Raw genomic sequence first — 57671 nt, 5'->3', positions numbered from 1 at the left:
TTAACCCTGACGATGAGCGCTACAAGGACCTTATCGGCAAAGAGATCATCTTGCCATTGGTAAATCGTCGCATTCCCATCGTGGGCGATGAACACGCCGACATGGAAAAGGGCACGGGTTGTGTGAAGATCACCCCAGCGCATGATTTTAATGATAACGAAGTGGGTAAACGCCATCAGTTGCCCATGATCAACATCTTCTCTATCGATGCCGCTATTTTACCCGCAGGTGAGAGCTATACCTTTGATGGCAAAGAGCTGACATTGGATGCGCCTATTCCTGAATTTTTGCACAACATGGATAGATTCGAAGCGCGCAAAGCCATAGTAGCCAGCTTTGAAGAAGCAGGCTTACTGGAAGGTATCGAAGACAACGCTATGACAGTGCCTTACGGCGACCGCTCTGGCGTGGTTATTGAGCCACTATTAACCGATCAGTGGTATGTACGTGTAGCACCGCTTGCAGAGCCGGCCAAAAAAGCCGTTGAAGATGGCGAAATCCAGTTTGTGCCCAAGCAATACGAAAACATGTACTTTTCCTGGATGAACGACATTCAAGATTGGTGTATTTCTCGTCAGTTGTGGTGGGGACACCGCATCCCGGCCTGGTATGACGCTGAAGGTAATGTTTATGTGGGTCGCGACGAAGCCGAAGTACGCAAAGAGTATAAGCTGGCTGATGACATCGCATTGTCGCAAGACGAAGATGTACTGGATACCTGGTTCTCGTCAGCGCTTTGGACCTTCTCTACTCTGGGGTGGCCGGAAAACACCGAAGACATGCAGGTATTTCACCCCAGTAATACCCTGGTAACCGGCTTTGATATTATTTTCTTCTGGGTAGCGCGCATGATCATGATGACCATGCACTTTATCAAGGATGATAATGGCAAATCACAGGTGCCCTTTAAAACTGTGTACGTTACCGGACTTATCCGTGACGAACACGGCGATAAGATGTCGAAATCCAAGGGTAATGTGTTAGATCCTATCGATATGATTGACGGTATTGACCTGGAATCCTTGGTAGAGAAACGTACGGGCAATTTAATGCAGCCACAACTGGCGCAGAAGATTGAAAAGAATACCCGCAAAACCTTCCCGGGTGGTATTGAAGCACACGGTACAGATGCATTGCGCTTTACCCTGGCTGCGATGGCATCCACCGGGCGTGATATCAACTGGGATATGAACCGCCTGGAAGGTTATCGCAATTTCTGTAATAAATTGTGGAACGCCAGCCGTTATGTGCTTATGAATACCGAAGAGCACGATTGTGGTGCCAATGGTGGTGACCTGGAGTTCTCCCTGGCGGATCGCTGGATTCAGGGGCAATTGCACAAAACCATCAAACAATGTCGTCAGCACCTGGATGCCTATCGCTTTGACCTGGCAGCCAATACCTTGTACGAATTCACCTGGAACCAATTCTGTGACTGGTATCTGGAGTTGACCAAGCCTGTATTGTTCAAAGGCAACGAAGCTCAGCAGCGCGCCACGCGTAAGACCCTGGTGAGCACACTGGAAGCACTGTTGCGTATGATGCATCCACTGATGCCTTACATCACTGAGACTATCTGGCGCAATGTGGCACCGCTGGCCAACATTGAAGGCGACAGCATTATGCTGCAAGCCTATCCAGCTTATGATGAGAACTTGGTAAATCAACAAGCCATCGATGACCTGGAGTGGGTGAAACAGTTTGTAGTGGGTGTACGTAATATCCGTGGCGAAATGGATATTTCACCGAGTAAGCCTCTGTCGGTACTGGTGAAGAACGCCAGTGGTGAGCATCAGCGCCGTATGAATGAAAATATGACCTTCCTGCAAGCCATGGCAAAGCTGGAAGAGATCACGGTTTTAGCTGAAGGTGAAAAAGGTCCGGCGTCATCGACTGCGTTAGTGGGTGATATGGAAATACTGGTGCCTATGGCGGGGCTTATCGATAAAGATGCCGAGCTGGCGCGTATCGCCAAAGCCCTGGATAAGGCAGAAAAAGACTTTGCTCGCACTGAAGGCAAGTTGGGTAACGAGAAATTTGTTAACAATGCCCCTGAAGCAGTTATCAACAAAGAACGCGAAAAACTGGAAGAGTTCCGCGTGGCAATGGAAAAACTGAAAGAGCAAAAAGCTACGATTGAGTCGCTTTAGCGGCTCTTTGAGTAAAACAAACGCCAGCAATCGCTGGCGTTTTTTTTGTGTCTATTGATTTAACTTACCTGTTTAAAGTCAGCGCGATAGCGACGGCTAAAGGGCAGCTCCTGGCCCTGATGTAGCTGGATTTTGGCATCGCCACTTTCCAACGGTTCAATGGATTGCACCTGATCGTAATTCACCATATAAGAGCGATGCACCCGCAAGAATTTGTCGCTGTCTAATTGTTCTTCCAGCGATTTCATGGTGCCGCGATAAGGATAGGCACGACCGGCAACATGCAAATTAACATAGTTACCGCAGGCCTCCAGCCATTCGATTTCTTCAATTTTGACTAAAAACTCTTTGCCCAGCTTTTTGACTAATAAGTGTTGTTTGATGGCGGGTGTCGATTGCTCAATATCATCATCCGAGGTGTCTGGTACCGATGCTTCACCTTGAGCGCGAAACAACACCAGACGGTAGAGGTAAATAATCACCAGTAAATAAAAGTAGGTGCGAAAGTCTTTTGCGTATTCGTATAAAAACTCGCTGCCCCAGGGGCCAAAGTTGTAATCCCGCCCCATAAACCAATAGCCCGCTTCTCGAATCAACACCATTAACGTGACATGCATTGCAGAAAAAGGAATGGTGAATAAGGCGTGCATCAAGATATTGCGCTTGAGCGTAGCAAAACTCACCGGAAAGCGATTATCAAACCAAAGCAACAATGGAAGCAGAGCGGCGAAAACCAGGGTGCTTGATATTTCCCACAACATGGGCTCCCAAGGGGCAAGGTTGGGTGCGTCATTCAGTGCCACATAAACATTGGCTACCACCTGCCAAATGATAAACAATCCCCAAAACAGGACCTCGTAACGGCTTTTATGTTTTAAATACTGTTGAATAGTCATGGCGTTATTGTGGTTCTGAACTCTGTTCAGTTATAGTTTTCTCGTCACAGCATACCACCGCTCATCACTAAACGGGAACGATTAACCCTTTCTGACTGGTTCTTGATTTTGCATTCAGTCATTTTGCATCCGTTCGTTAATTTTGTAATGGGACTAAGGCATGCAACAAGAACAAGCTAATGATCACGTTTTATCAGAGCGTCAATTATTATCTGAACGTCGCTACGATATCGACGCCGTCCGGGTATTGGCATTTGCACTGTTAATATTTTATCACATCGGTATGTTTTACGTGCAAGACTGGGGTTGGCACATTAAAAGTGCTTATCAATACGCCTGGTTGCAGGACGTAATGGGCTTTTTCAATCAATGGCGCATGGCATTGTTATTTACTATTTCCGGTATGGCTACCGCCATTATCATGCATAAACAACAACCCGGCTTTATCGCACAGCGCATGAAAAAGCTGGGCGTGCCACTGGTGTTTGGTATGTTGGTGGTTGTTGTGCCGCAAGCCTACTTTGAAGCCAAAGCTAATGGGGCGTTTGAAGGTGGCTTTCTGCAGTTTTGGTTGGCCTATCTTAGCTTACAGAGCTGGCCCGAGGGCGCCTTTGCTGGCAGCGATCCGGGTTTAACCTGGAATCATCTATGGTATCTGCCTTACATCATGTTTTACACCTTGGTACTGTACGGAGTTAGGGCGCTTTTGCGAAGAGTAAACCTCACATTGTTTCAAAAGTTAGGAAAACCACATGTAGGTTTTTGGATAGCGGCGTTTGTCATTGTGCTCATGCTTTGCGGTACCTTCATCTATCCATTATTCCCTTATCGCTCGCATGCGTTGACCGATGACTGGTATACCCACAGTTTGTTTTTTAGCTTTTTCGTTTTTGGTTATTTGTTGATTCGCAGTGATTCTGTGTGGGAGCAGATGAAAAAACACAAGTTACGGTTTTTATTGGTTGCTATCGCAGCGTATATCGCCATGAGAATTGTTAACGCTTTGATGACTGAGGATAGTTCGTTTTTGATGAGTTCTTTGCAGTTGTTTTGCCTGTACCTTAATCGGGTGATGTGGATCATGACGATTCTGGCCTATGCTTACAGCTACTTAAACAAGCCTGCTAAATGGTTATCTTATGGTAACAGTGCTGTGTTTAGTTGGTATATTTTACACCAGACGATTATTGTAGTTTTTGGGGCCTGGCTGTCGCCATTTACTTTGGGAGGCCCCTTGGAATTTACGCTTGTATTCTTGGGAACAGTGCTTTCCTGTTTAGCACTGCATCATTATGTGATTAGGCCTTTGCCGTTGTTACATCCAGTATTTGGTGTAACAGGCAAGCACGATAAGACCCAGCAAAGTCAACAATTGCAGGTAATAAGAGACCATTAGCTTTGCTCCTGTATATCTACTTCGTCGGCCGCTAATAATTTAATTTTTAGCGGTCGAAGTAGGCCTTCACTGATCATGGTGGCGTATAGCAGCGGTAACAGGTTTACCGAGAAGCCAGCAATGGCACCTTTGTCAAAGCCAGCTATTTGATTGCTGGCCACTTGGGTAATGGCGATACAGCCGATTAAAAACACTATGGCTCCCGCACCATAACAAAACTGGATCTGACTTTGATATGTTTGGGCCAGTTGTCTTGCTGCCTGACCACCAATAATATCTTGCGTAAAGATATAGCGAATTCCCTTCATGGCAGTCCAGAGCCTGTCCATATCGTATGCAAGTAGTGTCATGGCAAGGGTAAACAGAACAACAAACAAAACATTGGGGATGTTGATGAAATCCGTAAAACTGGCGTTCATCACCATCATGCCAACAACAATTAGTTTCACCAGTAAGACAGCAGCAAGTGCTTTCATAATCATTTCTCCAGACCAGTTCGCTTCCACTTGTGTGGGCTGTGCGGTTATAGATGACAAAGGAACGTCCAGTGCTGCCAACAGCGATAAATAAGATTCGTTCGACGCATTGCCGGTTTTTTCGATGCGTTGAATGGTTCGCAAGGAAAGCCCACTGGCAGTGGCAAGCACTTCCTGAGACCAGTTTTTTTGCATTCGAACGGATTTGAGTTTTTCACCACTGAGTCGCATTTTAATTTCCTTTGGGTTGCCAGGAGATTGTTAGCCCCACAGAAACTATAGGCCAGAAATTCCCTACGACAAAAGGGTGACACAGGCCAGTAATATTAGTGGCCCGCAGTCATTTAATAGGTTTTCACTTTAAAAAACAGGTGCTTTTGTCGATAAGTGAAGTTTTAGTTGGTAGACAGGTTAAAAAAGAAGGAACAGGAGCGGGCTATCTTTTTCAGAATTTGCTTGTCTTCTTCAGACCAATGTACTTGGCGACCCACACTTTCACAACAAAGAATACCCTGTGGTTCAAAATCTCGGTGCAAAATGTAATCCAGCAAAGACTGAATATTCAGAGGGATAAAGTAGCCTTCATTGAAGCATTTTGTATCGGGATGGGTGGCAGCATTGGGGGCATCAACAAATTCTCGATTCAGGATGGCATCAAAATAAACGCCGAAATTTTCTCTGCGCAATGTGATCTGTTCACACCATGATTTAGAGGTCGCATCAAAACAGATTAAGGAGCTGATTTGTGATTTTGATTCGTTGAAAAGCCACAGGCTCACACGGTCAGCACCTGGAATGAGTTTATGTACAGTCGCACAGACCATCTCCAGTTTTTGTTGACCGGATAAATCAGGATTGGTCAGGCAAGTATTGAGTTTAAATAAGGGATCCATATCACCACTCATTGCGCATTCTGGTAACAACGCCGAAGCTTCAATTTTAGCTCACAATTATGAATTTTGTAGTCTGCCCAATATTGGAAATAGCCAGTTGTTATCTGTTTAAGCACTGGCTATGCTGGAGCATTAACAGGATATACCCAAACTACCTCAAGATACTTGACTTCAGCGGGAGAATAAATGGATTTAGGCAAGGTAAATTGGAGAAGGCATGGTTGTTCTCACGTCGATACAATTTAACGCAGCATAAATGCTTTTAGGCCCCGCCCTTCGGGAGCCTCACAGCGCTTCCATTACTGTGTTGCACTTGTTTGAAAGGTAGCCGACATTCCTTCTCAAGTGCGCCTTGTACTGAAAGCGCTGTGATAGCTCTGAAGCAGGCATCTTGAGGTAGCTTGGGTATAAATAACAATTTTCGGAGAAACCCGGTGGGTATAGAGCAGGATATATTAGGGGCCATTGATGCTATTTTTAGTCTCGAACAGGTCTCTGAGCAGGATAAAGGCACATTAGCGGTTATTCATCGAGAGGTTAAAAAGCTTACGCCAGAGCAAAAAAAAGCACTGTGTGATCACTTACTTTACTCAGCATTGCCCAATGATAACCTGATCCCTATGTGGTTCTTCCTTTATGATTGTTTTGAAGATATTACATTCTTAGAAAAACTTGTGCCCTGTTTGCCAGAGACACCATCGGTTGCCTGGTTTTATGAGTTTTATTGCAATGTGTCCCATCGCTTGTTTCGTCGCAGTGGTGGTAGTGAGCTACTACAAACGGCAATGCGTCAGTGCTTTTATCGTTTAGCTGCACAGAGCAAGCGTTTTTTATCCAGCCGCGGCTTACTCCATAAACAAATCAATTTTTCGGCACCCAAAAACATCGCAATTGTGGTGCCTCAATTAATGCATCTGCGTCATTCTCCCACCAGAGAGGCCTTCAATATTGCTTTGCACTTGATGCATCAGCACGGATGCAATGTGCAGATCATCAATACTAACGCAATGAATTACGGCAACTGCAATCAGCTTAAGTTGCTTATGCCGGCAAACTACGAGGTGAACGAAACCTTGCAAGGACAGCAGCAAATCCCCGTCAAATATATGCAATTCGATTCAAAAGTGAATGTTGTTAGCTTTGATGCCGGCCCAATGAGTAGTCAAAAAGTCGCTAATATCGCCAGTACTTTGCAGCAACTGGAAGTGGAAGCTGTGGTGGCTCATGGTGAAAATCTGTTAGTGATGGAATGTCTATATCAGATTTATCCTTCTCTATTCGCTACCACAGGGGCGGTGGTGCCTTTTAATCATTGTGATGCCTATTTTATTCCGGGAAATCTATTTAACGATTCCACAAAAAAGCTGGCCGCCCAATATGGCCATGAGAATTTTATGCTGGAAAGCATGTTGGTAACGCCTGAAGGACAAGCTGAACAGGCGGCAGCAAAATCCCAATTCAGTATCGACGATGAAGCATTCTTGTATCTGGTGGTGGGTACGCGCCTGACTGGCGAACTGGACGGTGAATTCATTGAGGTTTGCCGCACATTATTAGCACAACAACCCAAAGCGCGTGTTCTCTTTGCGGGCACACCCGAACTGGAACTTGAGCATTGGTTTGATGAGCAAACCATCACAGCAAAGCGTGTGCTGAACCTCGGATTTCAGCAAGATTTGGCCGCTATCAGTGCCATGTGTGATGTTTATCTGAACCCCAAAAGGGCGGGGGGAGGTACCAGCTCACAAACCGCGATACTCAACAACCTGCCGGTAGTAACGCTTGATCACGGCCATATTAGCGCTGTTGTGCCTGAGGCAAAACGTCAAAAAGATTGGCAGGATTATCTGGAATACGCTGGACGATTAGCCACTGATGCTGAGTTTCTTACTGCAGAACAGCAACTTTTCATGGCGCACTTTTATGAGCACCTCGACTCAGGCAAACAAATTGAGCGCATGTATCACAAGTTGTGTGAAGTCAGTGAGTTGTTTGAATAAGGGCCGTTTGGTTTTGTAACCTCAAACCATTAACCGCGCTTAAAACCCTGAATTGGGTTGTTGCAGAAAGGCCAGCTCCTCCTCTGTGGATTCACGGCCCAGAATTTCATTTCTGTGCGGGTATCGGCCAAAACGGTCGATAATGCCCTTGTGTTTGAGCTCAAAATCCAGATTCTTTTCATCTCCGGCTGCACTGAAAAGCGTCACCGCTTGTTCGTGTATCACTTGGGATTCGCTGTGCATGTAAGGCATGTATAAAAAACAGCGCTGAACTTTAGATAACTGCTCATCAAAGCCTTTGGAAATGGCGAATTGAGCCAACGCCAAGGCCAAAGGATCACTGGCAAAGGAAGTGGGTTGATCCCGATAAATATTACGGGAAAACTGATCCAGAACAATCACTTCCGCCAGAGAACCTTGTGCCGAGTCTCGCCAGTGAGCTAACTCACCAGCAAAGGCTTGTTTGTGTAGCGCGCCGAATCTCGACCGAACCATAGCGTCAAAGCGTGCTTCTTTTTGCCACCACTGTTCTGGGGTGATTTCAGTAAACCAAAAATCAATAACTTGATTGTGCATTGTAACTATAATTTTGTTCCGAACTCAGTGAATATTAGCTCAATGTGATATTAAATGGATGATTGGCAAACATTGCTGACATTTTAATGATTGCGTTTTTGTCGGACTGACTTATGTTAGTGGTATACGCCATACACTTGACTGGGGATAGCATGTTAACGCTGAGTGAAAAATTATTGCTATTGGCACTGCACGATGAAAAGGGCAGTGTCGTTATGTCAGCATCACAAGCATTGCCCTATGGCTTAGCCGGTGCCTTGTTGCTGGAACTCTATTTAGTCGGTCGCATTGATATCTCAGACAAAAGCATTCGCCTTGTGGACCGCAGCCAAACCCAAGATGGGCTGTTAGATGAAGTATTGGCGTTATTGGCTGACTCTAACCAATCCCAAAACGCTAAATACTGGTTAAAGCAAATTCATGGCAAAGTAAAAGGCATTCAAGCTCGACTGGCTGAGCAGCTCGTGCAAAAAAAGGTGCTAGCCAAAGAAGAACGCAGCTTTTTATGGCTTATCAATTACAATCGCTACCCCACTATGGATGTTGAACCAGAGCAGAATATCCGCAGCCACATCAAAGGCGTGGTTTTAGGTGGCCGCGCAGCAAGAGAAGAAGATCTCGCTCTTATCAGCCTGATAAAAGCTTGTGATCTTACTGGCGAAGTATTTGAAAAAGCGGATCGCAAACAAGCGAAGACCCGAATCGACTCTCTCACCAAAGAGCAAAAAATCAGTGGCGCAGTCTCACAAATTGTAGAAGAAATCACCGCTGCTCTGGTGGTTATCATGGCTGCCACGACAGTGGCAACGACGGTGTCTTGATATAACACCAGACCACTGGATTCAAATTCCTTTTTTAATTGGAGCAACAACTCATCCTCGTAACAAGTTGCAAACTGACATTTTAATCAAATTTTCTTAACCCCTTTCTCCTTTACCAAGCGTTATGTAGCAAAAAGGAGAAGCCTATGACATCAAACATACAAAATTCGCTGCCCTTCAATGGGGCAAACCCACAGTTATTGTATCGCAGCGCCAAACTGAGTGGCTTGTTATTGATTGCATCTGGCATTACCCTGGCCCTGTTCTGGATGATGTCACAATTGATTGCCCAGTCTGATGTAGAGGTTATTGAGCCCACCGCCTATATTCCAATTACAGCCGTGCTAGATGAACCTGAAGAGATGCAGGTAACGGAAAAAACATTGCCGCCAAAACCTGAACCCATCGAACCGCCCAGGTTACTGCCTGACAATCTGGAGCCAGATACGTCAAACAATGATTTAAGTGGTATTGGTGGTGGGTTTACTATTGCCGGCCCACAAATAGAAACCCAGGCGAATACCAGCCTTAGTGTTTCGGGTGGAGAGGCGCGGCCGATAGTCCGTATTTCGCCGCAGTACCCGGTTGCTGCCGCACGGGATGGTATTGAGGGATGGGTGGTTCTATCTTTTTCCATCAATGAAACCGGAGGCGTAGAAGATGTCGAGGTACTGGATGCTGAGCCTAAGCGTATATTCAATCGCGAGGCGACCCGGGCCCTGCGCAAATGGAAATATCGTCCGAAAATTGTTGATGGTAAACCGGTAAAACAGAGTAATATTACCGTACAACTTGATTTCAAGTTAGAGCAATAGGAACGGTAATTTATGAGTTTGGTGTTAGCACTTAAAAACTTGCTACCCACAAAGGCGAATAATGAAGCCTTGATGGAACAATATCGGTTGACGCAGGACGCAAGATTGATGGAGCAGCTTTATCGCGCCTGTGGCAAAGATCTATATCATTTTTTGCTAACCCAAACCGAGCCACAACAGGCCCAGGAAATCTGTCAATTGAGCTGGTTAAGAGTGATAGAACGGCGCAATAGTTATCGCAGCACCGGCAGTTTTAAGGGATGGTTGTTTGCCATTGCGCGCAATTTGCTGATTGATGAGTTACGCAAGAGCAATCGCTGGCAAACAGACTCCGATGTGGAGCTAAGCGCAGATGATTCGAGCGAAGCTGCTGGCGACGATAAAGAGGCCTTGTCGGCCAATTTAGACGAGGCATTGCGGCATTTACCCTTCCACCAAAGAGAAGCCATTGCGCTGCAACTTGAAGGCTTTTGTCTGCAGGAAATTGCTGAGATAACTCAATGCGAGGTTGAAGCCATCAAAAGTCGTTTAAGGTACGGAAAGTCTAAGTTAAAAACACTCTGGAGGCAGGACAATGTCTGAATCTCAGAAAGATTTTGAAAGCCGTTTGCAGCAACAATACCAACGGCAAAAACAAAGTGCACAGCCACCAGAAAGTATCAAACGCTATGTTTTGGCTAAAGCCCGACGGGCTGACAAATCTCCCGGCTCCGGACTACAGAAGCTACCCATGTTAGCACTCGCTGCCTCATTGCTGGTACTGGCCTGGTTGGTATTGTTGCCCGAGCAGCAATTAAAACAAGAAACTCAATTTACCTTTATTGATTATCACGGACTTGATGCTGAAAGCTCAGGGAACGTCGATAGTGCACCGGCCATTCAACGACGCTTTGAATACAATGCAGCGCAACAGCGTTATGCCTATCAAAGCCAATTGGGTAACGCTGAGCGCAAAGTCGCGCGTTTATCAATCCGGCAGGATGGTTCGTGGCAATTGGCCACCTGTGAACAAAATGCGTTGCTGATATCTAAAGAATTAGTGGCGGTATTGCAAAAGCAGCAGCGCTTGCCTGCGGTGTTCCAACCCGAAGCGCCGATGGAAGTGTTGTTTGCCAATGACGGCAAAATCCTGCAAATCAATCAAACTGAAGCGCCGCTGTTGTGTGATTAATGTGTCTGCTTAATCAATGCAGTTTCAGGCTAAAGCCATTGCCATATCGATGCGGTCCGCACCCGGCGCAAAGCCGTCTTTAATGGTTTGTTGGATTTGGAAGTTGAATCTTTGGTAATAAGCTACGGTATCAGGGGCGGTGCAAAGGATCACTGATTCAATCTCTGGATTGAGCCTGATACGGGCCAGTCGCTCTTTTAGCAGCTCGGTGCCGAAGCCTTGCCGCTGGTAGGTGGAGTGGATCATGCCCCAACACAAATCTGCGCTGTGGTCCTTTTGATGATAAGCATAACCACCGCAGCCGATGAGGCCGTGTTTTTGGTGATGTAGCAGCAAATAAGGCCCTGGAAGATCTAATAAAAAAGCCTCGAAGTCCTGGCGTTCAGCTGGATGAAAAGCATCAGGGCAATTACTGTCAAAAAGCGCCATGCAGGCGTCGTAATCGACAGAGTGATAGTCATTAAAAAACAGCTGGCTCATTACCTGAGGTTACCAAACAATTGCTTGTCGGACTCAGTGGCGCTTTCCTGGCACTCACCGCGGATCTCTACCGAGCCAAATTGATTGTAATTGCCTAAAATAAAATATCCCTGGCGACAGTAGCCGCTAGTTTGCAGTTTGTATTCCAGGGCTTCTATTGCTTGCTCTTCTTGCTCTAAAGCCATCTCGCTGCGCAAGCTACTCATACTCGGACGTTGACCTTGTTGGCCACCTGATGAACGCATGCCCTGCATTTGTCGGTCAACTTTCACCGGACGAGATTTGAAATTAGCGATATAAACGAACAGTTTGGCATCGTTTTCTTTGATGTCAGTTAAAAACGATTCATTAGTGATGTTTTTGGAGCGGCTTGGTCCCGTGGCGCAAGCCGACAACAACGCAATCGCTGCAATGATTAACCCTATTCGATGTGGCAAAACCGATCTCCAAAGCCGTATAGCAACAGTGTATTTTCAAAAAATAACCTATTGCGCACTGAAAATCTAAACTTTCCACCATCTTCTTAATGCAACGATACTCACCAGGATAACGATGGCCCACAGAGGAGTGCTGCCGCCATGCTCAGTGGTGATCACCACCTGGCCACCTGAACCGTGATTGTGTTCGTACTCGCTGCTTTCCAGTGGCAATAAAAACAGATCATTGTCACTAGTGTGATCATACGAATCTTGTAGCTCGTTGTAGTCCACGTCATAGATTTCTATTAACAAGTCGTATTCTTTAGGTACAAATCCTTCTATCAGGCGTGTTGATAAGGTGATCTCATCGCTACTACTGTTGGCGTCGATATGAAAATCAGAAGTGGTATATATCTCTCTAAAGATTGTATCGTCTCCCAGGAAAATTCGAGCATAGACGTCGGCATGTGACAAGTTGGTATCCACATCAAAACTGAGTTCAATCCCGGTGTAATAACTGTCGTGATCCCGATCTGTGTGCAAGCTCACCCAGGCGTCATAAACCCAGATGCTATGGTCACTGGATCTGGCGGCCACTTGCGCAGCGGATTTCGACTGGGCAACTTGCGCTTGTTTTTCTGAAACCGCATTGTTTGTGGATTTTGCCACGGAGGACTTTTCTACCTTTGTGGCGTTTTTCTTGCTGGTTTCTACAGATTCAGTGCGCCATTGCGGCGCATCCTTCTGTTCAGCAAAACTTAAATGTGAGGTGAAACAAAACAGCATTAGCGAGACAAAAGTTACAGGCTTCATAGCAGGCTCCTCGAATTAACTACTACTGAGTTTGTGTCCGAAAGCATGAATGAACCGTGAACTTTAACTGAAAGCTGGCACCGCTTTATAGCCCGTCTAAATCACTATCAGTTAACTCTGGTAGCCTTTATCACTGAATCTAATGTCCAGCTGAGACCTTCATCCCGGCTTTTGTACATATCCCAGGTAAAGCTTTCTGCAGTGATGTCTTTAAAGCGAATTTTTGACAAAAATTCACCTTGTGCATCTTGATTGCGTACCTGAATCTGCATGTGATCCCCGTGCCAATTGCCGAAGAAGTTAGGATAGTGGCCACCCTGGGCACTCAAGAATGCCAAATCCCAACGCTGTTTCTGAGGTACCCAGGTGCGTAAAGTGGTACCGGAAAAAGCCACTTTCTCGCCCTGATACATAGTGAAATCATCCTGAACCATTTTGCCATTAAAGGTGTATCTTGCAGACCACTCACAAGGATATGAATTTTTCTTCTTACCATTTTCAAACGTTTCATAGGTACATTGCCATTGGCCGATCAGAAATTGATATTGCTTTTCGGGAGCAGGGCTTGCAGCGAGCGAGAATGGAGCATAGCTAAGCAGCGAGATGAGCAGAAGTTTGGTGTAATGTTGCATTGGATAAAGATCAAATTGGTTTAAGTTAAACCGTAGGTTTCACGGTCAGAGAAATTTAATCGACAACTTGCGCCGGGAATCCCCTTACTTTATGTAAGTGTTTGAAAGTTAATGAACTTTATTATTGTGAAGCGCGTTGCCTTGTCTGAATTGACTCGGGGTCAGTTGTGTAAATCGTTTAAAGGCGGTGTTAAAACTAGTTTTATTGTTAAATCCAACACCATAAGCGACAGCTAAAATATTGCTGTATTGAGGATCGTTGCTGGATAATAAACTCTTGGCATGTTCAATGCGTTTACGGTTAATGAATTCGTAAAAATTTTGCTGTAATTGCTCTGACAATACTTGTGATATGTGCTGCTCCGGGACCCGCAGCTTTTGGGCAAGTGCCGATAGTGATAATTCATTTTCCAGGTACAGCTTTTCGCTTTCCACCGTATCTTCCAGGTGTCTGGCTAATGCTTCTGCCATTACCTGGTTAAGACCTGAATTTTGATATCGACTTTTTTGTGAAACATCAAATCGGTCGAAAACTAACTGCGGGTGGCGCATAGCAAATCCTGCAAGGACAAATACGTAAATGGACTCCGACAGCGTAAACAGTGGCATTACCCAATGTTGTTGCATAACGCCTACAAGCAACAGGCAGAGCATCGCAAGGTCAGCAATAAATATCAGGGCAAATCCGTTCAGCAATAACTTCAGCCATTGCCAATAAAGATTCTGACTGCCGGCAAATTGGGACTCGATAAGTTGCTGGCCAACTCGTATTTGCCGGAAAGACAGTAGCAAATAACCAAAAAGTTGGGCGTAGAGCAGCTTTAAATACAGGTGTTGCCAAAGCTGAGCGAGCTGAGTATCACCAAATTGAGATGATATTTGTTGCATGAGCAATACCAGCAATGGATAACAACAGTGTTTACAGGTTCGTGTTAGTGTGATGCGCGCGCTGGAGTGCAGTGCAATACAATACAGGTAAATGAGAGGACCGTAGAGCCAGGGATAAAGCAATTCCAGATATGCAGGCGCAAGCCAGTTTAAGTTTTTGGAATAACCAAAATAGCCGCTCCAAAGTGGTATTAGCGACACCAGGATAAAGCTGGCACATATTCGGTTACTGACGATAAACAAGCGCCGTTTTAATAGCAACAGGAGTAATACCGCACCTACGGCAAAACTAATGAGAAACAAGACCTGGAACAGTTCTTTTAGCAAGCTGGTAACTTCACTGATGAATTTGCATTGATTTTGCTGCCAAAGTTGACGATATTTGCAAGCAAAATTCAACCCCTGAGCCAGTTACTGGTACAGTAAGTATTTAAATAAATAAAGCAAACATGCAAAAGATTACTCGCCAAGAAGCGTTGCGCTATAACCGCCAGATCTCATTAACGGGTGTGGATTTTAAGGGGCAAGAATGCTGGATGAACGCCAAAGTTTTATTGCTGGGAGTGGGGGGGTTAGGTTGTACAGCCGCGCAAAACCTGGTGGGCGCGGGAATAGGTAAACTGATATTAGTGGATGATGACATTGTAGAGCTGAACAATATCCACCGCCAGGTACTGCATCACGAAGACGATGTGGGACGCTTGAAAGTGGAGTCTGCCAAAGAAACCTTGATGACCATTAATTCCCGTTGTGACATAGAAACGGTGGCCCGGCGACTCGATGACCCACAGTTGCAAAATTACATTGAGCAAGTAGACATCGTATTAGATTGCTCTGATAACCTGGAAACCCGAAAGCAAGTGAATCGCTTGTGTTGGCAAGCTGGCACAGCACTCATCTCCGGTGCCGCAATTCGTTTGGAGGGGCAGTTGTTGTGTCTGGTTCCCGGCGCGGAAAATCCGTGTTACGAATGTTTCAGTCGTTTGTTTCCCGAGCAAGAGTTGTCCTGCTCAGAAGCGGGCGTAATGCCGCCTGTGGTGAGTATTGTAGGTGCCATGCAGGCCATGGAAGCATTAAAGCTGCTAATAAATTTAGGCAAGACCCCGGTGGGCAAATTGCTGATGTTCGATTTTCAAGCTAATGAGTGGCGTCAATTTAACCTTGTCAAAAATCCACAATGCTCAGTCTGTGGGGAGTGACAGGTTTTCTGGTTTTTTGGCAGGTAAACAGAATGACCGCAAAAAAGTGCAGTTAATGACTGCTTAATCCGAGAAAAAGGCAAAAAACCAGGTTTTTTCAGCAGCGTTGTTAGACAGTGAAACGCCTCAGGGTTATGCTTTCTTCTATACCTCATTTTTTACCCGGAAAACATGAACTTTCCTCGTTATTTACGTCTTTTCCTGCTGTGTCAGGCACTGCTTTGTAGCACTGTTGTGCAGGCGCGCAGTGAATGCACAGATAAAGTCAAACGCCAGCCAGAACTCAAGTTAGGTATGAGTACGGCGCTCAGTGGCCCTGCACAATATATTGGTCAGTCTATGCGTGATGGTATGTTGGCTTACTTTGCTAAAGTGAATTGTGCTGGTGGGCTACATGGACATCAGATAGAGATGGTGGTGCGAGATGATGGTTATCAGCCTAATTCGGCACTAAATAATGTTCAAAGGCTGGTGGAAGAAGACAATGTCGTGGCCGTTGTGGGCAATGCCGGAACCCCTACGGCAAAACTGGCAGCGCCTTATTTGCAACAGAATGAAGTGGTTTTTTTCGCGCCCTACACCGGGGCTGGTATATTACGGGAGACGCCACCTCAGAGTCATATCTTCAATTTTAGAGCCAGCTATGAACAAGAGATGCAGGCCATTATTGAGTTCATTGTTAAATCGGGTATCAAGCCGGGCCGTATCGCGTTTTTCCTGCAAGATGACGCCTATGGTGCTGCCGGCCTCAATGCGGCAACGTCGGTATTAAAGAAAAAGGGTTACACGCGCGCTGATGAATTGCTGGTAACTCGCTATCCGCGTAATTCTTTGCAGGTGGAGGATGCAATACTGCAAATGTTAGATATGCCCAAACCACCTAAAGCGGTGATTATTGTGGGAGCCTATGCTGCATCGGCCAAGTTTATCAACTATAGCCATAATCTGTTTCCTGATACCTTGTATTTCAATTTGTCTTTTACCGGAGCGTCAGCTTTAGGGGCGAGTCTGGATATCGCCAGCAATCGCGTTTTCGTTTCACAAGTGGTGCCCTATCTGGGGAATGGGCTGGCACTCTCTCACGATTTCAGACAAGACATGGCCACCTTTATTCCCGGTGGGCAGGTTAATGAGATTAGCTTTGAAGGCTACATCGCCGCCAGGTTGCTAATAGAGAGTTTGCGGGTAAAAAATACCGAATTAACGCGCCAGGGAGTTCGTAATGCGTTGGAGCAAACCAGTGAGATCGATATTGGTTTTGGTGTGCCTCTGGGCTTTTCAGTTGATAGTCATCAAGCCAGCAACAAGGTTTGGTTATTGCAATATCAACAGGGGATGGGGTTTACCAAAAAGGTGAATGGAGACAACCATGAATAGCGAGTTATTTCCACCTGCACTGGCCACCCAGGAAGCCAAGAAAAAATGGTTTCGGTTTATCATTTCAGTCACCTTAATCACCACTTTTATCAGTGTTATGTTAGTGCACTCCTACACCGAGTTGCGCAAACTAATGCACCAGGAAACCCGTCTTTATCTGGATTTCAACACGGCGGTTATTAAGGACTCTATTGCCGATCACCTGAGCGCCATTGAAGTGATTGCGCAAGATTTAGCAACGGATATCAAGGCCTCTTCTTTAGAGCCTGAAGCTATTCAGAAAATTCTGGAGAACACCGGGGCTATTCACGATGGTTTTGTGGCCATCGGTGCCGCTTTCGAACCTTACGCGTTGGATGATCGTTTGCGTTTATTTGCGCCTTATATCGTGCACCATGAAGGTGGTTACCGCACTGAGAGGTTAGATGCCTGGTACGATTATTATGCGCAAGAAGCCGATGGGCGCTGCGTTACCAACAACTGGTATCAATGTGCCAAGCAAAAGGAGCAAGGTTGGTTACCTTTGCGTTTTGATGAGATCAGCAATGCCTGGATTGTGCAATATGTACAGGCCATCAGGGTAGAGGAGCAATTACTGGGTTATGTTAATGTCAGCCTCAATATCAAAGATATCGATCAGCTGATCAACAAACTAGACACCGGGGATGAAGGTTATGTGATCATTTTTGATAGACAAAAACGGCAGATTTACCATTCACTACACCCTAATACCCGAGATGCCAATGACATTTATTTCGCAGATGTGTTCCCCGAGCTAAACCCTGATAACTTGTATGATTTACCCGCCAGTGAGCAGATGGTTATTCCCAACGAAGTCACTCAGGTACCGTCTTTCCTTGATCTGGCCCTGATTGTTAACACCGACTGGACTATTGCTGTGATAATCGAGCGGGAGTTCTTCGGTCATCACGAATTGCAAACCGATGTCTCTCCACTGGCGTCTTTGTTGGAAAATAACCATCATATTCTGACCTTTATGATTGTCTTGACAGCAATTTGCTGGACGGCATTGGGCAGCTCTTTGGTGCAAGATGGTTTCCACGGACGTGTGTGGTGGTCGGCATTATTTATCACTCTCACTTTTGTGGGCGGCATTGTTTATATCTGGGTAGAGCAACAGGTAACGGATCTCGATGCCATTTACGGCACAGAGGTGATCACCAATAAAGCGGATTTGCGCACTTTTGTGAAAGATTACAGCAAAAACACCCTGCGCTCTCACAAAGAACCACCTATTTTTGTGCCCACCGGGGTTGCATTGCAATCCATGAAAATGGACAGCGAAAACAACCTTAAGCTCACAGGGTATATATGGCAGCGCTTTATGTTGGCCAATAACTATGAAATTGAAAAAGGAGTGGTATTCCCCGAGTCCAGTGAAACCAATATTCGCTTGGTGTACGACGAAGTAGCCAATGGCTATCAAACCCTTGGTTGGGCGTTTGAAACCGTTATCCCGGAGCACTTTGAGTATGAAACTTATCCCTTTGATAAACAGCTTGTATGGTTGCGGATATGGCCCAAAGAATATTTGGAGCACGTGGTATTATTACCGGATCTGGAGTCCTATGACAATATGAATACCAGCAACCGACCCGGTCTGGAACAAGACTTTAGCGTTGGCGGTTGGCGTGTAGAGCGCAGCTTTTTTGATATTCGCGAAAATAGCTTTAATTCCAACATGGGTATAGCCAACCGGGCCAACAAAAATCAGGCACCAGAGCTGCATTTTAACATTGCTATCAGCCGGAACTTTATTGATCCCTTTGTTTCGTATTTGTTCCCGGTGATCATTGTATTGCTGATGTTATATGCGGTGTTGCTAACTAACTCTAAAGATGAAAACCGCATCGGACTGATAGGTTTTAATGCTTTGGAAGTACTGGCCTCGGCTTCTGCTTTGTTTTTTGTGGCCTTACTGGCTCATGTGGAGTTGCGCTCTCACATCGGGGCCAATGAGCTTATCTACATGGAATACTTTTTCATTATTGCTTACATCATGATTTTGATTGTGTCGGTTAATTCCATCTTGTTTAGCTGGGGCTTTAACATCACCATGATCCAATATCAGGATAACAATATTCCGAAACTACTCTATTGGCCCGTATTGGGGGGCTTGTTATTCTTTTTCACCATGTTTGCGTTTTGGTGATAGAAACTACAGGGCAATCAAATTGTAACGACCGGTATAAAATGCTTGCATGCTGAAAAAACTGCGCTAGTGTAGGGGGAGTTTTCATTTCAACCCTACACTCTCGGAGATTTTTATGTCGTTAACGGTTTCCAACGTTATCAAGCCAGTCATACAGCAATATCTTGGTTCGCTTTCTCATTTGTTAAACGAGGCCAAAGCTTTTTGTGAAGAAAAAGGCATAGAAGAAAGCGCATTATTGCATGATCGGTTAGCTCCCGATATGCACCCGCTCATTTGGCAATTTCAAATGGTCAGTGAATTCAGTGCCCGCTGTGCTGCCCGGCTTGCAGATGTCGCCATTCCAGAATATCCGTTTGAAGAAAACAGCTTTGATGAACTCCAGCAGCGCATTCAGAAGATTCAGGATTTTGTATCCTCCCTGGACAACGAGGCTTTAGATGCGGGTTTACAGAGAAACCAACAAGTACCGCTGCCAAGCGGAGATAAGCTTGAATTTAGAGGCCCAATCTATTTGAGCCATTTCTTTATGCCAAACTTCTTTTTTCACATCACAACGGCCTACAACATCTTGCGTAAAAACGGTTTAGCATTAGGCAAGTTAGATTTTATCGGACAGATGCCTCAGTAAAAGCGTTTATTAATAATTGGTATAAAGACACAACAAGCTGCGTCGAACCGGCTTGTTGTCATGTTTGTTATTTACCGACCTAGCCAGCCCCCTTTTTGGCGTTTATTAAGCGTTTTGAGTATCCAGGCGGCTTTTTTCAAACTGATACGTTGCGCTGCAAGGTCGATTAAGATTTGTTTCGCTTTTCGGCCTCTAAGTACGGCATCAAACACGTCTACTACCTCTTCTAGTTGATGTAGGAAAAATTGCCATATCCGGTTATTTTCAACTTGAGGGGGTTTATCATCATCTTCTTGCTGCAGGTTTTTCCGAATCTTCTCCAGATCATAGCGGCTGTCTTCATGCAGTGACGATTGCGCTTTACTGAGTATCTCGATGCATTGTTCAACTGCGGTGCGATCGAGGTGGGAATAAACCGGTAAGGAAGCCAGTTCTTTTAGTGATTGACCCAATGCTTCACCGTATTGAGTTGTTATATTGCGGGTAAGCATCTCGACTCTTTGCCACTGCTGCCAGCTGTAAACAAAATCAAGGCCAGGCCCTTTGATGTTTTGCAATCCCAAAATATCGGTCTGAATATTACCGGGTATCTGTTGTGCGATGTGCATATTAAGCTCGTTACCTCTGATGTGATAGTCATCCACTAACTGTATTTTTTGCACAAAAATAGCCGTTAAGAATTCAGTAACGGCCTCGTGAGAGGTTGTTGTTACTTGACCTCCTGAGGACAGGTTTTGCAACAGTGTCTGAGCTTCGCTAAATTGTTTTAGCAGTTCTTGGGCATGAGCTTTGGTGCTGCCATCCAGCTGTGTGGCTGGTATCTCCTGCAATTTAGACTCAATAAGCTTAATGTCACCAGCGCAAGGGGGAAGTTGACCGGCGCAAAGTTTTTGCAAATAGCTTTCCAGTTGTTCGATATCCTCTGGTAGCAATAAAAAACGCAACAAGGACTGAAATTGTTGAATATATTCCTGAGGTTGCCCGGCAATATTGAGATTACTCTCTAGCCTCTCAGCGAAGGCTTCTTCAGCAAACTGCTGGAAACCGTTGAGATTATTGCCAATGACAAAGTGTACTCTGGCGGAAAAATCAAAAGCGATCAGTCGCGCAAACACTTTACTGCGGGGAACGCGATCTGCACGGTTGTTGAGAACAGTAACAAGTTGCAGGTCACCGCTGAGCTGTTGTTTTCTGTCGGTATAGCCCAAGCGCTCCCAATTGGCCAGGGCACCATAACGCTCATTGGCGGACATGCCGTTAATAAAACGCATTTTTCTACCCGCTACCTCAGTATAGGGAAATACCTGTAGCACCCCAATGTCAGGCACCACGCGGTCAGCCATTTCTTTGATAGCCATTATCCGTGACATTTGTATTTCTTCTGCCATTTTGGCTACCAATGCGATATTAGCTGGGTGCTCTTGATAGGGGAATCGCTCCAGCAGGTCTTCAGGGATGGTGGCGATTTCTAACCAGTCTACAGGTGTGAGTTGCGCATCCTTTTCAATGGCTTCTTTTTCCAGGTAGGCCAACATATTTTCTTCAGAGGTCCAGACCTTGGATTTTTGCGGAATAAACTTGGCAATCACCTGGGGGACATCGATACCGGCCGGCCCCTGCAGATCTTCGTGATCGGGAAAACAATTGGTGATAGTCACCATGTCATCCTGCATCCACTGTTGCTGCAATATATCAATATAGCGTGGCGTTAACCCCATACACTCCCAGCACAAGGTATCGGCTTTGAGTTTCGCCGCCAGCCGGGTAACAAAGGTCTGCTCCCAAATAGTGGCTTTGTCATAGGGGCGGAACAGAAACATTTCTTGAAGTTGTCCGTAGCGGGTGGCATACAAAAACATGGCTTCACAGCCGGTGGTTTTTGACATGGTGGCCAGGCCAACGGAGTTCACCAAGGCCGATTTTAGTCTTTCAGTACCGGATTTCCCTCTGGTGCCCCAGCCTCCAATGGTAATGGGGATTTGTTTACGGGCCGATTTGATGCGTTGCCCCAGCAATGCGTGATTACCCCAAAACAAGGCCAGCATAAACAGGGAAAACAACAAAATGTGTTGAATGGTGTTTTGATATACCGAAACAAAATAGCGCTGAAAATCCTGATAAAACTGGATAAGCGTGATGGGCACTGCGATATCGAAAAAGCGGCTTACCGCCGGTACTTGAGTTTGTGGCGCTGCATCGCTTTTCACCGGGTAGCCATTGCACTTGATGCCGATACCCAGTTTTTCCAATTCGCGTACGTAACGGTCTGGCGCATCACTATCCCACGCGCGATTGCGCAGCTCTGCAAAATACTTAAAGCGAAAGCTCAGTTTCAATCTGGCCATGAGATTTTTAAACAGATCCTTGGGGGGCGTTATTTCTGTTTTTCCGGCAACGTGATACAAAGTCGTGACTTTGCCGGTTAAGCCTTTTTGCAGTGCCGAAATAACCTGATCAAGCAAGGGTAAAAAGGGGCGCCAATGACCTTCTTCAGCCATGTGTAAAGGTTCACCCGGAACCGTGGTTTGACTGACTTCCGCCAGCTGACCAGAGGGAATAATATCGTGGCTCTGATACAGCCTGCCGGTGACATGACTGTGGTGTTGACGTTTATCCGTTGCTGGATGTCTGAACTCGTATAAAAAGCGCCACAACCGAAAGCCCATTCGGGTGTCGTTTAATATCTTTTGTTTTTGTACCTGAATGGTAAATCTGTGGCCAATATTGGCAGCCAGCCAGCGTTTTCCTTCATCGCTGGCCAATAGTTGTTGTTGCTCTGCATTGAGGGCCACCGATTTTTTGCGTTCTTTTAACAGTGGGGTCAGGGCTTTTTTCAGATCCGATTGTAAGGTTGCCCACACCTTTTCTCTGGCTTCCAGTGCCAGATATTGCAGGCGTGGTGACTCGGTGCTGGCGATAACCTGATTTAATACGTCATTGCAGCGCTGTTCCAGTGTATCTCGCTCTTTGGTATTACCTGACAATATCCCCACCAGACTCACCAAGCCCCGGCACAACGCCTTGAAGCGTAAAAGTGAGGAGGCGTGTTTTAATTCATTGAGAATAAAAGCAAAAATTAACTGCGAATGTTGAATATAAGGCAGCTGTGATACCAGATAGCAATACACCGCGTCGCTCTCGTCTTTGGATAAACGCAACAGTATCGAAGTGATCTTTTTTTCATCATCACATACAGGTAACACCCGGATAATACTTTGTCTGACGGTGGGGCTAGGGTCCTGAATGAGTTGCTCGGTTAACTCGAAGATTTCAGGTTTATTGAGATAATGCAGGGAAATCACATCGGCAATGGCGGCGCGAAAAAATATCTGATCTTGTTCGTCTTCGCGATTGATACGGGTATCAATCAGGTTGATGGCCTTATTGATATCCGCGACGGCTAACAGGTTTAGTGCCTCGATTTGCAGCTCCGGCTGCTGTTCTTTATCCAGAGAAAAGCGATAGGTATAACGCAATAGCTCAGAGCTCAGGATGTGTGGATCCTGGCTGTGCAGTGAGGTGAGCATACTACTGAGGCTCTTAAATGCCGCTAATTGCACTTTGGGTTCGCTGCTATACCGAATCCAGGGGGTTAACAAAGCTTCAATGGTGAGCTCTTGCCAGGATACTAATATTTTGTCCGCTGCCGCTGAAAAGGCCAACAAATCAAACAAAGCGGAGATCCGCCCCATTAAAAAGCTGGCAAAATATTCCTGGTCCTTTAGGCGACTTTGCCAACGCTCGGTGACGGCATCTTCATCAAGATAGCGTTTTAACGCTTTGCGATCATTCCTGAGGTTGGAACTGCCCAGGTATTGGCAAAACTCCAGCAATAGTTCCCGGCGGCCAGTTTCACTGGTTTCCTGACTAATTTCGGTGTGGAATATGCGGTAACGACTGCGCAGTGAATCCAGGCGGGCACCGCACTCGTTGAGTTGTTCACTCAGCAACCTTATGCCTTTAAAAAGGTTTGTTGGAGCATCAGGGGGAAGGCTGTTGTCGGCGTTTTTCAGCCATTTTTGAGCCAGCTCAGTCAGGTATTGCCGATAGGTTCGTTGCCAGAAGATACTTAATCCGGTGGCTAATATTTCCTGATGACTACCGTTCTTCGCCATTTAGTGTTCCTGCCCGCCAGCATGGCCAGTTGATTCGAGTGTTTCCAGAAGTGCCTCTTGCTGTCTTAAGGGACCAAATGCTACAGATTGCGGTTGGTAATCATCAATCAAGCGGTGACCAGCAGCAAGGTAGCCAATTCTGATGCTCCAGTAGTTTTCATTATTGCTCAGGTTGCGTTCGAAGCCCATGCGCAGTCGCCAGTGGTTTTGCGAATGCCAGCTGAACCACTCAACACCCACCCCTAAGCGATTATCAATGCTGCTATTTTGGCGGTGCGTATCTTTGAAGTATTTCTGCCAGCGCCAGGCAAGATCAGCGCTAATGCCCTGATAATAAATTCGCGTACCCAACTGGATAAAACCATTGTCCAGTAACTCTTTGTCTGAGAGTTCATTACTGGTAACGGCTAACTGTGCCCAGCTTTCCAGATCGTGATACCACTTGTAGCGCAGCGTCTCAGAGGCGCGCAAGCCATGCCTGTGGTCAAGCTTGTATTGGCTATAAACGGCACTGGCATATTGCAATGGATCGCGACCTTCATTGAGGATGTTAGCGAATACACCGACACTAAAACGATTGAACAAACGCTGATTAATACTGTATTGCCAGTGAGTATCGGCACTAACCCGTGCTGACCATGCCCAATCTTTGTTTTCCAGACCTTGTTGTCCATTAATGCGGGCACTCAAGCGCAAATCGAGATTGTCTAACCATTGGGTATCCCACCAATTAAGCTCAAGGTGCAGGCTTTCACGTAATTGTGAATCGTAACGACGCAAAGCCAATTCGCTACTCAAATAGGTGCGGTGGTTAGCGTCACTGTCTTGTATAAACAATCTCAATTGTTGATAACGATTATTGCGACTGACATCCTCAGTGGCTGAGCGGCGTTGCTGAGTGGAGAGTTCTGCTCCCCAAGTCTGGTCTTTATGGGACTCGGGCACATTCAGTCTGCTTCGTAAAACGATGTGGTGGCCTTGTAATTCTGCGTCAGGGTACAGATCCAGTGTGGTATTTTGAGCTGCAAGTGCAGGACTCGCCTCAGGAATTTCTGAGGAATTCGCTAAGCGCAGCAAAGAGATGCGATGTCCGACATAGTCTTTGGCTTCATCAAACCAGCTAAACAAGCCCTGTGGAGCCAGCATATATTGATGACGGGCGAGACCTTGCTGATTGAAACTGTCGATACGCAACCAACTATCCTGTTCTAAATATACCTGAAAGGGCTCCACCTTATCGGCTTGAAACAAACGCAAACGCAGTGATTGTGGCTGTTCTTGCCACTGTCCTTGCGGGCGCTTAAATTGCAATTTTGCAATGACGTTGCTAAGTCCTTGTATCGATTCCACTGACAGGCTTAACTTGTGCTCACCAACGGGCAAGGTAAGGGGAATGATGCGCTGCTCACCACTGTGTAACAGGAAGCCCGGCTGTGCTTCATTATTGATTTGCAGATGCAATTGACTTTGCGCATCAGCGGCAAACAAATGCTGCTGGGCGCGAACAATAAGTCGATAGGACTCGCCTTTTTTGCTCAACAAATCATAGTTCAGGGCGGATTGTGTGGTCAGCTTTTCCCAATCTTCCTGATAAGGCAGAAACATGAGTCGAGAGCGCACGGCGTCGGGGGTTAAAGGTTCATTGGTTGGCGCCTGGTAAAAAGTAAATTTTTTGGTTTGAATGGGAAAGTTCAGCGCCTGCCATTCTGCCGTGGCATTAATGCGTCGCGCTAATTGTTGTTTAAACGACGAATCAGGCAGCTTGGCTAAGGCAACATTCAGTTCGGTTAATAACGACTGAACAGGCTCTTGTTCAAACAGCCACACTTGCTTTAATAGTCTACTGATATCCTCGGTTAGCGTAGGGGTAAATTGGCTTTGCAGTTGAAATTCCCGATTGTCCAGTCCCTTGTATTGCCAGTAATGACATTCAAATTGTTGTTGTTCGTCGCTCAGTCGCCAATAGTGCTGATAACTCACTGTATTGTCTCGATAGCAGGTTTGCGCCGTAAACTGTTGCTGTTCATGAGTTAACAATTGCTGGAGGTTAACCAGTACCGGGGCCAGGCTGGTGGCGATTGTCAGCTCCCCGGATCCCGGTAACCAGGCGGAGAAGCTATGGCCACTGCCCACAGAGCCTTGTTGGTGGCGCAATACCTCACTGCGAAAATCGCTGTTGTTTATGGGTAATTTATAGCGCTGCTCACCGTGGCTGATGGTCAACCAGTCGTCATTTTGATGCTCCTGTGTAAACCATTGTCGGGTGGTAAATGCCAAGCGGGTCGCTTCGCTCACGCTTATTTTCAGTGGTTTATCCGGGGTTACCAGATAATTGCGTTGTGGGACGTTGAGCTCGGAATTGTAAAGCTCCACAATTCCGGCACTGGATATTTTCTGGATAAAGCGCAATCCGGAATGCTGAGCTTGTTCAGGGTGCTGATTTTCTTCTTTAACCGCCGGGTAGTGAGTCTCTATGGCTTGAACAAACTGCAGATATCCCAATTTCTGTGCGGCGCGATACAGCAAGATAAATTTTTTGTCTGAGGCTGGCGTTTTATTCAGTATAAATAGTGCGTATTCCGGTTTATCGTTAAGCAAGTACAGGCTGGCCAATGCCAAACGGGCACTGGCTTTTGAGTTATCGTCAAATTCTGGCGCTGCCACAACGAAACCAAGCAAACTGATTTGTTCAGAGAGATTATCCTGTGCACGCCATAACGCCAGCAGCCGGTCTACAGCCTGGTTTTTTATGCTGGCATCCGGATGATGCAGCACCAGAGCTTTAAGCATAGTTTCACCATAAATCTGCCAGCCGGCATTTTCCAGATGCGTGTAAAGCTGCTGCCACCAGGGCCAGGTGTTGAGTTCGGGTTGTTGAAATGCCTGCTGAATGGCGTGTAGATGAGGCAATGAAGCCGGGATTGTATGGTCAAACAGCGGTCCGGGGAGTTGTCCTTGTTGCAACCACTTTTGCCAGGATTGCGGCACCTTCTGTTGCTGAAATTGCTGCGCTTTAATGCTCTGGTACTGCACAAACTCCAGCCACTGTGGGTGCTGCTCGACAAATTCGGTATTATTCTGATCTTGCGCCGAAAGAAGCCAAGATTGCCATTGTTCTTCATCCAGTTTCAAGCTGCCGGCGATTTGATAGCGCAAACGCAATTGTGCCACACCCTTGACGCTTTGAACCTTCAGTTGTTGCCAATTGGGGGGCAGATAAAGCGTCTGGCGGGCAATAAACCGGGTAGTTAATTGTTTCGCTGCTGAGTCATCATTCAAGCGCCATTCCGGAGAAAAGATAAAGGGTTTCAGGGCTGGCTCAGCAAAGGATTGCAGGGTCGTAAAATGCTCACCATCTATCCAAAGCTCAATGGCAGCATCACTTTGTATCGTCTCATCGGTTGCCAGTTCTACCGCGATGCGGTTACTTGTCTGATCTCCAGCCGGGAAGAAAAACAGAGGCGAGTCTGGGTTAAACTCAGTAAAGGAGATTGCAGAGGGCTTGGGGGAAATACCTGGTTTAGCAGGCGCGTAATCTGGTCGTTGGGCATCGGGAACCACTTGCCACTGTAAACGCTCTGTCTCATAAAAACGTTGAGTCAAAGCTTCTTTGCCATTCACGGGCAGGGACTTTTCAGCTTGCCAGCGATTGAACAGGCCATGGCGGTCACTGTTTGCTTGTATTTGAAGGGCTTGCTCTTTGGTGTTTCCTGAAGCGAGACGCTGCTGTAATTCTCTCAATGCCTTTTGCTTTTCCACTTGCGGTGCGCTGAGCGTCTTAAAGTTTTTGGAAAACAACCAATCTTCATCGATTGCCTGCACCCGCATTTGGGTGCCTGATTCGACGCTAACCTTGTTTACTGCTTGCGTCCCGGTGGAGATCAAAGCCGGAAAGTAGCGAGCTTTTATCGGGGATTCCGGCAGTAGAAAACTTTCAGGCGTTTGATTTTCCAAAAGCGGGATAAATTGTTGCTTCTGCGAACCTGTCTGGAGTTTGATAAAACGATTGCTCGGTGCGCGCCACTGCATATTGTCGTTACTGATGGCTTCCAGCCAGTAGTCTTTTTGTTGCGACAATTCAAAATGGCTATTCGCTTCCAGCGTGTGAAAGTCGTTGTGCTGGTGCTGACTACTGCTAATTCGTTGCTGCTCGCCCTGCTGCACAGACAACCAACTGATAGGTGCGAGATCGCTTAACTGCTGTTCAAAACCGATATACAGGCGCAGTTTTTGTTTTTCTTTTGACGGGCTATGGAGTACTAATACGCGGTCTACAGGGCTGGCAGCTAGATAGGCGCTTTGAGCTGAAAAGCTCAACTGCTGGGCAATGCCGGGGGAGTCAGATAACAACCCCTGAATTTCAAAATATGCGCTTTTTTCCGTTGTAACCGCGTCACCATCTTCGTCTAAAAAGGTCATCATTAGATGCCGATTAGCTTGCAGTAGCAGGGTAATAGGCTCATCCCTGGACAGAGCCACAGTATGATCAAACGTGGGCAGAATTTGTTGCGATTCGCTGATGATGTTGCCATCAATAGCCATGGCTTCCCAGTTAACCACTGTCTGTGGCCTGGTTGGCGTCGCCAGCGCTGTAATCGCTGGTACGCAACACAACAACAGGAAGAAACTTAATCTAACAGACACGCTATTGCCTCACTGGGTATTGCCTGCACTAGCAGCGCTTTACGAAGGTTTATTGCCATTTCAATATGCAAAAAGCTTACCTGGTGTTCTTTTTGTGCCCTGAGCAACTTTCCAACCGGGTTGATGGTGGCACCGAGTTCGAACACGTCTCGCCCATAAGCCCTGGCTAGTAAGGAGCCATTGTCCCGCAGGCAGCTTTGTCGGGTGACAGTGCCGGGATCAGGGTAAAGGCTACCGTTACTTAAAATGATATCACTGCTTTCGCCACTGTCAGATTTGCGACGAGCGGGATTAAAGCCATGGATTTGCACAATACTGATAGGCTTTTGCATTTTGATAAAAGCTTCTGCCGCTGCGGTAAACAAACTAGAGGCAAGACGAGACAGGTCACTTTGTTTTGTTTCGTAGCGATGTTCGGTATTGAACATGATGATATCGGGTCTGGGGATCAGGGTTGCATCACTATAGAACCATAACTCGCCGATTTCTCGGGTGTGTAAATCAAAAGAACCATGGGGCACTTGCAATACACGCAGGGCATTATTGGTAACAGGCCAATGCAACCAGATCTCACCCTGGCGTGGATTAGGCGGTCGCACTACCATAACATCATCTTCCAGTTCAGCTGACAACAAGCTAAGAGAGCGGGTATTTCCTGACTGCAATATTTGCCGGATATCCTCGACGGCGGATTGATACTCTTGTGCGCTCATCTCAACGCCATAAAGCTGAAAACTGAGGCAGCACAAGAACAGTGTAATTAGGCGTTTCATCAGTGATCCACCTCCGTCCTGTAGCGTTCAATGATGGGTGTAGGTTTTATTACCCGTTTTACAATAGAAATGTAAACATCCTGCCCCTGTAATAAGCTTAATTGAATCTGGTGTTCGCTATTGGTAAGGTCCTTGTCCAATAATATCGAGAAAGATTGCCGGCCTTTAAGTTGTCGTTTTCCTGATAGTTGATAGCCGCTATAGAGGGTTTCAGGCTGTATTTGATAGCGTCGTTTTAACAGAGTTTTGCTTTGCTGTTCGTTTGCAATCCGCGAAGTGTTGAGCAAGTTGACATCCAGGGTGACTGGCTCTGTGCCCGTTTGATATAGCACAAAGGTGAGCATTTCCTGGTCGCTCTCTTTTTGATTGTTGATGGTTAAGGTTTCGCCGCTTTTAAGCAACAGTCCTCGGCGCTGTTGCCATTGGGTATCTTGCCTGGGCATATCGTTGCGCCACCAGGTGATGCCGGGCGTATCAAAACTGAGCATGCCAGTTAAGGATGTATTGAGTATTGACTCATCGACTATGCCCCATTTTCCCGCAATCCAGAAAGGCTTCTGCGCGGTGCTATTTTTGCGCCAACGCACTTGAATGGGGTCCGCCCCATCTCTGAGGAAAAATAATCTGGCGCTGGTAGGACGGCCTTGCAGATCGTTTGGCTTAAATTCTGGATACCGGGCTAAAGGAGCAAAATTAAGCGCAGTATTTTCTTCTGTACTAACAGGTTGGCCTGGGTAGGGGTTTTCCACCATAAGGTCGCTCAGTGTCAGCTCGCCGAAGTCGTTTAACAAGGATTGATAAGTTTCATCGGGATCTTGCAGCGGACGCTCGCTAAGCAAGCTTCTATGGTAGTTTTTCAGTACCCGGATGTTGCCAGCGTTAATGTGTTGTGACCAATTGTCGGGACGCACTGCAAACCAGTCAGGGACACCTGCCGGATAGTCATACCAATCTCGCTTTTCTTGTGGTAGCGTTCGCAGCGAAGGCATACTGGCAATACGAGTAAATAGTGAGGCCAAAACTGGCTGGTTGCTGCTAACTTTCAGGTGCGTTGCATCGCTGGGTACCTCAAAATAGACGGTGGACTTTTCACCCAACCAGTTGAAAAACTCCTCGTTGGCCAGTTGGCTATCTAGCTCTGGTGTATGGGATGGGGTCAGAGATAAGGATTTAACCAAGCTAGCCTCAGAAAATATCTCCACTTTTACCTCGGCATTTTTTCCTGTGGCAATATCTTGCTCTGCAAACGCTCTGACCTGCAATTGATAGGGGGTTGGTAGTTCACTTTTGGCTGCCAATGTCCAGTTTAACGGCTGTTCTGGTTGCAGAATCGTTGTAGGGGAAAAGTGATCATGTTCCTCTAAAAAACCCGTTTCGGAAAACAAAGTCAGAGACATGGGCAGTGACGAGGTAAAAGTCACCAGTCCCGGCTTTAATTGCAGCGACTGACTAAAATGCGAGCCGCTAAATTCAAATTCCTGGCGGGTTTCCCAACTGTCATTTTGGTTGAACCAACTCATATTGATTTTGGCTTTTTTATCTTTGAATAAGTGCCCGGCTTCCAGTCGATACTGGCCAGAGAACTCAATGGGAAAGGAAACGCGTTTGTAGGCATCACTATGATGGTCATATTGACTCAGCAGGTGCCGCTTTATGGCAATATCAATTTGCGGTACCCGGTAAATCAAGAGTGATTGATAATCCTTACCTTCATCGCCGGCAGGCACCAGTGGCTGCCAGCGGAATTCCGCCAGATTTTCTTTTTCTTCATCGGATAAAAACGCAACATCAAAAGGGTAGTGTTGTAGCAGATTATCCCGCTGCTTTTGCGACAGTCGTTGCCACAAATCCAATGCAGAAACCCGGCTACTGCGCTGCACATGTTGATAGGCTCTGACCGCGACATCTTTGATTGCAGGGCTTTTCACCACTTGGGAAATCACCAATCGGGTGGCGCCAGGTGGTAGACTGAGATGCAGATTTTCGGTGTCGGCGAGTTTGTCCTGAGCATTGGCTAAAAACGCTTCTGGGACCACCTGGCCATTCACTTTAAGCTCCACTTTGGTAGTGGCTCTGGCATGGTGGTGAAATTGATTTTGATACAGGGTATTCCCTTCTTTGTCTTCCACCCGTACTTGTAAGTGGTAGGGGTAACGGGCGGTCTTGTTATCGCTGCCGTCCAGAATAGCGGCAGAGGAAATCCATAACTTTCGCGGTGATTGTGTGAGTGTGTAATCCAGTATTTTTTCCGGCGGAATAATGTAACTGCGGGAAATATCCAGTTTTACTGAGGCGGGGATCGGTTGCGCGATTCGCTCCAGACCACTGCTACTCAACAACGACATCAAGGTCATTAATGCTGCACCAAGCAAGACTAAAAAAGCGATAACCTTTAATAACGTCCTCATGATTTATTACCCTCCACAATTCCCTCGGGTAACAGCCACAAGTAGCGCGCGTTAATAAATTGATTGACCGCTCCAGGCTGAGCAGTGGACAGCTGGCGCTGATTCAAACTATTGAGATTAATGGCAGCAATAAGGTTATCCTGCTCGTCCAGCAGTAGCAAAAACTGTTGCAGACTGGAGCTATCCAGTAGGTAGGCCAAAGACCCTTGTTGATAAAGACTGATGGCATTAGCCAGACTGTGAATATTGCGGTTGCTGGCGTAGCTTTGTAATTCTCGATGCAGCTCGATGGCATTGGCATAAGCCCCTTGGGTTTGAATGGCAAAGCTGCGGATATCTCGGCGATAAACCGGTAAACCCAATAAGCGGGCATGCTGCTCCTCAACTTTTATGGCGTCGGTTGCTTTAAAGCTGTCTCTCACCAAAGGACTGATCCACAGGGTGATAAACTGCTCTTGCTGCAGGTAATTGAGGTAATCAATTTGCTGGCTGGTGCTTTGATAGTAAGGTGAGGTGACAAAGTCACCGTTGACAAAGCGATAGCTCAAGCCCAAATCTTGTAGTTCAGCCATAAGCTTGTCTGTTTCCGGGCCAGCAGCGTACTGGTTAATGTTACGCCACACGCTCACCATGGCCAGTTCTTCAGGAAATGGTCGGGACTCCTGAAAAGAAAAGCCGCGCATCAGTACTGGAGTGGGGGAGCGACTATCAAACTCTTTGCTAATGGCCATGAACATAGTGTGGAATAAGGAGTGTTTGTTGCCTGCCATGGTGACATTACTACTACCGTCGGTGTTGGCCCAAGGGTGAGTGCCGGAAAGCAACAGAAATCGGCTTTGTAATTTGTTGAATAATGCTGCACCAAATTCGAAGCTGGTGCGGTCGTAAAATGGATTCGGTACCATCACCAGGTAATTACTGTTGGCATTTAAGTTGATGACCAGGCTTGCCCAATTCTTTCTATTATCCAGATCCGCTTCTAAATGTTGTTCTTCCAAAATAAGAAACTGTTTCTGAGTGAGGGGTTGCTCCAATAGTCTGAACTCGTATCCAATACTGGAAGCCTGCCAGTTTAGACGCTGTAATTCGTTGCGATTTTGCTCTGTCCAGCCTTGCTGCTCAAAGGTGCTAAGCCAGGACATGAGTGGGATAAGTATGTCCTGATACCAAAACAGAAGTTGGCTCTCTTGGGGTTTAACAAAGTCATTACTGCCTTTTTGGGCAATGAATTGTTTGCGCTCTAACAACCAGGAAATCAGATAACCTTCAACGTGATCCACTTGTGCATCACCGGAAGTGGACTGGTACACCTCAATACGCGCCAGTGCGCTGCGCATTTCGCGATTGTTTAAGCGTAGCTCCGCAATACCGAATTTGTCGTGCTGCCACTGAGGCGAGCTGCCCTGTGAGCGCCACTGAATATTGAGATCGCTGACCACATTACTGAGTAACCCTACGGGCAGCGCTTCAGGTAAAGTGCGCAACACCGTCAACATACTGGCATCCGTATCTTGTTCTCGTTTTAAGCGTTTGCGTTGTTCGGTGATTTTTAACGCACCGCGAATTTGCAACACGTTGTGCTGACTAAAGGTTTCGTGAGCAGCCTGGAAGAAGCCTTCATCAAGATCTGAGTCAAACAGGTACTCACCTGAGTTTTGTAGTTGATAAGACAAATCGATAAACAGGGCCTTCGCGTGTGTCTTTTGAAACAATGCCAGGCCAAATGTGGCGGCACCTAATTCCGCCCTTGCGCGAGTGACTTCAATGACCAGTTCAGACTCAGGTTGCAAATTGATGGCGTAAAAGCCGATGCCCTCTTTGTGCAAAACCAACTGTTTTGTGCCCAGTAACCAAATATCAATATCGCTCTGTTCAGCCTGCTCTTCGAGGGTGGGCAATATCGCAGAAATGTTTTCGGGACTGGCATGTTTCAGGGCGTTTAAGATTTGCATAAACATTTGTCTTTCTTGTTCATCTCCCTCGGTGGGTTTGACCTCTGAGAAGAATGAAACTGGCCGTATTTCAGCGTAAATTTCCTGGACACTTTGTTGGCTTAATACGGCGCTGCGCAAATTGGAGGCGTTTTCAACTGCGGGGGATTTGTCGCCAACAAAGGTGAGGGCAAAACCTGCAACGGTGGCCATGGAAATCCCTACGAACGAGGTAAAAACCGTACTTACAGCCATCTTCAGGGCAATTTGTTTCTGGTAGACTTTGACGGCTATCAAGGTACTCACGATGTAACCAAAACCAAAATAATCGGAAATCTTGGCCGTGGGTAAATACTCAATTAAGGCGAATCCCAGCAGGATTTTGTAGGCGAAACCAATATTGAAAAACAACAGCAGCAGTCGCCCCCCCTCAAAGGTGATACCGCGTAGCAGTGGAGTGCGCAGGGCCATGATACCGAGGAATAAAATAACGGCGGCTTCAACAAAGGTGAATAGCAGCTTCTCGGGCTGATACCACTGTAACGCCAGTAGCGCAGGGATGAGAATGCCGTTGAACTCCCAGCCAAACTGCAAGTTCATACGCGAAGCAATAAAGGCGGTGGTGAGCAAGATGATGTATGCCTTAGGGCTGGACAGCAAAGAGGTGGCCAGGTCTTCGTACATGTAATTCAGGCCACCAATATTGAAATTCGTCAGCGGAATGAGCAGCCAGTTGATAATAACGAAGGTTAAACCCAGGTATAAAAACAGCGCTTTGCTGCCTTTAACAACACCACCCATCCACATTTGATTGGCAATCAAGGCCACTATTATCAAGCCAAAGCTTTGCAGATTGTTTTGTAAGTCGTATTGGGCAAATAGGTCGCCCGAGGAGGCTATCAGCAATGGGAGCAGAAAAAAGTCGAGGCAAATTCGCACCAGCACCGAAAGTAGTATTAACGCGAAAAAGCGGTCTCGACCAAACATCTCAGAATAGCCGAAACGCACCAGCAGTTTATTGGCTAACAGCCAAGCTAAACCATAGGTAATGTAAGCTTCCACAAGTACTACAATGGCGCTGGCGGGTTTGACAAAGAATAAAGGTACCAAATAGCCCGGTACTACCAGGCCGGCTAAGGTGGTGCCAAATCGGGCGTTGAGGAAAACAACCACACAGACGCCCACCCACACAGTGGTAATTACAGAGCTCTGTAATGCACCGGCGGGAAACAGACTGAGTTGCAGAAAGTCAGGCATTTAGTAGCGTTTGCGCCTCAATAAGTTGGTCGGGTGTAAGCGGCTTTTCCAACACCGCTTTTACAAAGGGCACGGCGCGTATTTTGCGTAACTCTTCATCGTTATTGATGCCCGTAACCACAATGGTTGGTGTGGTGATCCCCTGTTCTTGCATCCAATCCAACAAGCCAGCACCATCCAATTTAGGCATTACCAGGTCGGTGACAATAAAGGAAAATTGCTGACTCTCCAGTAATTGCTTGGCCAATAATCCGTTGTCAGAAGTGACCACGTTCAGTCCCAAATCGTTCAACCACATCTTGGTCATCATGGCCAGCATAGGTTGGTCTTCCACCAATAATACGGTTTTATTGTTGTCACTCATTGAGATTTATCCCCTCAATTAATATGGATAAACGATAGCCTTTGCCAACACGAGATTTGAGACGACAGTCCATGTTGGCATCTTTCGCGGTTTTAAGCGCCACCAATAAATCAGATAGCAGGTTTTGCTCACCCAACAGGGCATTTTGTTGATAAAGTTTTTGCAGTTCTTGATTGGGCAGCCCGTAGCCTTCACTCTCAATTTTGATATACAACACGTCTGTGTCATCGCGTTTCAGGTGTTTGGCGATGATGTTTATATGTTTCGGCGCAATAGCGTCATCTGCCATCAATTTAATGCCGCTTTTTATCAGCTGCGTAAACGCATCCGGTGAACCCAGCCCAAGAATGACATAAGAGGGTACATTGACATCAAAGGTTACGTCCCGCCAAAACACGTTGCTGGCAGCACTTTTCCGTTTACTTTGGATATGCGTTGCTAATAATTCCAGCGGATTGAATGGGATCATGTTAATGTCTTCTCGCACACTCAGACGGTTCATGAAGAAGTGAGTGCGGCGGGTGCTATCGGCGGCTTTTTTCAGCTCGATGTTTAGATAGGTAGCAAGCTGATTGATGAAGGGGTCTTGCGCTTTACGTTCAATTTGTAACAGTCCCATTTGCAGTGTGGAAAGGTGATTTTTGATATGTATCAGATAATTATCATATAGCCCCCGCTCAATTTGCAGATAGGCCTGTAGGTCTTTTAGGCTGATAATTTCCACCAGAATACCATTTAGATTGAGATGCAGCTCTTGTTGTTGCTGCGCATTACCGCTGTGGTTAGTGGCCGAGATAACGGTGATGTATCTCTGCCCTTCAATATTGACAAACTGCCGCACACTTTGACGCTTTTGCTGCAAGGTAATCTGCCGAATGAGGTTTTTCATGCTGTCGTCACTTAAGTGCAAAATCTGTTTTAAAAAGCCCAAGACACTGCTGTTTTCAATATCCAGATTATTGCGCTGGGCGAAGCGTTGCATGGCGTCGTTGCGATGAGCAACTCGACCAAAAATATCAAACACGATAAGCGGTGATGAGGTGGAGTTTTGTAAAGAACGCTGAAAATTTAGCTGTGTTAATAACTGACCTGTACCGGTTTGAATGGCTTGCAAGCGCTGATTCTGCTCGTTGCCCAGTTGCTGATGTAGGCGTCGCTGTGCATAGCGGCTCTGTTCCGTTTGTTGTTGCAAGTGCAGTAATGTGCTGATTTGCAATGCAAACAGGTTAATTTGTTCAAACAGCGCCGTCATTTTCTGTGGTTCTTGTTCCATCGTGGTGAGCGCCCAAAAGCCCAGAATTTGAGTACTGCGGTAAAAAGGCACCAGAATTTCTGTTTCGTTCTCTTGTCGATTCTTAAAAAAGGATCTGGAACAGCGCACGGCTTGTTTATCTTGAATGGCCTGTAACCAAGGCTCTCGTCGCATATCGCGCCGCATTTCGTCGATATCTAGCAGGCTGCAGTTCACCGCTGAAATTTCCTTCAGGCGATTAGCGTCGTCGGTTATCTCTAAAAATATGCAACGTTCCAGTTGCAGATTTTGAGTCACCATACCCGCTATTTTTTGCCAGAAGGCATCGTGGTCTTGATGCGCCGACAAATTGCTAATGACAGATTTAAGCTGCTCTTCGAGATGATGTAGGGAGAGGTTTTTTGCTCGGATAATAAGCCAGTGCAAACTGGATATCATCACTATCCAGCCGCTAAACAGCTCTGCAAAAGGCGGAATCACTCTCAATACCAAGCACAGCGGCACACATAGTAAAACCAGCAACGCACCGGTAGCGAATACCCGATTTTGTTTAGTGACAGGCGAGCTATAAAAGAACAATATGAATAATCCGGCGCAGAATACCAGCACCAGGCAGAGGCGTAACCACAGCGGCAGTTCTATAGAGACATCGCCAGATTCCCAGGCAAGCAGTGCGCCTGCGTGGAATTGCAATAAATGCCAACCTAAATGGTTTGGGTGCTGTGGTACTTGTAAGGCAAAGTGCTGCAGCTCCAAGCCAGTAATGAAATAAACATCTTTGCCCTGCTGTAAGCGTCCAACCACATCGGATTCTTGCAGCAACGTGGAGGTGATAATAGGGGAGTTTAGCGAGACTGCTGAAAAATCGATAAATTGCGCTGGTAGTTGTGGCTCCGTCAGGCTCGGGTGCAGCGAAGCCAATGGCGATTTTAATGCATCTGTATTTGAGTGGCCCATTAAAGGCAGGGTTCTGGCCATGCCATTGAGTAATTCCGGTTGGATAAGATATCCTGCTGTGGGCTGCCATTGACTGTGTTGTACATAATGCAATTGGCCATCTGGCGAGAAGTGGGTGCTGGGGATTTTGATGGTGTTGAAGGAAAACTGCTCAAGCTTCGATTGAATCTCAGGTGATATTGGTTCATCAGGTAATACCCAAAATAACCGGCCGCTGCTCTGCTCGGTTATCTCTGCAACTAAAGCCTGAGCTTCGTTGGAGAGGGGCTCATCAAGACTGACAATCACAAATCCGGCTTGAGTCTCAGTGTTACTCTGAGTCAGGTACTCCTGAAGTTTGATGTTGGTCAGTAAAGACAGGCCACTGAACTGCAACATTAATACAACTGTTAGTACGATTGTGCAGGTGAGCGTTAGCCATATCCCGGTGTCTTTGCTCAATTTCAATCAAGAACCCCCTATTGTTATGGTTTTTTTGGGCAGTTTAGGCGATTGGCAGAATTTATATAAACTTGCGTACTAGTTGGCTATCTGCCAAAGCAAATCTTGTAGCCTGTCGGCGTACTCACGCAGTTTCGCTAATTGCTCGTCATTTAACTCTTTGGGCTCTCTGTCGATGATGCATAAAGTCCCGATGCGTAAATCTGGTTTCATGATCAAAGGTGCGCCAGCATAAAAACGAATATGGGGTTCACCTGTGACCAGTGGGTTAGTTTTAAAGCGAAAATCCTCTTGAGCATCAGGCACATACAAGGTCTCGTCATAATTGATGGCGTGACCGCAAAAAGACACGTCTCTGTCAGTTTCGCAGGCATCTAACCCAACATTCGATTTAAACCACTGACGATTAGTATCCACGATCGTCAGCAGACAAATAGGCACGTTAAACCACTCCTTTGTTTCGGTAGTGATTTTATCCAACTGAGCGTCAGGGGCAGTGTCGAGAATTTGCAACTGATTGACCATTTCCATGCGCTGGGTTTCATTTTTGGGAATATCGGGTTTTATCACTGAGTACTGCCTTATCCTTAATAATTGGATTACAAGTTTATTCTAGACCAGCCAGCTTAGCTTGCCAGAACCACTGCTACGCTCAAATACAACTTTTGGATGAAATGCATAGGTAATTTGACCAGTTTTGAAACGGATGTTGTATATTGATGCACCGAGTTACTGACTAATGTAGTCTGTTGCTACTTTTTTAGTACATTAATTGTGAAAGCGCATAGCTGACAGAGACTGGAAGAAATTGATGGAACCCAAGGTAAAGTTTAACAAAGAATATCTGGTTGTGGCCCAAAATGCTTCAGGCCGCAATCTCAATGTACCTGTTTACCGTTTTAAAAGTGATTTACCCGGTCCAAAAGTGTATGTACAAAGCTCGATCCACGGTGCCGAAGTACAAGGCAACGTAGTGATTTATCATTTGATTCAGGCTTTGCAGAGTACGCCACTGAAAGGTGAAATTATATTGGTACCCAACTGCAATCCAGTGGGCAGTAACCTGAAATCAGGCGAATACACCTTGGGCCGTTTTGACCCGGTCAATGGGCAAAACTGGAATCGCGCCTATCATTTCGACCAGGGATTGCTGGATAGCTTTGTTGAACAAGTGGATCCCAAAGCGGATATGGCGGAGTTAAAGGGGCTATTTCGCGATCATATTAAGCAAGGGATTGATGCCGTTCTTGCCTCTGAATGGGGCGTGGGACTGGCACAACAGTTGAATTTAAAGCTGCAACGCTTCGCTTTTGATGCGGATATTGTACTGGACTTACACAATGGCCCTGTCTCTACCCGCCATATTTATGTGCCTGAATACGCCCGCGAGTCGGCAAAATTCTTCAACATTCCCCATGTGATCCTGATCCCAAATAAGTTTGCAGGAGCACTGGATGAAGCCACCTTTTGCCCTTGGTGGACGCTTAGCGAACAGCTGCAACAAAAATACCCCGAAAGACAATGGCAGTTTGGGGTGGAAGCCTTTACTGTCGAAATGGGTTCGCAAGAGGTGATTGATTTTAACGCGGGTGAGCACGATGCCCGCAGTATACTCAGCTATCTTTCTGCAAAGGGCTGTTTTACCGAGCCATTATTTACCCCAGATGTGATGCAGCGCCACGCGGTTTTCTTGCGAGATTATAAAATCTTATTCAGTCAGCAGGGCGGTATCGTGGAGTATCTGGCAAAGCCCGGTCAAATGGTGAAAAAGCACGAATTGTTGGCTCGCGTACTCAATGTTGATGAACTGGAAGACAATAGAGCTGTGGGTGAGATCAGTGCCCCCTGTGATCTGATCCCGATTTTGCATTTTCCGTCAGCAAGTGTGTTGGGGGGAACGCAGTTGTATAAGTGTTTTACTCATTATTTTGATTTATAGGATTCACAAATAGCCTGATAAACCTGCTCCCTTGTGTAGGGTTTTTTGAGAATTTTGACATCATCTACCAGATATTGGCGGGCTTTAAGGTCCTCACTAAAGTAACCCGAAGCGAAAACGAGTTTTACCTCTGGTTGTAATTTTTTAATCTCAGCACAAATCGCAAATCCGTTGTCTCCCTGTTGCAAAACGACATCACTGAAAATGACATCCAATGACTCTTGATTGGCAATTGCCAATGCCTCCTGGCGATCTTCGGCGGCAAAAACCAGGCAGCCGGCCAATTTAAACAGTTTTGTCGCAATAACCCTGACTGGCTCTTCATCTTCAATAACCAGAATCCGTTTGTCTTTAAGCTCTTCAAATTTCGCGAGAGTATGCTTTAAGGCAGTGGGTGCGGTATCGGGTTCACAATAGTGGGGTAAAAAAAGCGTAAAGCGCGTGCCTCGGTTCTCTTCACTATCAACTTCAATAAAGCCACCGGATTGTTTGATAAATCCATATACTAAGCTAAGCCCCAGGCCTGAGCCTTTGTTGTTATCTAGGGTGAAAAATGGATCGTATATTTTCGACAAGACGGCGTCTGGTATACCTGTGCCGGTGTCCATCAATGTTATCACCACGTATTCACCAGCGTTGAGTTGCAGCCCTACATTGTCCAGCTTTTGCTCCGCGGTAATTACGCAGTTGGCTGCTGAAATATCAAAATGTCCCCCCCTGGGCATGGCATTTTTGGCATTAATCGCGATATTCATTAGAGCACTTTCCAGGTGCACTTTGTCCAGAAAACAAGGCCACAAACCTTCCGCGATAGTAACATTAATCCCAATATCTTCGCCCATAACGCGATTGAGCAAGGATTGTAATTCGTGAAGTGCCTGCGTTATGTCCACGCGGCTGGAGTGTAGAGGCTGTTCTCGACTAAATACCAATAATTTCGAGGTGAGTTCTGCGGCGTTATTCGCCGCTTGCTTGATAATCGCAAGGCTTTCATTCAAATCCATGTCCTTTTCGTCTGCGCACAGCTCTGCAACTTCCGCATTGCCTACAATAATCGCTAGCATGTTATTAAAGTCGTGGGCGACTCCTGCTGTTAAACGACCAACGGCTTCTAAACGTTGATGCTGCATTTTTTGCTGCTCTTCTTTCTTAAGCTGAAGTAACTCCTGGACACAGGCAACGACAAATGACTCACTTTCGTGTTGCACGCTGGATATGGTGATCTTGACCGGGATTTCATTACCTTTGCCATCAAGGGCCAACAAATCCTCGCGATCATCCATGCCACGAGTACCTTGGTTTTCCATAAACAGCTTGCGCTTTTGCTGGTGTCCGCTGCGAAATCGTTCCGGTATCCATTGCTCTACCTGGGTACCTATAAACTGATCTCTTGAGGTTTTAAATACATCAAACGTTTTTTCAGAGGCGGTGAGTATTTTGCCGTTATTATTGGCCACCAGTAGGGCATTTGGCGAGTGGTTAATGATCACATTCAAGCGAGCAGCCAGCGCCTGCATCTGGATAGAATCAGATTCATGACGACGAATGAAGTGATAACAAATCCAGCCGAGAAAAATGTATAAGAGGAAGCCGCAGAGCCAGAAAAACAGCAATATAACGGCTGTTTCAATATCTGAATTTAATGTCTCTCTGCGCTCAAAGAGTTCTTCCTGAAATAGCATCCGAAGCTTTGAGAACGCCGCTAGCGCTGGTGTATCATCTACCTGGACTAAAGCGTCTAATTCACTTGGGGATAAGTGTGAGCGGCTATATAGGTATTGTTCCTTTTGGCGATATTGGTTAAATACAGTTTGAATTTCTGCGATAGCTTGTTTAACTCGTGGATTTCTCCACGTGCTGTTCAACGTCTGCAAACCGCTTTGCAGCATTTGTCCTGAGTCGTTGAGGTAAGCAAAACGCTCCTGCTCTGCGCGCAAAACGATATTTTTAAATTGATGGATATATCCGCCGTATCCAAATGCATCGGAAACGGTGCGCAACGTTTGCCCCACTTGCCACTCAAAATTGGCAAACTCTTTCCAGTCTTGTTCTAGCTGTTTGACGTGTTGATAGCCAAGTACCACCATTGATGTTTTTATCAACAGAGCCAAGGCAACCAAGCCAAATATAGTGGCTCGGCTGGAGAGGTGGCGTTGAATGGCGTCCATGCTGTATTGTTATTACCCTTTTTTAATCTGCTTGTTAATGCCAGACTGCGCAGTTGTGTTGTCAATTTGCAGCGCAATGTCTCGCAGCGATAACATGAGTTTGATGAATGCTGATTGGGCATTGGAGTCAGCTAAGGTTCGTTCAATATTGTGTGTTAAGAGAGTTGATTCTGCTTCAGTGAGATTGAAAGATTTTGCGCTTTCTTTTACTACATCATCAAGATTACGCAGTGTTCTTGACCAGTTGTCATGTTGTTTATTGACCAGAGCACTGAATTCATTTTCCAGTGAATTGATGTCTAGTTTCAATTCACACCAATAGGCGCTGTACAATACAGCCTCAGCTTTCATATCTAATAGGTTCATCAGAATTTGACATTGATCTATGATCTGTTCTTTGGCTTTGACATCTTCTGGCAGATTGAGAAGCAACAGCGAGCAAAATTGACCATTGAATATGGCACGGCTACTAAACTCTGCAACCGTACCCATGGTGGCAAGGTTGTCAAAAAGTCTTTCCAGTAACGGAATACTGCACTTATCGCCGGCGCGATATACTTGTTTCTTTTTCCCCCACCTCAGACATAACGCAGTCTCCAGTCCTGTTTCAGTAAAAAAGTTAAAAACGGTATGGGTAAAATGTTCGATTGACTGTTTTTCTGCTAGCGCAAGACAGAACTGTAATGTTTTTGCATGAAAGCTTTCCTCCTGGATACCTTTTACTATGTTGGCCGTTACCGACTTAGTATGGGAATTGTTAAGTGCAACAAAGCTGGTCAGAATTTTATTGCATAGCGCTTCTGGATAGATGAAGGTCGGGAACACATCGCTGTACCCATGTTCTATCGACGCTAAAAGCTCATTGGTTTGCACATCATCAGCTAACAAGAAATAAAGACTGGAACCGGAGTTAATTGCTTTAATCTCTTCTAACTGTTGAGCCGTCGCGTTGTACAACACGATAGCCTTAGTTTCTCCGATATATTGGCGGGCATCTGAGAAGGTTGTAACCTTAAAACCCAGATAGTCTCTTAATACATGTTCAAAGTCATAATGCTTATCTGTATTGGGTTTGAGAAATACGGGGCTGATACCGCGCAGTAACTCCATACTGTGCTCGTCCAGCGCTCCACCTTGTGCAGTGGTGGATTTCGGATTATTGACGAAGTTTATCAATTCCTTGATGGGTATTGGTTTGGAGTACAAATACCCTTGTACGATATGACTGTGCTGTTGCAACAGATATTTCAATTGTTCCCGAGTTTCCACTCCTTCCACCACCAAGCGGTATCCGAGGCTTTGAGCTAATTTGGCAGTGGAAGAAACAATGGCTTGAGAAGTATTCTTTGTTTGTAGATCTGCAACAAAGGAGCGATCAATTTTAATCTCATTGAAAGGTAGTTCGTTGAGCTGCTTAATGGTGGAAAATCCAGTACCGAAATCATCTAGTGCCAACCCAAAGCCCTTTAAGCGCAACTTAGATAACGCGATTTGGCATTCAATACTCAACTCTATGGCGGCAGTCTCAGTAATCTCAAAAGTAATATTCTCCGGCATCACTCCAGAGTTATTCACGATACGGATGAGGGTATCGGTAAACCCTTTATTGATTGAGATCGCTGATAGATTAAAACTGACCTTGGTTTTTCTTTTATTTGGCAATTGAGTTACCAGCTCTTTCAGGCCCTGTTTTAACAACAAAAAGGTCATTTCATCGATGAGTTGATAACGTTCGAAAAACGGGACAAATACCGCAGGACTGATTTCACCGAGTTCGGGAATGGACAAGCGAGCTAAACATTCAACGCCATCAAGGGAGTGATCAAGGACATTGACTTGGGGCTGAAATACGGGGTAGATATACTCCCTCTTGATAGCTTCCCGACACTGGCTTTCGCTCAAGGTTTTACTGGGAAATTTCTTTGAACTCCCACCATTCTCCTTCGTTGGAGAATGAGCGAAAAATTCCAGCAGGTGATTAAATTCAAACGGCTTTGCCAGTGAGCCTATAACATTCAAACCCTGTTTTTGGGCTATCATTTTTGCAGTTTCAAGAATCGTTTCGTCTTCGCCAGTCAACAAAACAAGGTTAACCCTTGTTTTGCTGTTGGCAAGTTCATTGATAACGTCCAATCCATCTTTACCTGGCATCTTCAGATCAAGGAACAGAATATCTTGCTCCGCCAACGAAGTGGCTAAATTCGATTGCCATTGTGCAAAAGTTTCACAGGGGATTTGATGTTTACTGAAAAAACGTTTTGCCGTTTTTAACAGCAACAACTCATCATCGACAATTATTGCTTTTCCGCTCACCGGTCAGCCCTCCGTCAATACACCAAAAACAAATTGCGTTATTTTTTAGGCAATTTCTATTGAATATTGAGTATGGAATAGAATTCGAATTTCGAGTATTTCCTTTTTGTTTCTCCACGCTCAGGTAAACGCTCTTCTTTTGTTTCGATAACAAATTAATGCATTTAGAAAACAAACTCTTACGGTAACTTTGTGCAATGTCTTTAGTATCTCGGCTAAACAAATTGACCGAGGTTTATGATGCAACGTTATCTTTTTATTCCCGCAGCCGTATGGCTCTTAAGTGGCTGTGATGCCGACGACATTACGTTGGTGACAACACCACAGCCAGTGACCATAAACACCGACTTTAACGACGGAGAACAAGGCTGGTCAGCTGGTTTTTCCGATTATGCGGTGGCCGATGCTGATATCTATGAACTGGAGTCTGGCATTGCCGATTTACCCGGTGACTCAGAGCGACAAGGCTTTCGCCTGAAAGGCATGAACCGCAGCGACGATTTGTTTATGTACCTCAAAGGCGAGGTGATTCGACTTTCCCCCAATACAACTTACACGGTGCACGGTAGCATTACTTTTTTGTCTAATGCCGGTGTGGATTGTTTTGGTATCGGCGGTTCACCGGGGGAGTCTGTTTATATGAAGTTGGGCGCCAGCGAAATTGAACCGGAACAGGTAGATTTTTATCTAAATATCGATAAAGGGCAGCAATCACAATCGGGTAATGATGCCATTGTAATTGGCAATGTCGCGGCACAGGACGCCAGCTGCGATGGTAATACCTTCGGCAGCAAAACCATAACGGTGGCGCTTGAGGATGGTTTTGAAATTCAAAGTTCAACGGAAGGAACATTCTGGTTAATGGTAGGTACCGATTCCGGCTATGAAGGTCTGACGGATTTATACTACACCGAAATTAATCTGACGCTGACACCATAAGACTAGCAAAAGAGCCATTTTACTGCCTGCGGGAATTCTTCAGCCCAGAAGGATTCCGAATGGCCGCGACCAGGGACGGTTTTGTTAAAGATGTTATAAGTAGGGTGACCCGCAGCAACAATCTGGTTCACCATGATATGCATCTCATCCACCATGAGTTTGTCTTCTTCGCCGCCCATTAAAAAGTACAGGCGCGTGTCTTTGGGCAAAGGATGTTGTTGGGTGAATTGAAATACGGGATTGGCGTACCAGAAGGAGGGCGACAGTATTCCCGCTTTGCCAAATACATCTGGGTAACGATGTACGCCAAAATGGGACATCAAGCCCCCCATAGAACTGCCCATAATGCCTGTAAACTCGCGCCCTTGAAGTGTACGGTAGTGCTGATTAATATGGGGCATCAGTTGCTGCACAATAAAGTTAAGGTAGAGCTCGCCTTCGGCCTTGCCATAAGTAACGTGATCCCAGGCGCTGAGCTCAGTGATGCGATGTTGCTTACCATTGTCAATGCCCACCACGATGATTTCCAGTTCACCTTTGTGAGCCATCAGGTTCAGGCTTTTATCCACCCGCCATTCACCCGAATAAGAAGTGGCTTCATCAAACAGATTTTGTCCGTCGTGCATATAAAGCACCGGGTAGTGTTTGTCACTATCGGCATAGCCCGGAGGCAGATAAACACGCACAGTGCGATCCCGGTTTAATTCCGGGATAAAAAAGTCTGGCTGCAGAACGTGTACCTGGTCTGAGGCGGTACTCCATTCTTGTTCATCATGGTTATAGGAGTGCAATTATTAAAACCTGTTGTTGCGCTTAAAAAGGCTTGTACCCCATCAAGCCGCTGTTGGCAAGGATAGCTATGCAAATCAGGGTTGTTTGAACAGCCATTGTACCGCATGTTGAAAATGCGCAGCCCAAAATGCCTCATTGTGCTTCCCTTCAGGGATCACCTGAGCATGGAGATTGTCAGCCGGGTGGTTTGCTTGCTGAATACTACTTACCATTTTATTAAAGGGCGCCACCATAATCTCGCCTTCTTCTTGTCCGGCAATTAAATAGAGCCTGTGCTGTGCAGGCACTGGATTTTGCTCAGTGAAGGAAAATACCTGGTCTGCATACCAATAAGAGGGGGAGAATAAACCTGCTTTACTGAAAACTTCAGGATAGGCATGGATGGCATAGTGACTGCTGAGTGCCCCCATGGAACTACCCATAATGGCGGTATTGGCGGCATCAGGCAGAGTTCGGTAACGATCATCGATAGTGGGTTTGAGCACGTTGACGATAAAGTCGGTGTACCGCTCACCTTCGGCTTTACCGTATTTTTCATGATCCCAGGCACTGAGTTCTTGAGTGCGGTGTTCGCCGCCATTGTCTATACCTACAACGATGAGCTGTAAGTCATGTTCTTGTGCGAGGGCATTGAGGCTTTCGTCAACGCGCCACTCTCCGGCGAAAGATGTTTTTTCATCAAACAGATTTTGCGCGTCGTGCATATACATTACTGCAAAGCGTCGCTCCAGGTTTTTGTAACCCGGCGGCAGGTAGACCCGGATAGTGCGCTTGCGGTCCAATCCGGGAATGGTGAATTCCTGTTTTAAAACGTGGAAGTTCCCGGCTAAAGGGTGGGCAGTTGAAAGGGCACTTATCACGCAGCTGAGCAGAAGAAGTATTCTAAACATCATTTTCCATTTTCTCAAAAAGAACCTTGCTATTAAAGGCTATCCAAAAAAGACGATTACCCAAAAAAGACGATTACCCAAAAAAGAACAACGCCACCATAACACCTACCACAATGGCAGTGAAATCCGCCACAAGCGCGCAAGGAATGGCATGGCGACTGTGTTTGATACCCACGGCACCAAAATACACAGCGAGCACATAAAAAGTCGTTTCAGTGGATCCCTGGAAGATACTGGAGAGGCGTCCTGCAAAGGAGTCTGCCCCATGCACTTGCATGGTTTCCACCATCATGGCACGCGCGCCGCTGCCGCTTAAGGGTTTCATCAAGGCTGTTGGCAGGGCATCCACAAACGCTGTTGAGCCGCCAAAAAGAGCGACCAGCCAGGCAACTCCATCTACCACCAGTTGGATCGCCCCACTGGCCCGCAACAAGCCAATGGCTACTAACATGGCTAATAAATATGGAATGAGATTAATGGCCTGCTGAAAGCCCTCTTTAGCCCCTTCAATAAATAGCTCATACGTGGCCAGTTTTTGTCGCCAGGCGCTAAACAATACCCCTATCACAAAGCAAAAAATTAGCAGGTTCGCTAGCAATGACGACTGGGTACCTACAAGGCTTGCAGGCAGGCTAATGAAGTACACTAACAGCCCGCCGAGTAAAGCGAAAAACAGCGCGCCGTATAATAAAATCGTGTGCTGTAGCAGGTTGATCTTTTGTACCATTGCCACCGCAATAAGTCCGGCTAAAGAAGAACAGCTTGTGGTGAGCAAGATAGGTAAAAACACGTCTGTGGGTATCGCCGCGCCTTGTTGAGCCCGGTAGACAAAGACAAAGACCGGGAACAGAGTCACCGAGGAGGTGTTCAATACTAAAAACAGGATTTGCGCGTTGGTAGCCACGCTTTTGTTGGGATTAAGCGTTTGTAAATCCTGCATGGCTTTGATGCCCAGCGGCGTCGCAGCATTGTCCAGACCCAAAGCATTGGCCGATAGATTCATGGTAATGGACCCGATGGCAGGGTGCCCGGCGGGCACGTCCGGCATCAAGCGGCGAAACAGAGGCGTTAGTGCTTTTGACAGCTTTTCTATCCAACCGTTGTGCTCGGCAATTTTAAAGATACCTAACCAGAGACACAGTGCGCCCACCAAACCCAGTGCCAGTTCAACGGTGAGTTTGGCCATATCAAACATGGCCTTCACCAGATCGGTAAAGATCGCCTGATTGCCCAGCACCAGCCACTGATAAAAGCCGCATAGTGCGGCAATAAAAAAGAAGGTTAACCAGATGAGGTTAAGCATAATGTCGCAGATTAAAACTGAATTGCGAGGAGCTTATTCAACGAAGTAGGTACCCCAACCGTCGTAAAATACTTTGTGCTTTTCGGCAATGTTTACCAGTTTGTCGGTATCGGCATTGATTTGTTCTAGATCCAGTTTGCGCTCAATAATAGCATCGAAACTAAACAACTCGTCACCGTCATCCAGCACTAACTCTTCAGCGTCGGTCACATCAAAGCCTGCTTTGTAAGCATCAACGGCGGCTTTTTCCAGCAACTCAAAGTCTTTACTGGCAATATGGTGTTCTATGGTGTGGGGTTTGTCGACAGCACTACCATCATTAGTAAGGGCCTCGACAATTTCTTCATTGAACTGATACCAGTCCTGCAAACTGTTTGAATGTGGCATAGAAGACTCTTTTTTATTTTGTCAGTGAATAGTTTATCGCGCTTTGGGAAGCTGTGCGACTTCAGAATTCACTTGTTCAAAATCTTCTAACATTTTTTCTCTGAAAAGCACCGACCACTCTTTAATGCCCTTGCTGTCATCCATTCTCATGGGCTCGCTTACATGGATGATAAGGGTGCCATTATCCCAGCGATTGAGTTTTATTTTATCGATCAAATTACTGGCACAAACTCGCACTACAGGCATATCTACTGCGTTGGCGATGCGAAATGCGCCAGTTTTAAAGGGCAGTAAACCGCGTCCATAACTGCGGGTGCCTTCCGGGAAAAACCACACTGAAATACCGCGCTTTTTAATTTTGGCGATGGTGGAACTGAGTGTATCTGCTGCCCGGCTGGCGTTTTTACGGTCGATCAGCACATTGCCCGATAACCAATACAGCCAGCCAAAAACCGGGATAAGCACCAGGCTTTTTTTACCTACCGATACCGTACCGGGCGCAACGGCTTTACAAATGGTCATCAGATCGTAGCTGTTTTGGTGGTTGGCGATAAATACGCAGGGCTCATCTGGCACATTTTCCATGCCTTTGACTACGATTTTCAGACCAAGTATGCGGGACATACTGGAATAGAACTTACCGCAAATATGAACGTTGTCGCGGTGCATAGGACGCAACAAGCACACTACAAATAAAATAGCATTAATGATTAAAAAACTAACGAACATGGCAACAATGCGCAGTATGGCTAACAATTTCAGTTCCAATTTATTCAAAAGGCCGCATAGTATAGCGGTTTTTTGACAAAATCTTGTCTGATCAGCTAACAATTATTCCAAGCGGTAAACTGCTTGCGCTATGGTCATGCAAAGATTTCCGTTATAACCTATACTGATCCCAGCCTCTTGTGAACACATTCACAAGAGTTGGAATGTATTAATGCATAGAGAAATAACAACGAGCAGGGCTGTCTGACTGATGCAAACCTTTACCCATGATGATTTGGATTCAGAAATTCTTGGTGATCTCCTGGAAGAGATTAATGAATTGTATGAGGCCAGTGAGCAAACCCTGATTGAGCTTGAAATCAAGCCCAAGGACAATGAGTTGCAGCGCGCGCTGTTTCGCTCAATTCACACCATCAAGGGCGACCTTGGTATGGTGAATTTTTCCCCCCTTATTCCGCTGTTACAGCACGTTGAAGATTTATTGGATTTTTTGCGCAACGGTCAAATCAATTACACCAGCACCATGAGTGACCTGGTACTTTTGACCCTGGATAGAGTGAAGATTTTTGTGGAAAGCTGTATTAGCAGTGGAACCGCGCAATACGACGACCAGTTGTTTAAACACCTGGTGCAACACATCAGCCGTATTAAACCGGATAACGGACCGCAGCACGAGAAGCTGTTGGCGGAATCTGTGTTGTTGTTAGATCCCACTTTAGATGCCCAACCCGAGAACGATCCGCCCGCTGAGATTGCCAATACGGTAAATGAAGTCGTGGACGAAGAAGATGATTCCGCAGTTAACAAAGAATCCAATCCGTTGGAGTCAGGTAATGCCGTGGCTCATCTCAGCAAAGAACGTCAAACCGATGTCGTGTTCTTTAGAGCCTTAATGGAGCCTATCGAAGCCCGCTCCATGTACTGGGCGGGGCGCGGCGACCGCATCGCCAAGCTGGCTTTGTTAATGAATAAGATGGAAGGAAATCCCATAGATGCTGACCAGCTGCTGGTGGCCTGCTACGTGCACGATTTTGGCATGGCCTTTATGCCGCTTAATATTTTGCACAAGCGCGACCGCCTGGAAATTGCCGAGTTTAATTTATTGCGCTCTCACGTATACAAAAGCTCCAGATTGTTAGAGCACCTGGACCAATGGAATGAAGCGCGCAAGATTGTAATGCAACACCACGAGCGCTGTGATGGTTCTGGCTATCCACTCGGTTTGATGGAGAAAGATATCTGCGAAGGCGCAAAGCTATTGGCTATCCTGGACACTTTTGATGCTTTAACCCATCAGCGCGCCCACGATACCCACCGCAAACGCCCCAAAAAACGCGCCGTTATCGAAATGAACAACATGCCCGACGGCCAATACAGCGAGCGCTGGATGGCGGTGTTTAACAAAGCCATGGCCAGTTTGTTGATGAAGTAGGCCAGGTATCAATAAATGCCGAATATTTAAGAGGTCGCAGTGCGGCCTCATATTGCACTCCGATCAATTTCACTCGAATTACTTTGCCTTATTTATGCTTTCCATATCAATAAAACCACTGACAAGGCTTCATTCCGAAAGGAAGGGTATTATTCATTCAAGTATCGAGACGGATTGTTTAAGTGTGCAGCCGTTCATTTATATATATCAGCTAAATTAATTACAGCAAACCTGACCCCGTTGGTTACTGTTGCTGGTCATTTGCGGTCGTTCGATTTGGAGTGGGATGCGCTAGTTATAACTTAATTTAGGATGTGATAATATTCAATTATCATATGTTTAAGTCTTAAAAAGCGATATGTATCGAGCTAAGATGTTCCCTTTTGCGCTGATTTTTTCGGCTCTTCTTTTCATTTCAAACCCACTCTTAGCCTGTGAAAAAACTATCAGAGTTATCGATTTCCCACCTTATGCTAAAAAGAAAGGAGATGTTTGGGAGGGCATGAATATCGCCCTCAGCGAAAAGCTACTTGATTCTATTGGCTGCCGCCCTTTGTACGTTTCTTTGCCATTAGCCAGAGCTTTGACTCTGTTAAAGTCAGGGGCTTTAGATATGGTACTCCAGTTATCAGCCACGGAGGAAAGAAAAAAATTTGTTAACTTTGTTGGGCCCATTTACAACGAAAGGCTTGTTTTGGCAACCAATGAAAAAATGTCACACACCATTAGAACGATTTCAGAAATTGTGGAGCACAATTTACATATTGGTGTTCAGCGAGGTCTTCATATGGGGCGAGACTTTCAGGAGCGTTACGACAACGACGCTAAATTTAGAGCGAATTTCGTGGTTTTAGCTGGCGTTGACCCTTTGCTACCAATGATGAAAAAAAGGCGATTAGACGGATTCTTTATTGATGAATTGCATTTCGACTACATGAAAAAGAGCAACCCTGATTTTTCAGGTTTATCAAAACAACCATTCGTCGTACATCAATCAGTAGTTTATGCAGGTCTTAGTAAAAAGAGTTTTTCAACGTCTGATGTAAATAAAATTCAAGCGATGTTCAACCGATTGCAAAAAATGGGGCCTTAGAGGTTATATACAATCGAAACTTGGCAAATTGACAAGAAACCAAGGACCGGGTTTCCGACATTACCTGCCAGATTAGTACTTTTTGGGAAGAGCCATCAGAACACCCTCATACCGCTAAATCAATCTGTTGCAAACTTCCGGCGGTGCCATTTTCGTTGAGAAAAAAGCCGCTGCTGCGCACTTTGGCTTTGAGCTGGTTATCGCTGTCTTTGATATCAAATGGGGTTTGCTCACTGCCCAGGTACATGGCACCGACACCAATGTCTTGAATGCGGGACAGTTGGTCTAGTCCAGACTCGTCTTTTTGGTAAAACAACAGTTGTGAAAAGACGCTGTCTCCGGCATCAATAAAGCCGTTTTGGTCTTCGTCGTATTGCGCTAATTCGACAAAGCCGTTACCGGTTTTGACACCGAATAGCTCGCTGCCATCATCGATAATGCCATTGTTGTTGCGATCCAGCGCTAAAAATCCCGAATCTCCTGTCGCGAAGTAAAGTTGCTCAGCTTTACCGTCCTGGTTGAGATCAAACTTGTAAGTTTGGGCTGATAACTCTGCCCCAGCTCCTTTAAGGTTCAAAACTAAAGGGTCGGTGAGTTCCACTTCTCCTAAGCGCATCTCCAGGCTGTTCTCAATGTAAAAGTTGCGCTCGCTGTATTGTGCTAGATCGAGTTGAATTGTTTCGCCTGACTCCAGGGTAATTTGACCAGAGGCAACAAAAAGTGAGGATTCCTGCTCCTGATAACTTTCCCGGTACTGGTAAATCAACTCTGCCGTAGTAGTGGCATTAGGACTGGCATTGGCGGGTGGTTCATTTTGCTCACTAGTGGTCGCTTTTGTTTCGTTTATTTGTTCTTCGGCCTTGTCTTTTTGCAGGTGGCTTAAGTGAATCTCACGACCGGTAAAACTTTCAACAATGGACTTCAATTGCCAGGTTTTGGCATCCAGGGTGTTTTCCAGCTCATCGCTATCTTCAAAGCCCTCCAGAAAGCGCTGTAATCCTTGGGGTGTTGGTGAGGGTTGTTCCAGTTGTGCTGCCAGCGCGCGACCTCTTCTGGAAATCTCTGCTGATTCAGAGTTCCCTGTGCTGTTTTGGGAAGCGGACAGGGTTTGTTCATGTTGTTGGATGGCGGTAGCAGAAGACATGAGCAGGGTTCTGCTTGTTCCTGCTTCACCTTCAGCGCTTTTCCGCTGCGCCAGTAATGACTCATGCCGGGTATAACTGGCCTGCTTTTCATGATGGTGCGCAAATTGAATTTGCGCGCTTTGCACTTGCATTTTCACACCCTCCTCTCCTTCTTTGATCATCGGCTGAGGGTGATGGCTTTTTATACTGTTACTGGAATATTTTTAATTATGGGTTTTCTTTATAAGGTTTTAATTGGCAATCGTCGGTGGCAATGCGAATATGTGACAAAAATACCATTATTAAGAACCATACATGCGCAAGTTCTCTTTCATTTTCCTGTTGCTTCTATCTATTACGGCTTGTGGACAACGCGGTCCATTGTATTTGCCGCAAGATGCTGCGCAGCCACAAACTAATGATGCTTCAAGTGAAATCTCAACCGGTGAATCGGATGGCAATGAAGCGAACCAACCTCAGTCAATTCCGCAAAACGAAGACCAGGAGCAATAGTTTCGACTATGGACTTTTTTCAATATCAAAATGAGCAGCTACATGCCGAACAGGTTGCAGTGGCAGATATCGCCAGTGAATTCGGTACGCCTTGTTATGTGTATTCACGGGCTACCATTGAACGTCACTGGCAAGCATTTGATAAAGCGGCGGGCCAACAGCCCCATTTGATTTGTTATGCGGTTAAGGCGAATTCTAATCTGGGTGTATTGTCTGTGATGGCAAAGCTGGGTTCAGGGTTTGATATTGTCTCCGGCGGTGAATTATTGCGGGTTATCGCGGCCGGTGGCGATCCGAAAAAAGTGGTGTTTTCCGGTGTAGGTAAAACCGAGCAGGAAATCCAACTGGCGTTACAACACAATATTTATTGTTTCAACGTAGAATCGCCGGCGGAGCTGCAACGCATTAACAAAGTCGCAGCCCAAATGGGTGTGAAGGCACCCATTTCCATCCGGGTAAATCCCGATGTTGATGCCAAAACCCATCCCTATATTTCCACTGGTTTAAAGGCTAACAAATTTGGTATTGAGCGCGAGCAGGCCATTGCGATTTATCAGCAAGCTGCGGCCATGAGCCACCTGCAAGTTAAAGGTATCGATTGCCACATCGGTTCACAGTTAACGGATCTGGCCCCGTTTGTTGATGCACTGGACAGATTACTGGCCTTGATTGATGAACTAAAAGAAAACGGCATTGAGGTCTCTCACCTGGATGTGGGAGGTGGTTTAGGCGTGCCATATCAAAACGAAACACCTCCGCATCCAAATGAATATGCGGCCGCACTGGCAGAGCGTTTGAAAGGTCGAGAAGAGCTAACCCTGGTGTTTGAACCGGGACGCGCCATCATGGCCAATGCTGGTATTTTGCTTACCCAGGTGGAATTTTTAAAATCCGGTGCGGAGAAGAACTTCGCTATCGTCGATGCCGCCATGAATGACCTCATCCGTCCGGCGCTTTATTCGGCCTGGATGAATATCATTCCGGTAGACGCTGCGCTTGAACGCGACAAGGCCGTTTACGATGTGGTTGGGCCGATATGTGAAACCGGCGACTTTTTGGGTAAAGAGCGGGAGTTGGCAATAGCTGCAGGTGATTTATTAGCGGTGCGCAGCGCTGGTGCTTACGGATTTGTTATGGCTTCCAATTACAATACCCGAGCCAGGCCACCGGAGATAATGGTGGACGGCGAGCAAGTGCATTTAGTGCGAGAGCGGGAAACTTTGCAAGAATTGTGGAAACTCGAACGCAAACTCCCGTAATATAGACCTAATAGAAGTTTTTGAATTGAATCAATGTTAGTGCAGTTTTCTAAAATGCACGGTCTGGGTAATGATTTCATGGTAATTGATAATCTTACTCAGAACGTCTTCTTCTCAAAAGAGAAGATCGCTCAGCTGGCGGATCGCAATTTTGGTATCGGTTTTGACCAAATGTTGCTGGTGGAGCCCCCTTATGATCCGGATCAGGATTTCCATTATCGTATCTTCAATGCCGATGGCTCTGAGGTAACGCAATGTGGCAATGGTGCCCGCTGTTTTGCCCGCTTCGTTAAAATGAAAGGCTTAATCAACCGCAATAAGATATCCGTGAGCACCAAAAATGGTCGTATGGTGCTTTATCTGGAAAACGATGGCATGGTAACGGTGAATATGGGGCGGCCCAATTTTGAGCCCTCTGCGGTGCCCATTAAAGCCAACAAGCAGGAAAATATCTATTTGATCCGTGCCGAAGATCACACAGTGATGGCGGGAGCGGTTTCAATGGGTAACCCACATTGTGTGATGGAAGTGGATAACATTGACACCGCGCCGGTGGAATCGCTGGGACCGCTACTTGAAACCCATGAACGCTTTCCCGAAGGCGTCAATGTGGGCTTTATGCAGATTATGAATCGCAAACACATTCGCTTGCGGGTGTTCGAACGTGGTGTTGGGGAAACCCTGGCCTGCGGCAGTGGCGCTTGTGCCGCTGCTGTGATCGGACAATTGCAAGGCAAACTGGATGAGAATGTCAGGGTAGACTTACCGGGTGGTTCCCTTAAAATACGATGGCAGGGCAACGACACAATGATAAAAATGACAGGTGCCGCAGAACACGTTTTTGACGGCAGTATTGAAATATGACCGACACACCGAATAACACCGCCGAAATTAACACCCCTTCAGCTGACTGGTTAACCCCGGAGCTAGTTAAAGATTACCTTTTAGCCAACCCCGAATTTTTTCAACGCTATCCGCTATTGGCGGAAGAGCTGAGAATACCTCATCAAAAGAAAGGCTCAGTGTCTCTGGTGGAGTTACAGGCCGAGCAATTGCGGGAGAAAGTGGCGGAGCTGCAGAAGAAGCTGACTGATCTGATGACCGTTGCCCGTCAGAATGAAGCCATCTATCGTATCTATGCGGATCTCAATTTGCGTTTGTTTCACTGCAAACAGTTGTCGGATATTCGCGAGGCGCTGCAAGATACGGTCTGTCAGCAGTTAAAGTTAAAGGATGTAGTTTTGCATCTGATTGGTGATGACAGTGCGATTGCAGAAAAAGACAGACAAGTGATTCTGGACAAGCGTCTGAAACAATCGGATTTCTTTTTTGGTCGTTTGACGCAGGAAGAAAATCGTTTGCTGTTTAGTGATAGTCAGCCGCAGTCTGTGGTTATTATGCGTCTTCGTCATGAAGATGAACTGGGCCTGTTGGTGATTGGCAGTGACAATGACGGACACTTTAATCCACAGATGGACACTTTGTTGATCACCCAATTACAGCAGTTTTTGAGCCTCATTATACCGACATTGCAGGAATAAGCTGTGTCGGTTGCCGAGTCTTTGTTGAGCCCCATCACAGACTTTCTGGAATATCTCAAATACGAGCGCAATCTCTCCGCTAAAACCATCGAAAATTACCAGCGGCAATTATTAGTGATTGCCGAGGGGCTCTCTATCGACCAGTGGCATTTACTCACAGTTGCCCATGTTAAGCGCGTTTTGGCGCAAGGGCGTCGACAGGACTTATCGGCCAAAAGCATTGCGCTGCGATTATCAGCGCTGCGCAGTTTTTGTCGTTATCTGGTGACCCAAGGTGTGCTGACTCAAAATCCCGCTAAAGCCGTGAGCGCGCCCAAACAGGGGCGACCTTTACCGAAACAACTCAATGTTGATGAAATGTCGCAATTGCTGAATATCGATGAAGAGTCGGTATTGGCCACGAGAGACAAAGCCATGATGGAGCTTACCTATGGTTGCGGCTTGCGTCTGGCAGAGTTAACCGACCTTGATTTGACGCACATCGAACAAGGTATGCAACAGCTACGAGTACGCGGTAAAGGCAGTAAGGAGCGCTTGTTACCCATGGGTAAGGTGGCGAGAAGTGCTTTGAAGGCCTGGTTGAAAGTACGCGGGCAGTTGGTAGGGCCGGATGAACAGGCGGTGTTTGTTAGCATGCAGCACAAGCGCATTTCTTCGCGTCAAATCGCTAAACGCATGAAGCTTTGGGCACAAAAACAAAGCCTTGATCAACAGGTTCACCCCCATAAATTGCGCCACTCTTTTGCGACTCACATGCTGGAATCCAGTGGTGACTTGCGCGCCGTGCAGGAGCTGTTGGGCCACGCTAATTTATCCACCACCCAGGTGTACACTCATCTTGATTTTCAGCATCTGGCAAAAATATACGATACCGCGCATCCACGGGCGCGGAAAAAGAACACGGATAATTAAAACAACAAACAACCAAGCCAGGCAAATAACTAAGGACATCCATGCAATTTTTTCGACGATTAGCGCCAGTCAAGGCCTTCAGTTTTGATTTGGACGATACTTTTTACGACAACCACCCTTATATTGTCGAGGCGGAAAAACAACTGTTTGCTTTTATGACGACCCAATGGCCGCAAGTAGCGGAGCTCGGCCGTCCGGCATGGCGCCGCTTTCGCGCCCAATCAATCGCTGAAAATCCGCTTTATGCTCATGACATGATTGCCCTGCGTAAAAGCGTTTTAGATAAAATGTTTAGTGCCATTGGATTACAGGAAGAGGACCTCAGAGATGCGGCGCAACAAAGCTACGATGTGTTTTATTTTCATCGCAGTAATTTTAAAGTCAACCCG

General features: G+C 46.2%; 46 protein-coding genes (2 of these 46 running past the window's edge). 21 read left to right on the top strand and 25 right to left on the bottom strand.

The window, feature by feature from the left end:
• Positions 1-2150, top strand: partial view of a valine--tRNA ligase gene (locus ACXAGP_RS04365; RefSeq protein WP_475259783.1) — the 3' portion only. It extends 697 nt beyond the left edge of the window; only the last 2150 of its 2847 coding nucleotides appear in the window; the start codon falls outside the window, past its left edge; its stop codon occupies positions 2148-2150.
• A gap of 59 nt (positions 2151-2209) precedes the next feature.
• On the opposite strand, the gene ACXAGP_RS04360 is transcribed toward ACXAGP_RS04365, so the two are convergent.
• Positions 2210-3046, bottom strand: a complete 837-nt coding sequence (locus ACXAGP_RS04360) for a LytR/AlgR family response regulator transcription factor (protein WP_475259782.1) — start codon at positions 3044-3046, stop codon at positions 2210-2212.
• 160 nt (positions 3047-3206) lie between these two features.
• Here ACXAGP_RS04360 and ACXAGP_RS04355 point away from each other — a divergent pair, with 160 nt between their 5' ends.
• Positions 3207-4442 (top strand): acyltransferase family protein, encoded by a 1236-nt coding sequence (locus tag ACXAGP_RS04355; protein ID WP_475259780.1) that lies wholly within the window; start codon positions 3207-3209, stop codon positions 4440-4442.
• Here the strand turns inward: ACXAGP_RS04355 and ACXAGP_RS04350 are convergent.
• Positions 4439-5149 carry a helix-turn-helix domain-containing protein gene (locus ACXAGP_RS04350; protein WP_475259778.1) on the bottom strand — a complete coding sequence of 237 codons (711 nt, stop codon included), beginning with the start codon at positions 5147-5149 and terminating at the stop codon, positions 4439-4441. The genes ACXAGP_RS04355 and ACXAGP_RS04350 overlap by 4 nt on opposite strands.
• Before the next feature lie 164 nt (positions 5150-5313).
• Positions 5314-5811 (bottom strand): GAF domain-containing protein, encoded by a 498-nt coding sequence (locus ACXAGP_RS04345; RefSeq protein WP_475259777.1) that lies wholly within the window; start codon positions 5809-5811, stop codon positions 5314-5316.
• A gap of 434 nt (positions 5812-6245) precedes the next feature.
• On the opposite strand from ACXAGP_RS04345, the gene ACXAGP_RS04340 reads away from it, so the two are divergent.
• Entirely contained in the window at positions 6246-7811 is a 1566-nt protein-coding gene (locus tag ACXAGP_RS04340) for a glycosyltransferase family 4 protein (RefSeq protein WP_475259775.1), read from the top strand.
• Between the two features lie 39 nt (positions 7812-7850).
• On the opposite strand, the gene ACXAGP_RS04335 is transcribed toward ACXAGP_RS04340, so the two are convergent.
• Positions 7851-8387 (bottom strand): DUF924 family protein, encoded by a 537-nt coding sequence (locus tag ACXAGP_RS04335; protein ID WP_475259774.1) that lies wholly within the window; start codon positions 8385-8387, stop codon positions 7851-7853.
• 113 nt (positions 8388-8500) lie between these two features.
• Here ACXAGP_RS04335 and ACXAGP_RS04330 point away from each other — a divergent pair, with 113 nt between their 5' ends.
• The 4 genes from ACXAGP_RS04330 to ACXAGP_RS04315 all read left to right on the top strand — a co-directional run bounded on the left by ACXAGP_RS04330 (position 8501) and on the right by ACXAGP_RS04315 (position 11194).
• Positions 8501-9208, top strand: coding sequence for a GOLPH3/VPS74 family protein (locus ACXAGP_RS04330; protein WP_475259773.1), 708 nt, complete (start codon positions 8501-8503; stop codon positions 9206-9208).
• A 269-nt stretch (positions 9209-9477) separates the two neighbouring features.
• Positions 9478-10023: an energy transducer TonB gene (locus ACXAGP_RS04325; protein ID WP_475260244.1), complete on the top strand. Its 546-nt coding sequence runs from the start codon at positions 9478-9480 to the stop codon at positions 10021-10023.
• Positions 10024-10035: 12 nt separating this feature from the next.
• Positions 10036-10605: a sigma-70 family RNA polymerase sigma factor gene (locus tag ACXAGP_RS04320; RefSeq protein ID WP_475259772.1), complete on the top strand. Its 570-nt coding sequence runs from the start codon at positions 10036-10038 to the stop codon at positions 10603-10605.
• Positions 10598-11194: a hypothetical protein gene (locus tag ACXAGP_RS04315; protein ID WP_475259771.1), complete on the top strand. Its 597-nt coding sequence runs from the start codon at positions 10598-10600 to the stop codon at positions 11192-11194. The genes ACXAGP_RS04320 and ACXAGP_RS04315 overlap by 8 nt, the downstream gene beginning before the upstream one ends.
• A 24-nt stretch (positions 11195-11218) precedes the next feature.
• Here ACXAGP_RS04315 and ACXAGP_RS04310 read toward each other — a convergent pair whose 3' ends face one another.
• The 5 genes from ACXAGP_RS04310 to ACXAGP_RS04290 form a co-directional block, all read right to left on the bottom strand.
• Positions 11219-11674, bottom strand: a complete 456-nt coding sequence (locus tag ACXAGP_RS04310) for a GNAT family N-acetyltransferase (protein ID WP_475259770.1) — start codon at positions 11672-11674, stop codon at positions 11219-11221.
• Positions 11674-12111: a hypothetical protein gene (locus tag ACXAGP_RS04305; RefSeq protein WP_475259769.1), complete on the bottom strand. Its 438-nt coding sequence runs from the start codon at positions 12109-12111 to the stop codon at positions 11674-11676. The genes ACXAGP_RS04310 and ACXAGP_RS04305 overlap by 1 nt, the downstream gene beginning before the upstream one ends.
• Positions 12112-12177: 66 nt before the next feature.
• Positions 12178-12906 carry a choice-of-anchor H family protein gene (locus ACXAGP_RS04300; RefSeq protein WP_475259768.1) on the bottom strand — a complete coding sequence of 243 codons (729 nt, stop codon included), beginning with the start codon at positions 12904-12906 and terminating at the stop codon, positions 12178-12180.
• Between the two features lie 107 nt (positions 12907-13013).
• Positions 13014-13538: a hypothetical protein gene (locus tag ACXAGP_RS04295; RefSeq protein ID WP_475259767.1), complete on the bottom strand. Its 525-nt coding sequence runs from the start codon at positions 13536-13538 to the stop codon at positions 13014-13016.
• Between the two features lie 108 nt (positions 13539-13646).
• Positions 13647-14753 carry a helix-turn-helix domain-containing protein gene (locus ACXAGP_RS04290; protein ID WP_475259766.1) on the bottom strand — a complete coding sequence of 369 codons (1107 nt, stop codon included), beginning with the start codon at positions 14751-14753 and terminating at the stop codon, positions 13647-13649.
• Positions 14754-14875: 122 nt separating this feature from the next.
• Here ACXAGP_RS04290 and moeB point away from each other — a divergent pair, with 122 nt between their 5' ends.
• From moeB to ACXAGP_RS04270, 4 genes are all read left to right on the top strand, one after another.
• Positions 14876-15625 (top strand): molybdopterin-synthase adenylyltransferase MoeB, encoded by a 750-nt coding sequence (moeB, locus tag ACXAGP_RS04285; RefSeq protein ID WP_475259765.1) that lies wholly within the window; start codon positions 14876-14878, stop codon positions 15623-15625.
• Positions 15626-15796: 171 nt separating this feature from the next.
• Positions 15797-17002, top strand: a complete 1206-nt coding sequence (locus tag ACXAGP_RS04280; protein WP_475259764.1) for an ABC transporter substrate-binding protein — start codon at positions 15797-15799, stop codon at positions 17000-17002.
• Positions 16995-19175 (top strand): cache domain-containing protein, encoded by a 2181-nt coding sequence (locus ACXAGP_RS04275; protein WP_475259763.1) that lies wholly within the window; start codon positions 16995-16997, stop codon positions 19173-19175. Before ACXAGP_RS04280 ends, ACXAGP_RS04275 begins: the two co-directional genes overlap by 8 nt.
• Before the next feature lie 115 nt (positions 19176-19290).
• The gene (locus ACXAGP_RS04270) at positions 19291-19806 is read left to right on the top strand and encodes a DUF1993 domain-containing protein (protein WP_475259762.1); all 516 of its coding nucleotides are present in this window, start codon (positions 19291-19293) and stop codon (positions 19804-19806) included.
• Between the two features lie 71 nt (positions 19807-19877).
• Here ACXAGP_RS04270 and ACXAGP_RS04265 read toward each other — a convergent pair whose 3' ends face one another.
• From ACXAGP_RS04265 to ACXAGP_RS04230, 8 genes are all read right to left on the bottom strand, one after another.
• A complete protein-coding gene (locus ACXAGP_RS04265) occupies positions 19878-23921 on the bottom strand; it encodes a hypothetical protein (RefSeq protein ID WP_475259761.1) in 4044 nt (1347 codons plus the stop codon).
• Complete coding sequence (locus tag ACXAGP_RS04260; protein ID WP_475259760.1) at positions 23922-28565, bottom strand: hypothetical protein; 4644 nt, start codon at positions 28563-28565, stop codon at positions 23922-23924.
• Positions 28550-29338 (bottom strand): hypothetical protein, encoded by a 789-nt coding sequence (locus ACXAGP_RS04255; protein ID WP_475259758.1) that lies wholly within the window; start codon positions 29336-29338, stop codon positions 28550-28552. The genes ACXAGP_RS04260 and ACXAGP_RS04255 overlap by 16 nt, the downstream gene beginning before the upstream one ends.
• Entirely contained in the window at positions 29338-31746 is a 2409-nt protein-coding gene (locus tag ACXAGP_RS04250) for a hypothetical protein (protein WP_475259757.1), read from the bottom strand. Before ACXAGP_RS04250 ends, ACXAGP_RS04255 begins: the two co-directional genes overlap by 1 nt.
• Positions 31743-34934, bottom strand: a complete 3192-nt coding sequence (locus ACXAGP_RS04245) for a poly-gamma-glutamate biosynthesis protein PgsC/CapC (protein WP_475259756.1) — start codon at positions 34932-34934, stop codon at positions 31743-31745. Before ACXAGP_RS04245 ends, ACXAGP_RS04250 begins: the two co-directional genes overlap by 4 nt.
• On the bottom strand, positions 34927-35298 hold the full coding sequence (locus ACXAGP_RS04240; RefSeq protein WP_475259755.1) for a response regulator: 372 nt from the start codon (positions 35296-35298) through the stop codon (positions 34927-34929). Before ACXAGP_RS04240 ends, ACXAGP_RS04245 begins: the two co-directional genes overlap by 8 nt.
• The gene (locus ACXAGP_RS04235) at positions 35291-37954 is read right to left on the bottom strand and encodes a hypothetical protein (RefSeq protein WP_475259754.1); all 2664 of its coding nucleotides are present in this window, start codon (positions 37952-37954) and stop codon (positions 35291-35293) included. Before ACXAGP_RS04235 ends, ACXAGP_RS04240 begins: the two co-directional genes overlap by 8 nt.
• Positions 37955-38026: 72 nt before the next feature.
• A complete protein-coding gene (locus ACXAGP_RS04230) occupies positions 38027-38518 on the bottom strand; it encodes a GAF domain-containing protein (RefSeq protein WP_475259753.1) in 492 nt (163 codons plus the stop codon).
• 241 nt (positions 38519-38759) lie between these two features.
• Here ACXAGP_RS04230 and ACXAGP_RS04225 point away from each other — a divergent pair, with 241 nt between their 5' ends.
• The gene (locus tag ACXAGP_RS04225; protein ID WP_475259752.1) at positions 38760-39887 is read left to right on the top strand and encodes a succinylglutamate desuccinylase/aspartoacylase family protein; all 1128 of its coding nucleotides are present in this window, start codon (positions 38760-38762) and stop codon (positions 39885-39887) included.
• Here the strand turns inward: ACXAGP_RS04225 and ACXAGP_RS04220 are convergent.
• Both ACXAGP_RS04220 and ACXAGP_RS04215 read right to left on the bottom strand, forming a co-directional pair.
• Entirely contained in the window at positions 39872-42055 is a 2184-nt protein-coding gene (locus ACXAGP_RS04220; RefSeq protein WP_475259750.1) for an ATP-binding protein, read from the bottom strand. The two genes, ACXAGP_RS04225 and ACXAGP_RS04220, sit on opposite strands and share 16 nt — an antisense overlap.
• A 12-nt stretch (positions 42056-42067) precedes the next feature.
• Complete coding sequence (locus ACXAGP_RS04215; RefSeq protein WP_475259749.1) at positions 42068-44368, bottom strand: EAL domain-containing response regulator; 2301 nt, start codon at positions 44366-44368, stop codon at positions 42068-42070.
• 237 nt (positions 44369-44605) lie between these two features.
• Here ACXAGP_RS04215 and ACXAGP_RS04210 point away from each other — a divergent pair, with 237 nt between their 5' ends.
• A complete protein-coding gene (locus tag ACXAGP_RS04210; RefSeq protein ID WP_475259747.1) occupies positions 44606-45307 on the top strand; it encodes a hypothetical protein in 702 nt (233 codons plus the stop codon).
• A gap of 2 nt (positions 45308-45309) precedes the next feature.
• Here the strand turns inward: ACXAGP_RS04210 and ACXAGP_RS04205 are convergent, their stop codons facing one another.
• The 5 genes from ACXAGP_RS04205 to ACXAGP_RS04185 all read right to left on the bottom strand — a co-directional run bounded on the left by ACXAGP_RS04205 (position 45310) and on the right by ACXAGP_RS04185 (position 49435).
• A complete protein-coding gene (locus ACXAGP_RS04205; protein ID WP_475259746.1) occupies positions 45310-46098 on the bottom strand; it encodes an alpha/beta hydrolase in 789 nt (262 codons plus the stop codon).
• A gap of 75 nt (positions 46099-46173) precedes the next feature.
• Positions 46174-46992, bottom strand: coding sequence for an alpha/beta hydrolase (locus ACXAGP_RS04200; RefSeq protein WP_475259745.1), 819 nt, complete (start codon positions 46990-46992; stop codon positions 46174-46176).
• A gap of 70 nt (positions 46993-47062) precedes the next feature.
• Positions 47063-48292, bottom strand: a complete 1230-nt coding sequence (locus tag ACXAGP_RS04195; protein ID WP_475259743.1) for a nucleoside recognition domain-containing protein — start codon at positions 48290-48292, stop codon at positions 47063-47065.
• Positions 48293-48325: 33 nt separating this feature from the next.
• Entirely contained in the window at positions 48326-48679 is a 354-nt protein-coding gene (gene rraB, locus ACXAGP_RS04190) for a ribonuclease E inhibitor RraB (protein ID WP_475259741.1), read from the bottom strand.
• Positions 48680-48712: 33 nt separating this feature from the next.
• Positions 48713-49435 carry a 1-acylglycerol-3-phosphate O-acyltransferase gene (locus tag ACXAGP_RS04185; RefSeq protein WP_475259740.1) on the bottom strand — a complete coding sequence of 241 codons (723 nt, stop codon included), beginning with the start codon at positions 49433-49435 and terminating at the stop codon, positions 48713-48715.
• 223 nt (positions 49436-49658) lie between these two features.
• On the opposite strand from ACXAGP_RS04185, the gene ACXAGP_RS04180 reads away from it, so the two are divergent.
• Positions 49659-50840, top strand: a complete 1182-nt coding sequence (locus ACXAGP_RS04180; protein ID WP_475259738.1) for an HD-GYP domain-containing protein — start codon at positions 49659-49661, stop codon at positions 50838-50840.
• Positions 50841-51213: 373 nt separating this feature from the next.
• Entirely contained in the window at positions 51214-51933 is a 720-nt protein-coding gene (locus tag ACXAGP_RS04175) for a substrate-binding periplasmic protein (RefSeq protein WP_475259737.1), read from the top strand.
• Positions 51934-52039: 106 nt separating this feature from the next.
• Here ACXAGP_RS04175 and ACXAGP_RS04170 read toward each other — a convergent pair whose 3' ends face one another.
• Positions 52040-53215, bottom strand: a complete 1176-nt coding sequence (locus ACXAGP_RS04170; protein WP_475259736.1) for a hypothetical protein — start codon at positions 53213-53215, stop codon at positions 52040-52042.
• Positions 53216-53372: 157 nt separating this feature from the next.
• Between ACXAGP_RS04170 and lptM the strand changes: the two genes are divergently transcribed.
• The 6 genes in view from lptM to ACXAGP_RS04140 are tightly spaced (at most 41 nt apart) and all read left to right on the top strand, a layout consistent with a single transcriptional unit that may run on beyond the window.
• The gene (lptM, locus tag ACXAGP_RS04165) at positions 53373-53570 is read left to right on the top strand and encodes an LPS translocon maturation chaperone LptM (RefSeq protein ID WP_475259735.1); all 198 of its coding nucleotides are present in this window, start codon (positions 53373-53375) and stop codon (positions 53568-53570) included.
• Between the two features lie 8 nt (positions 53571-53578).
• Positions 53579-54829: a diaminopimelate decarboxylase gene (gene lysA, locus ACXAGP_RS04160; protein ID WP_475259734.1), complete on the top strand. Its 1251-nt coding sequence runs from the start codon at positions 53579-53581 to the stop codon at positions 54827-54829.
• A 33-nt stretch (positions 54830-54862) separates the two neighbouring features.
• Positions 54863-55693 carry a diaminopimelate epimerase gene (gene dapF / locus ACXAGP_RS04155; protein WP_475259732.1) on the top strand — a complete coding sequence of 277 codons (831 nt, stop codon included), beginning with the start codon at positions 54863-54865 and terminating at the stop codon, positions 55691-55693.
• On the top strand, positions 55690-56370 hold the full coding sequence (locus ACXAGP_RS04150; protein ID WP_475259731.1) for a DUF484 family protein: 681 nt from the start codon (positions 55690-55692) through the stop codon (positions 56368-56370). Before dapF ends, ACXAGP_RS04150 begins: the two co-directional genes overlap by 4 nt.
• Before the next feature lie 3 nt (positions 56371-56373).
• Entirely contained in the window at positions 56374-57282 is a 909-nt protein-coding gene (gene xerC / locus ACXAGP_RS04145; protein ID WP_475259729.1) for a tyrosine recombinase XerC, read from the top strand.
• A gap of 41 nt (positions 57283-57323) precedes the next feature.
• Positions 57324-57671: the start of an HAD-IA family hydrolase gene (locus ACXAGP_RS04140; RefSeq protein WP_475259728.1), read on the top strand. The gene runs 369 nt beyond the window's last position; the window shows 348 of its 717 coding nt (coding positions 1-348); it begins with the start codon at positions 57324-57326; the stop codon falls past the right edge of the window.

It is taken from the genome of Planctobacterium sp. AWM4_229 (assembly GCF_056160305.1).
This window is presented reverse-complemented; position numbering and strand designations above follow the sequence as displayed.

What these genes read in the sequence shown, in the direction of transcription:
- ACXAGP_RS04360 (WP_475259782.1), bottom strand. Translation starts at nt 3,046, where the DNA reads ATGACTATTCAACAGTATTTAAAACATAAAAGCCGTTACGAGGTCCTG.
- ACXAGP_RS04355 (WP_475259780.1), top strand. Translation starts at nt 3,207, where the DNA reads ATGCAACAAGAACAAGCTAATGATCACGTTTTATCAGAGCGTCAATTA.
- ACXAGP_RS04350 (WP_475259778.1), bottom strand. Translation starts at nt 5,149, where the DNA reads ATGCGACTCAGTGGTGAAAAACTCAAATCCGTTCGAATGCAAAAAAAC.
- ACXAGP_RS04345 (WP_475259777.1), bottom strand. Translation starts at nt 5,811, where the DNA reads ATGGATCCCTTATTTAAACTCAATACTTGCCTGACCAATCCTGATTTA.
- ACXAGP_RS04335 (WP_475259774.1), bottom strand. Translation starts at nt 8,387, where the DNA reads ATGCACAATCAAGTTATTGATTTTTGGTTTACTGAAATCACCCCAGAA.
- ACXAGP_RS04330 (WP_475259773.1), top strand. Translation starts at nt 8,501, where the DNA reads ATGTTAGTGGTATACGCCATACACTTGACTGGGGATAGCATGTTAACG.
- ACXAGP_RS04325 (WP_475260244.1), top strand. Translation starts at nt 9,478, where the DNA reads ATGATGTCACAATTGATTGCCCAGTCTGATGTAGAGGTTATTGAGCCC.
- ACXAGP_RS04320 (WP_475259772.1), top strand. Translation starts at nt 10,036, where the DNA reads ATGAGTTTGGTGTTAGCACTTAAAAACTTGCTACCCACAAAGGCGAAT.
- ACXAGP_RS04315 (WP_475259771.1), top strand. Translation starts at nt 10,598, where the DNA reads ATGTCTGAATCTCAGAAAGATTTTGAAAGCCGTTTGCAGCAACAATAC.
- ACXAGP_RS04310 (WP_475259770.1), bottom strand. Translation starts at nt 11,674, where the DNA reads ATGAGCCAGCTGTTTTTTAATGACTATCACTCTGTCGATTACGACGCC.
- ACXAGP_RS04300 (WP_475259768.1), bottom strand. Translation starts at nt 12,906, where the DNA reads ATGAAGCCTGTAACTTTTGTCTCGCTAATGCTGTTTTGTTTCACCTCA.
- ACXAGP_RS04295 (WP_475259767.1), bottom strand. Translation starts at nt 13,538, where the DNA reads ATGCAACATTACACCAAACTTCTGCTCATCTCGCTGCTTAGCTATGCT.
- moeB (WP_475259765.1), top strand. Translation starts at nt 14,876, where the DNA reads ATGCAAAAGATTACTCGCCAAGAAGCGTTGCGCTATAACCGCCAGATC.
- ACXAGP_RS04280 (WP_475259764.1), top strand. Translation starts at nt 15,797, where the DNA reads ATGAACTTTCCTCGTTATTTACGTCTTTTCCTGCTGTGTCAGGCACTG.
- ACXAGP_RS04275 (WP_475259763.1), top strand. Translation starts at nt 16,995, where the DNA reads ATGAATAGCGAGTTATTTCCACCTGCACTGGCCACCCAGGAAGCCAAG.
- ACXAGP_RS04270 (WP_475259762.1), top strand. Translation starts at nt 19,291, where the DNA reads ATGTCGTTAACGGTTTCCAACGTTATCAAGCCAGTCATACAGCAATAT.
- ACXAGP_RS04265 (WP_475259761.1), bottom strand. Translation starts at nt 23,921, where the DNA reads ATGGCGAAGAACGGTAGTCATCAGGAAATATTAGCCACCGGATTAAGT.
- ACXAGP_RS04255 (WP_475259758.1), bottom strand. Translation starts at nt 29,338, where the DNA reads ATGAAACGCCTAATTACACTGTTCTTGTGCTGCCTCAGTTTTCAGCTT.
- ACXAGP_RS04250 (WP_475259757.1), bottom strand. Translation starts at nt 31,746, where the DNA reads ATGAGGACGTTATTAAAGGTTATCGCTTTTTTAGTCTTGCTTGGTGCA.
- ACXAGP_RS04245 (WP_475259756.1), bottom strand. Translation starts at nt 34,934, where the DNA reads ATGCCTGACTTTCTGCAACTCAGTCTGTTTCCCGCCGGTGCATTACAG.
- ACXAGP_RS04240 (WP_475259755.1), bottom strand. Translation starts at nt 35,298, where the DNA reads ATGAGTGACAACAATAAAACCGTATTATTGGTGGAAGACCAACCTATG.
- ACXAGP_RS04225 (WP_475259752.1), top strand. Translation starts at nt 38,760, where the DNA reads ATGGAACCCAAGGTAAAGTTTAACAAAGAATATCTGGTTGTGGCCCAA.
- ACXAGP_RS04220 (WP_475259750.1), bottom strand. Translation starts at nt 42,055, where the DNA reads ATGGACGCCATTCAACGCCACCTCTCCAGCCGAGCCACTATATTTGGC.
- ACXAGP_RS04210 (WP_475259747.1), top strand. Translation starts at nt 44,606, where the DNA reads ATGATGCAACGTTATCTTTTTATTCCCGCAGCCGTATGGCTCTTAAGT.
- ACXAGP_RS04200 (WP_475259745.1), bottom strand. Translation starts at nt 46,992, where the DNA reads ATGATGTTTAGAATACTTCTTCTGCTCAGCTGCGTGATAAGTGCCCTT.
- ACXAGP_RS04195 (WP_475259743.1), bottom strand. Translation starts at nt 48,292, where the DNA reads ATGCTTAACCTCATCTGGTTAACCTTCTTTTTTATTGCCGCACTATGC.
- rraB (WP_475259741.1), bottom strand. Translation starts at nt 48,679, where the DNA reads ATGCCACATTCAAACAGTTTGCAGGACTGGTATCAGTTCAATGAAGAA.
- ACXAGP_RS04180 (WP_475259738.1), top strand. Translation starts at nt 49,659, where the DNA reads ATGCAAACCTTTACCCATGATGATTTGGATTCAGAAATTCTTGGTGAT.
- ACXAGP_RS04175 (WP_475259737.1), top strand. Translation starts at nt 51,214, where the DNA reads ATGTTCCCTTTTGCGCTGATTTTTTCGGCTCTTCTTTTCATTTCAAAC.
- lptM (WP_475259735.1), top strand. Translation starts at nt 53,373, where the DNA reads ATGCGCAAGTTCTCTTTCATTTTCCTGTTGCTTCTATCTATTACGGCT.
- lysA (WP_475259734.1), top strand. Translation starts at nt 53,579, where the DNA reads ATGGACTTTTTTCAATATCAAAATGAGCAGCTACATGCCGAACAGGTT.
- dapF (WP_475259732.1), top strand. Translation starts at nt 54,863, where the DNA reads ATGTTAGTGCAGTTTTCTAAAATGCACGGTCTGGGTAATGATTTCATG.
- ACXAGP_RS04150 (WP_475259731.1), top strand. Translation starts at nt 55,690, where the DNA reads ATGACCGACACACCGAATAACACCGCCGAAATTAACACCCCTTCAGCT.